The sequence below is a fragment of the Pseudomonas sp. GW823-FHT02F05 genome (assembly GCF_058797315.1).
In genome coordinates this window covers 174000-228786 of the sequence record NZ_JBXAJM010000003.1, presented here as the reverse complement: position 1 = coordinate 228786, position 54787 = coordinate 174000, and the positions used below count along the sequence as shown (strand labels likewise).

The window sequence follows — 54787 nt, the reverse complement described above, 5'->3', positions numbered from 1 at the left end:
AGGTCATCATTAATGACGCAAACTCATTAGCGGCCGGGAAGAACGCGGCAGCGATATAGGTGGCGTAGAAACCGAACAGAAAGAAGTCGAACTGTTCGAGAAAATTGCCCGAAGTAACGCGCAATACCGCGCCTACTTTCGAGGGGGCAGCCGCAGGCCGGGAAGGGGTCGTCATGGTTTTGTGTCTCCAGCGTTCTTTTTAAAGTGCTTGTTTCGCTTAAGACTTGGGATAGTGGCTGACACATTTAGAAATGATAAGTGACTAATTTGGATGAATTGATGCGTGTTGGCTATCAATCCGTCCCGGCTTCAAAACAACCCGTCGTGTCCTATGCTTGAAGCTGTTTCCAATTCTTATGGGCGGAGGCCGTTATGGGGAACGAACACAAGCAGCACAACGAGCCGGAGCGTGAAGAACCCCGGCGGCAGCGCGAAGACGAAAAGCTGCAAACCTGGAAGCATCCGGACGATGGCACCGAGCTTTCCGAGCGTGACCAGGAGTTTCCGCTCAAGCCTTGAGTCAGGTAACCGCGGTCTAATTGTGGGAGCGAGCAAGCCCGCTCCCACATTTTTAAGCGCAGCGGCAACCTTCAAACGCAGATTTACCGTCCCCAACCCGTTTATTGAGCAGTACGCACATAGACGCAGCCCCGCAGCCTTCCTAAACTGCCGCTTGTCTTGGGGAAAGGGGCGGGCGCCGATGAATCGCAATGAATTACGCAAGGCTGACATCAATCTGATGGTGGTCTTTGAAGCACTGATGCTTGAGCGCAATGTGACGCGGGTGGCGGAGAAGCTGTTTCTCGGCCAACCGACCATCAGTTCGGCCCTCAACCGCCTGCGTACCCTCTTCAACGACCCACTGTTTATTCGTGTCGGCCATCGCATGGAGCCTACGGCGCGCGCCGAGGAGATCATCCAGCACCTGTCGCCGGCCCTCGACTCGCTGTCTTCGGCCCTGAGCCTGACCCATGATTTCGACCCGTCCATCAGCACCATGACTTTCCGCATCGGCCTGTCCGATGACGTTGAGTTCGGCCTGCTGCCACCCTTGCTACGGGCCTTGCGTCAGGAAGCGCCGCAGGTGGTGTTCGTGGTGCAGCATGTGGATTATTGGCGCATTCCCGACCTGCTGGCTTCTGGCGATATTACCGTCGGCATCACCCAGACCCGCGGGTTGCCGGCCAATGCCAAGCGCAAGCTATTGCGGCACATCCGCCCGTGCCTGCTGCGCGCCGATGCCTCGGACACCCCGCTGACCCTTGACGAATATTGCGCACGGCCCCACGTGCTGGTGTCCCACACCGCCAATGTGGCCGGGTTTGCCGATGAGTGGCTGGCAGAGGTGGGCCGCAAACGCCATGTAGTGCTCTCGGTGCCGCAATACAGTTCGTTGCCGGCCTTGCTTGCCGGCACCGACATGATCGCCAGCCTGCCGGATTACACCGCCCAGGCTATGGCCGCCAGCGGGAATCTGTTCTGCGAGCCGTTCCCGTTCGAAACCCCGACCCTGGATTTGTCCATGGTGTGGCTCAGCCACGTTGACACAGACCCGGCGGAACGCTGGATGCGCTCGCGGCTGGAGGCATTCATGAGTGATCGCGGGTTGGTAGCGAATAAAGCCTGAGGTTTATACCCGTGCTAGGGGAAGGAGGGGGGCGCCTCAAGAACGGCTAATCCTGAACGTGCTCTTCTTGAACGGGGTTGCCAATCAGCGACGCACGCAAAATACGGATGCGTTGTTCGGAGTGATAGGCGCCTGCTTCCGTAAACCTGAGGAATGCTCGCGCGCAACACTTACAGCCCCAGACGCTTGAAATATTATAAGGAAAGAAATCAAAGCAGATAGGCGCGTCTTCAGACCAGAAATGGGTACCGTTCGGGTGGTATTCCTCAAGGCTGAGTTCTTGTGCCCTATCGGTCGGGATTTCGCCTATGAAGCGCAACAGGCTGCTCGCCTCGAGTGTTTTGGGTAAGGTTTCCCACCCCTGCGACAAGCCCCGAATACAAGAGCAGGCAGTAGTCTCCAGCGAAGAGCGTTCGGCAATCTGCCTGATATTTTCTGGCGTGAGTATCATTTTTATGCAGTTCCAGGCAGTAATAGCTCAGATTCGATTCTTGCTTAAAACCAGTTTATTCAAATAGCTTTCAACTCTGGGTAAAACAAACTGCAGTATCTTCGGCATGGTGTGAATAGGCAGTTGGCAGCATGCAAAATACAACGCCATTGTGGGCGATAAGCTGACACCAAGAGCAGACCATAATAGTCCAACATTTCTATTGCCACCGTTGAGTGCCATGGTGAACTTGGCGATCAATGACCCGGGATATAAGCAGCCCATGAGGAGCTGCAGGCAGACGTTGATGCAATAGGCAATGGCGATCATTGAGATGGCCAATGAAGGGGTCTCCAGAATTACCTGCTGCATGCCCGCCATCGTGCCTACTGCAAAGAGGAAAAGCGCGATGACGACAATACCGTCAATAGCCAGGCCGTGCGTGGCGACGAAGGTGTGCGAAAAACGACGTATCAAAATAGCAGCGCCTTCGGCGCCTCCTATCAACATGGCCAGTCTGATCGCCAGATCAACGGGGTTCAAGGAGAGTGAAAGGCCATCAGCGAATAGGTGGAGTATCAGCGGAGCGGTGACAGGGATAATTGCCATTGAGCAGAGCGCAGTCACCAGTGACATGGAAGGGTCAAGCCCGAGCATTCTCGCGACGGCTGCATTTCCGCTGGCGGGCGGGGCGGCAACAGCGATGGCTATCGCAAGGGAAAGTTCTTGATTGCCGGTGAGGTAAAGCGAAAGCATTCCAAAAATATAAGGGCAAGCCACCACCATCAGGGCTGGAAATATCAGGGATATTTTCAAGTTTCTGGCTGCAGTGATGACTTCAGCGTTGTTAATACGCAGGAGAGTGCCCAGGACAAATATGAAAACCATGACGGGGAGCAATGGCCTCGCCAAGTCTGCAAGATAGGGAATAGCCAATCCAATTGCGCAACCGCATGCGAGTACGGTAGGCCCTCTGCGCGTAATTTCGGGCAGAATTCTATGCATATGAGTGCTCTCGAGGCGACGTCCCTTTCGGGACGCTGCTATTAGGTACGCAGAGTTATTTCAGGTGTGACAGATGGCGGTGGCGAGTTCCTGGATTGCCTCACGACCAGGCGCCCATCGATCAGAATCGAGGTAATACTTGGAAGGTCACCACTGCTGAAACTTCCAAGTACGCTGGGTTGCGCTCCTCCCAAAGGCCCACAGGCGATCAGAATGTCGGCTTCTCTTCCGACGCCCAGAATCCCCCGATTCAACTTTCTCACCTTGGCGGTGTTACCCGTTGCGAAACAGACGGCCTTTTCCGGTGGAACGTCGCCGAAACTACTGAGCAAGGCAATTGCCCTGAGCATGCCAAGCGCGGGAACCCCACATCCGGCAGGGGAATCCGTGCCAATGACGATACGGTCCAGTTGGTTCATTTCTCGTGCGTAATTCAGGGTGGTGACCGCCGCGAACTCGTTGCCGTTATGTACGATTTCCAGGGCACCCAGACAGCCTTCACACAGGCATCTGATTTGGCTGGGTGCCAGTGCGGTATAGCCGCCATTGATGTGCCCGATGATATCGGGCGCAATTTCAAGGATCTCTTCTGCACCCATGCTCTGGGAGGTAGAAATTGAAGGACCGCCCGTGTGGGTAATGGAAGTCATGCCGTGTTTGCGAGCCATCTTGACCAATTCAGCTGCACGACTGACTGACTTGACCGGGCCTATCCCGACCTCTCCCAGTTGGTTGATGCCTTGAGCAACCATTGCGGCGAAATCCTCATCCGAAAATTCATCGTTGAGCAGTGGCGCGCCGGCTTCCATTTTTATTCCGCTAGGGCGCGCATTGGAGAAAGAGCGCTGCGCTGCGATTGCCATGGCGATAGTACCGACCCTGTCGGTCGGTAGCCCCGGAACGTGCACTTCCCCGGCAGAGATCATGGTCGTCACGCCGCCCTGCAAGGAGTGCCAGATCCAATTGTGGTTGCCAGAGCGCGGGCTGTACTCACCCAGGGTCGGGTGAGTGTGGTTGTCGATCAAACCTGGCATGACCGTGCTCTGCTTGGCGTCAATCAGCAGGTCTGCGTGTGAAAAATCCACATCTGCTGCCTGACCCACGTAGGTGATCATTCCATCAACACTGACGAGGGTATCTGCTGTAATGAGTGGAGACGCGAGATCACCCGTGAGGAAAGTGCCTATATTATGAATAATTGATGTATATGGCTTATGGTTCGACATTTAATTTATCTCTTTATATCATCGAGTAACGGGTTCGAATATCCGCGCGCCACACTTGTTGAATGAACGGAAGTTCCACAAGTTGTTCGTGATGAACAAACGCTGGATCCAACGATACGCATGCCCCTCTGGATCGAAACTGGGGATGAACTTGTCACGCGAATGGAGCATGAAACGATTGTTGATGTACACCAACTTGCCAGGTTGAATGTCCAGCGGCCGCGCTACGCTTTTAAGCGCGTTGTAAAACCTCAACAGGGTATTTTGTGCTTCGTGATCAGCGGCAATTACCATGTCCGGGTAAAACGCAGCAGTGACTCTAGGGTGAGTCAGCGGGCCGCTCAGAATTGGGTACACATGAGTTTCTTTCGCGCCTGCGGCACTGTTCCTCCAGCGGTAGGGCTGACGAATGATGAAATGTTTGCCATATAGGATTTCAATATCGGCCTGTTCCAGAACCTGAAGGGCTTCCCTCGCATCGGCCACCCAGGTTTTCGGGCCCACCCCGGCAGGGTCACCGCGAACGCCGAGAAGCAGAAGAGCCAGCGGCGAGGTGTCTCCACGGGAGTCATAAGCCTGAAAGGCATTTTCGGTGTGCAGGTCCAACTCCAGGTCCGAACCGTTGCCGGTATACTCGCCTACGGCCTCCGGATGCGGTACCAAGTCATTGACCAGTTTTGGCCCCTCATGCTTGATGGAGTAGGGCTCCGCTATCAAACTGCCCAGGGCAACCAGCACATTTTCAGAAAGATAACCACTTTTGAAGTTCAAGCTATTAGCGTCGCCTTGCGGGCTGCCAAATGTGTCATCAATCGGAAGGTTCTCAAATACACAATAAGAAGCATCGTCATCTTTAAGTGATTCAAGCTTTTTTAGAAGTCGCGCGGGAAACTTTTGATAAGCGGTCATGCGAATGAGGTGGATGTAGTCTCGCCCTCCCGTTGGCTCGTAACAAATGTCTATGAGCGCGTCCCGAATACTCTCTTTTTCAACAGCCGTCAGCCAGAAGCTGTTGGCGTCTGCACATGAATCGTCCACACGCACTCCTTTATAGATCTGATTGATTTGTCATGAATTGAGTTATAAGTAAGTTACGACTTTCAAGCGCTGAGGTGGGGGTCTCCGTATCCACGACCTGACAGTGTCCATGCTTTGATAAGGCCCGACCTGAGTGGGTGACTCAACCTAAGAGCTTATCTGTGTACGCACCGGTGAAATGGTGGGTGTTAAATTGGCCATCAGCATCGTAGGGTTGTCCTTCATCGGTGCTGATGATTCTTGATAACCGCCCACGATGGTAGGCAGTCATGAAGTTGAAGAATGGCGTGCTTTCTTCTCTTGTGTCCGTTATTCCGTAAAGCCTCAACTGTTTGGTTATGGCAGCTTCCAGTTGTGGCAACATATACCAAGGGCATGTTGGAAAGCAGTGGTGGGCCGCGTGGTAACCAAAATTCAAAATAATCAGATTGAGGAAGGTAAACTTTCTTGCCACCGGTACGGAGAAGGTATTCTGGATTTCGTAGTGTTTTCCATGGGTTAGCTTTTCTCCCGCCGTATACACCTGCTGGAAAGAATGCTGGAAACAGTCGACGAATCGTACGATGTGTATCCTAAGGAAGGAGGAGGCTTGCCATACCACCACAAGTATCAGGGAGAACCGGGCAAACGTAGCGAAGGCTACAATGTAAATGCACAGGCTTCCAATACCCCTTGCAACTTCGCGCCTGCTGCCGCTGAATATCACGGAGTAAATATTGGTAAGCTTGATCACATAGTAGAAGGCGGGAAGATATATTTTTTCTGCAACAATGATTGCACTGAATAGCCTCGGATGAGCGACAGCAAAGTGACCACTATCAAACCCACCAATATCAATTTTTTCGGCATGATGGCGAACATGATCTTTTCTATAGGCTTCAAATGAAAAGAAAGAGAGGCCGTTAAGGAAAGACAGCAACTCTCCGATGACAGAATTGACTTTCTTCGACTTGAAAACAGAATTGTGCGCGCAATCGTGGCTCAGGTACCAGGACCAGATTTTGGCAAGGGCAATCAAGATAATCGCACCGAGTACCGCAACGATCTGTTGAGTATACGCCAGGAATATGCCCCCTACAGTGAAGGATGCTATTGCACTTAGTATCATCACCGATGGCAACAGTCTTCGCTCTTTAGCTATTGAAATAAGCAGGGTTTTCACGTTGGCGTCTTTGATGGCGCGCAGATAATTATCAGCATACAGTAAAGACATCTCATCACCTTCAAGAGCAAAATCACTGAAACGCTTATTGAGCTGGTTTGGGGGCTAGCATTGAACAACCGATCATGCCTGGACAGGTGTAATCACTTCCGTGCGCATGTGGAACTAACGGCGGGGTTTGAATATGTGTGCATACACAATGCCAGAGATGTATTGCAGGTGTACGGCTGGCTAGGGTTCTTTTGCTGTTGCATCTGGCACCAGTGAAGGTGGTACTAGCGAGACCGTAGCGTGCGTATCCGCGTCCACGGGTTGTTCGCTGCTACTGGATTTGTAGCCGATCAGTATCACGCCGACGATGCATAATAAAACACCGGCAATATTTAAATAAGAGAGTCCTTCTTTAAGCAGAAATACCCCGATGAAGCCGAGCGCAATATTGATAATGGCGCCGGTAACGATATTGCCCGTACTGAGGTCCCATCCACTGCGATACATCATCAAAAAGCCGATTTCCATCATCAAGATGCAAAACGCGATACCTCCCTGAAGCCAGGTCATTTGCTTCAAGCCCGCGAGTAACGTTCCACTGCCCAAAAAAAACGGCAACATCAAGGTGGACAGGATAACGATCGCCACATAAATACTGACAATTGAAACCAAGGGGTTGATCGTAGACGGTATTTTCTTCATGAGCATGTGATAGCCCACGGTGCCCAGTATCGCTACGATCGCTGATAGATAGAATGTGTATTCTTTACCTAGCACGTTCAATACTCCTACTAGTTGGGTTCAAGTTCACGAAATGTGGTGGTTTCCAAGAACCTCTGGTCCATGTACTCACCCGCGATGATCGCTCCGTATTTCGCAGGACTGCCGTCTGCGCAACAGCTGGGCAGGCACTCCACTTTGGCGGTGTAGTCTGGGTCCATAAAGAACGCCGCCGAATGGCGTAATTTGCCGGAGGTATTTATCACTCGATGCAGCGTTGCCTTGTAACGGTCATTCGTCCAGCGAGACATTAGATCCCCGACATTGACGACAAAGGCATTTGGGATGGGTTTGACTTTGATCCAGGTGCCGCTGGCACTCTGTACCTCCAACCCCCCGGTGGCACTTTCCGAGATCATCGTGATCCAGCCGAAGTCTGTATGCTCTCCAGCACCCATCGGCGCTCCCTGCGTATATTGGGTGGAGGGATAACGCAGGACTCTCAATTGGGCCATCGGCTTCTTGAATTTATCATCGAAGTAATCGATCGGCATATTGAGCGCAAGGGCGAACACGTTTAGCAGTTTTTTTCCGAACGCAAGCATTTGCGAGTGATATTCCCTCATCGCAAGCTTGAAGTCGGGTAATTCCTCTGGCCATACATTGGGGCCGTAAAAAGGTAATTTGGCTTTTACGAACTCGTCGTCAAGCGACAAGTCCGCGGCCATGTCAAAACCCTCTTTGACATCGCCCAATATGCCATCCGACTTATCAGCGCCTTCGCTAAAGTAGCCACGCATATAGGGGGATTTATGAATTTCGATTTTTTCCTTGGCCTGAACAGGCAGGTCAAAAAACGATTCTATTTGAGAGAAGACAGTTGAAATAAGCGTGTTATCTACACCGTGATTGACGACGGTGAAAAATCCGACCTCCCTGCACGCGTTGTCGATCTCCTTTACTAGACGTGGTGATATCTCTGCTCCCTGCGTCAAACTACCGACGTCAATGATAGGTATGTTCTTTTCCATGAATGCACCACTTGCTCTAAAAAAGGCGCAACGCGACCTACTCCATGAACGCTGAAGTGCACTCAGGGATAGACCGTATATAGGCCAGTGTCATTTAGTTAGACTAAAGAATTTCGTCAATCCGCAAGCGCAGTCAGTATGGACTCGACATTCTCGATCGACGCGCCTCCTGTTACCGGCTAGGTGGCGTAGCCTAGAATTCACTTCTATGAAAGCGAAGGCAAATCAGATAAAGTAAGCCTGGCTTAGTTTTTTTACCATGGAAGGGGGATTGATTAATGTTCGCAAAATTGCCGTTGACAGCCATTCGTGCATTTGAATCTGCCGCAAGACTCGGTGGGTTTAAAGCAGCCTCCGCGGAGTTGTTTGTTACCCCAGCGGCAGTATCACAACAAATAAAAACACTAGAGAACTTACTGGGCAGTATGCTTTTTGTGCGCACTCCCCACGGTGTTCAACTCACAGCGAACGGTGAGAGGCTATATTCAAAGGTGCATCTTTCGTTTCTGGATATAAGCGGTAGTATGTCTTCGCTCAAGCCACCCGCCGACTCCAACACACTCCGAGTTTCTACCACGCCGGCATTTGCATCTTTATGGTTGATTCCCCGGCTGGCGAAATTTTATAGCGAACATCCAGACATTCATGTCAGTGTTGAAACCAGTAATGAAGTGGTGGATTTGTTTCGTGACTCATCTGTTGATTTAGCGATTCGTTGTGGGTTTCGCGATTTTCCAGACTTGTACAGCCACGCGCTTATGCGCGAACAGTTTGGTGTTTTCTCTCATGCCCACTGGAGGCAAGAGGAAGTTGAAGCTTCTTTGAAACTTATAAATATACGTTGGGCTACGTCATCGCCCGCTTCAATTAGTTGGGCGTCCTGGTGCGCGGCTGCGAATCATGAAAGTTGGCTATCAAACGCGGTCTATCGTGAATACAACGATGAGCATTTTGCGCTCCAGGCCGCTATTGCCGGGCATGGCTTGACGCTGGCGAGCACGGTCTTGGCGGCAGACTATGTTGCGAATGGATTGCTGATTCCTTACAGACCCGACATCAAGATTCCGGGCGCGCAGTTTTCAGCTGTATGCGTGCCGGGGCGTGAGCGTTCAGGTGCCGTAAAGCAGTTTCTGGCGTGGATGGTCAAAGTAATAGCAGACTGCCATATCGATTGCCCTGTCGCTCGGGATGTCGCGTCACAGGCTGTCACTAAGCGCCGAACGTCACTGGCTATCTGATTAGGGTGTGGAGAGCTTGATCAGGCGCGTTCCTATAACAAACCCTGATCCGCACACACCTTCACCACTTGTTCCCGAAACCAGGTATTGGCGCTGTCCTGCCCACTGGTTTCGTTCCACTGCATATCCAGGGTGAACCCCGGCAAACCGTTAGGTGCTTCGCAAACACCGAATGCCGGCGCCGGTGCCAGTAACTTTTGCACGCGGCGGGGCAAGGTGACGATGAAGTCGGTGCCGGCAATCATCTTCAATGCCGCGCTGTAGCTGTTGGCCCGTGCAATCACTTGACGCTTGCGGGCCTGGCGCGCAAGCCAGCCATCGATCATGTTGGTGTCGGAGGTCCACGGCGTAGGGAATACGTGGCGCCGCTCAACGAAGGATTGCAGGCTGAACGCCTGTTCCCTGGGCGCTGAGCGTTGGTCGCACACGCAGACCAAGTCGTCCTCCAACAGCATCTGGGTCTTGAAGTCTTTGTGAGCGCGGTGAAAGTGCGGGCCGAAGCAGATCACCAGGTCCAGGCGACCCTCACGCAGGTCGTCGGCGGGGATGTCGGTCTCCAGCTTCTGCACATTGACGATTACCGGCAGGTCGGCATGGTCGAAGCGCTTCAGCAGGCGCGGCAGGATCAACTGTTCGAAATATTCCGGCGCGCACACATTGAAGGTCACGGCCTGTTGGGTCGGATCAAAAGCCTGGCCACCGGCATGGCACAGGTTGATGCTTTCCAGAATCTTGTGCACGTGCTCGTACATGGTGGTGGCCTTGTACGTAGGACGCATGCCTGCGCGGGTGTTGATAAACAGCTCATCTTCAAAGCTGGTGCGCAGCTTCTTCAGGCTATAGCTCACGGTGGACTGGCTGACGAACAGCGTTTCAGACACCTCGGTAACGCTGCTCTGGTCGTAGACGGCGATGAACACCATCAAATCCTGCATATCGAGCTTTCTGAGCAAGTTACTGTTTAGCATCGGTTTCGTCCGTAAACCCTTTGTACCGAACTCAGTACAAGACTGAGCAAAATGTTAACGGAACGCTCGTACCAATAGAAAGCTCTGTAGGACCCTTCAATGTTTTGTGTGGGACAAAAAATGTTTGTAATACGACGTCAGCGGATATGGCGTGCGTAATGCGCCGGGTTGAAACGCATGACGATCAGCAGCATCAGCCCGCTCACTGCCATCAATGACCACCAGGCCCATTCGAAGCTGCCCAATTGATCGCGGATTATGCCGGCAATGAGCGGCGACAGGCCGGCGATCAGATAACCGATGCCCTGCACAAACGCGGTAAGGCCACCGGCGCGGCGCGGGTTGTCGAGGTGGTCCAGGGACAGGATCAGGCTCATCGGAAACAGGCCGCCAATCCCCAGGCCGAGCAGGCATGGCCACAACAGGCTCCAGTGTTGCGGGCTGAGAATGAGCCCGCAGAAACCCAGGATGATCAGCACCAGCAACACCGCCACCACGCCACGCTTATCCTGGCGGCGGTTGGCGATGGCCGGGGTGACCAGGCCGGAGATCACTTCCATGGCGGTCAAGAAGCCCAGCAGCAAGCCGGCATTCTGTTCACTCCAACCCTGCTCGACGTAGTAGGGCGCCAGCCACGCCAGCACACAGGTGTAGGACGCGGTGCCGAGGCCAAAAAAGATCGCCAGCAACCAGGCGCGGCGATTGCTGAAAAAAGCCTCCTGAGGGCCCGAGCCGGCTTGAGGCAACGGCGGCAGTGCCGCACGCTGGGCATACCAGAACACCAGGGCCAGCAACGCCAGCAGTGCCCAGATCGCCAGGCCGATACGCCAACTGCCGGTCCGGGCTTGCACCAACGGCGAGAACGAAGCAGCCAGGGCCGCGCCGCCCATGATCGCGGTGACATACAGGCCCATGAATAACGAGACATTGGCGCTGAACCGCGACTTGATCAGCGCCGGCATCAATGCCTGAATCAGCGCAATGCCGACTCCCGCCGCGATGGCACTCACGATGAGTTCCAGTGCCGAATCCAGGAACAACCGCGACAAGGTCGCCAGCCCAATCACCAGCAGCGACAGCACAATGCTGCGATGCTCGCCCACGCGCTTGGCCAGGCCCATGCCAAAGAACATCGCCAGGCCCATGGCCATGACCGGCAACATGGTCAGTAAGGCGGCGCTGCTGAAACTTAGCGGCACATCCGCACGAATCGACGCCAGCAAGGGCCCCACGGCCGCCATCGAGGGGCGCAAGTTGAGAGCGACGAGCACTACGCTGATCATCAGCCATAGTGCGGAGGTGGATTTTGCCTGAACGTTTTCCATGGGCCTGCCTTGAATGAACAAGGGCGAATCAGGCCATGGAGCGTGCAGCAGGGCAAATCAGAAAGTCGCAGGGGCTATTGAAAAAATGCGGATGCCGAGTGGTGAGGTAAGCGCGCATAGGGCGTTGGCTGGCAGGGCGTCACGGGAGCAAGCTCCCCCGCCACAGGTCCAGCGTTGCGGGATTACAGATTCGTCAACTCCCACCGCCCTTGGTCGATTTCAAGCAGCGTCGGCCCCTGGCGATCAGCAGCAGCATGCAATGCGGTGCGAAGATGTTCGATGCCGCGGATGCTTTCTGCCGCGCAACCCAAGGCCGTGGCCACGCCGATAAAGTCCGGCGTGTAGATGTCCACACCCACCGGCTCGATGTCACGGTTGACCATGTATTTCTTGATCTCTTCATAACCCTGGTTATTCCACAGCAGCACGATCACCGGTGTACGCGCTTCCACCGCGCTGGCCAGCTCCGGCAGGGTAAATTGCAGGCCGCCGTCGCCGATCAGGCACACCACCGGTTGGCCATCGCCGCGCCCGAGCCAGGCACCCATGGCGGCGGGCAGGGCATAACCCAGGGTGCCGTAACCGGTGGAGGAATTGAACCACCGGCGTGGGTGGTCGAGGTTAAGGGTCAGATTGCCGCTGTACACCGGTTGAGTGGAGTCGCCCACGAACACCACGCCGGGCAATTCCTCCAGAACGGCGTTGAGAAACCGGGTTTGCGCACGCGTCGAAGCGTCCCAGGCAGGTTCCAGCTCGGCCCACAAACGGGCGACGCGTGCTGCACCCCAGTCGGCAGTGCGCGGCGCCAGCGGCTGGCGGTTGATTTCGGTAAGCAGGGCTTGGGCGGCAATGCGCGCATCGGCCACCAGTGCCACTTGGGGCGGGTAGTTGCGTACGGTCTGGTCCGGGTCGATATCGATGCGCAGCAGCGTTCCGGGAATGTTGAAACCGCCGGCGAAGGTGACGTCGTAGTCGGTCTCCGCCAACTCGGTGCCGATCGCCAATACCACGTCAGCTTCAGCCACCAAGGCACGGTTGGCGGGCAGTGTTTGCGTGGAGCCGATCAGCAGCGGGTGCGCGGCGGGCAACATACCCTTGGCGTTAATGGTCAAGGCCACGGGCGCGCCGAGGGTTTCTGCGAGGTGGGTCAGTTCGGTGGCGGCGTCAATGGCGCCGCCACCGGCCAGGATCAGCGGGCGCTTGGCCGCAGCCAGCCACTGGCGCATCTGCTCAATGGCAGCCGGGGCTGCGCCGGCACGGGTGACGCTGACAGGCGTGCTGTCCAGCAACGCGTCGGCATTTTCCACCAACACATCCAGGGGGATCTCGATATGCACCGGGCGCGGCCGACCAGCCTGGAACAACGCAAACGTCCGCGCCAGCACGGCGGGCAGTTCGGCCGCTGACATCAAGGTATGGGAGAACGCTGCCACTCCGGCCACCAGTGCGCTCTGGTTCGGCAGTTCATGTAACTTGCCGCGCCCGCCGCCCAACTGGCTGCGTGCCTGCACGCTGGAAATCACCAGCATCGGGATCGAGTCGGCATAGGCCTGGCCCATGGCGGTGGTGATATTGGTCATGCCGGGGCCGGTGATGATAAAGCACACGCCGGGCTTGCCAGAGGTGCGCGCATAACCGTCGGCCATGAAGCCGGCGCCCTGTTCGTGGCGCGGGGTGACATGCCGAATACTGGAGCGCGCCAGGCCCCGGTACAGCTCCACGGTGTGTACGCCGGGAATGCCGAACACGTGGTCCACGCCGTAGCGTTCCAGGAGGTGCACCAATACTTCGCCGCAGGTCGCCATACAGGTCGCTCTTGTGATGGATTCGAAGCGCTATTGGAGCGGTTGGCCGGTGGCGGCAACAATCGATAAAAAGTCATACTCGCCATGTCCTCCCGTCATGGCTGCGCCCCGATGAAACGCCTCCCTCCGTTACCTGCGTTGCACACCTTCTGGGTCACGGCCCAGTGCTGCAACTTCACCCGTGCCGCCGAACACCTGCACATCACCCAGGGCGCGGTGAGCCGGCAGGTGGCCGGGTTGGAAAGCCAGTTGGGCTATGCCTTGTTCCGGCGCCAGGCGCGGGGCTTGAGCCTGACGGAGGAGGGGCGCGAATGGCTGGCGTGCGCGCAACAGGTGTTTGGCTTGCTCGCTGACGCGGTGGAGCACATCGGTGACCGGCGCCGCACCTTGCAGCTCAAAGCGTCCACCTGCGTGATGCGCTGGTTGTTGCCGCGCTTGCTGCAATGGCAAAAAGAACGCCCGGATGTGCCGGTGGAGCTCACCACGACGGTGGCCTATAACGTCGACTTTCGTCGTGAGACGTTTGACGCGGCGGTGATCTACGGGCCCATCGCCGAGCAGTCCGCCGAGGCGCGGCATCTGTTCGACGAGCGTCTCACGCCGGTCTGCGTGCCTGGGTTGCTGGGCAGTTTGCGTACGCCGCAGGATTTGCAGCATCAGGTACTGTTGCACCCCACCCGAGACGAGCGCGATTGGACGTTGTGGCTCAAGGCTGCCAATGCCTGCTTGAGCGATCCCATCCAACGGCACCACTTCGAAACCTTGGACTTGGCAATGACTGTAGCGTCCCAGGGCACCGGGGTGGCGATGGGCGACAGTGCGCTGATTGGCGAGGATCTGAAGGCGGGACGGTTGGCGATGCCGTTTGAACTGCGGGTGTCGACGGGGATGGGGTATTTCCTGGTGTATCCGCCGGGGACGGAACCGTCGGTTGGGTTGGTCGCGCTGATGGATTGGTTGGTGAGTGAGGCCAGTGCGTGAGCTGGCTTGCCCGTACATCGCCCTATGTAGGAGCGAGCTTGCTCGCGAAAAGCGTCAACGATAACGCCTACATCCTGAATGAACGCGGCGCCTGTGAGTTTTTCGCGAGCAAGCTCGCTCCTACAAAAAAGGCAAGCCAGCGTTGGGTCAGTAACCGACGGTAAAGCGCTGGCGCGAGTGCTTCGGTGTCTCCACTTCATCCAGCATGGCGATGGCGAAGTCGGCAAAACTGATCGAACTGTTGCCGTCACTGTTCACCAGCAGCTCATCCGTGCCCAGGCGGAATTTGCCCGTGCGCTCGGTGCCGTCGAACAGGGCCGATGGCGACAGGAAGGTCCAATCCAGCTCCTTTTCCTGACGCAACGTTTCCAGGAAGTCAGCCCCGGCACTGGCTTCAGCTTTATATTCAGCCGGGAACCCTTCGCTGTCGATCACGCGTCCGCCACCGGGCAACAGCAGCGAACCTGCGCCGCCGACCACCAACAAACGTTTCACCCCGGCCTTTTTCACCGGGCCGATCACGGCGCTGGCGGGAAGGGTGGCGAAGTGCGCCGCGCTGACCACCACGTCGCTACCGCTGATGGCGTGTTGCAAGGCCTCGGCATCTAGGGCATCAACCTGTTTGACCGTAACGCCTGGGCGCACAGCCAGCTTGTCGGTATTGCGGGCGATGGCGGTGACGGTATGCCCGCGACGCAGCGCTTCTTCCAGCAGTTGGCTACCGGCGCGGCCGGTGGCACCAATGATTGCAATCTTGCTCATGATGTTCTCCAACAGGGTTAAGGTTTAAAGCCAGTTACCACTTCATTTCGCCCTTGGCGACTTTGGCGCTCAGTTCCAGCGAGCTTTCGTCGGCGAGGGTGGGGTAGCGTTTTTTCATGGCCGCAATCAGGGCGGCGGAGTCCTTGGCCTTGGCGGTTTCGAGGTCGAAGGCCTTGATGTAATCGGCGGTGAAGTTGACCGAGGCCAGCGATGGCGTGCCCAGGTAATGGCCTGGCACCACGGTGTTCGGTTTCAGGTCTTCAATGCGCTTGAGGGTGGCCAACCAGTCTTTATGGGATTGCGCGCTCTGGGTATCAGCCATCCAGACGTGGATGTTTTCAGCGATAACCACACCACCAACCACGGCCTTGATCGACGGGATCCACACAAAGCTGCGACCTGGCTGCGGGCCGTCGAGGCCCACCACTTCAAGCTGCTGTCCTTCCAGGGTCAGGCTGTGGCCTTTAAGTACCTGCGGTACAAGGGTCTTGGCCGGTTTGTCTGCGCCCATTTTCGGGCCCCAGAAGGCCAGCTTGTCGGCGACAGTGGCGTTGATATGGTCGACCACCGGCTGCGGCGCCAGCACCTTGGCGTCGGGGAAGGCGGCGGTGAGGGTGTCCAGGCCGAAGTAGTAGTCCGGGTCGCCATGGCTGATGTAGATGGTGGTCAGGCGTTTGCCGCTGGCGCGGATCTTCTGCACCAGTTGCTCGGCTTGGCCTTTGCCGAATTGCGCATCCACCAGGATCGCGTCTTTCTCGCCGCTCACCAGCACCGAGCTGACCGGGAAGATCGCGGCTTCGCCTGGGTTGTACACGTCCAGTTTCAGCTCTGCCGCCGCTGCGTGGGCAGCGAATGCCAGGGCGGCAGTAGCCAGGGTCAAGCGTTTGAAGGTCGAGAACATCGGGCAGCTCCTGCCATAGATAAGGGATGCACAGAGCTTAGTTGCATAAAACGCGACAAAAAATGCGATGCTGGGACATAGTTTGTTTCTAAAAGCGGGCAAATCATGGATCGTCTTCAAGCAATGCGCGTGTTTGTCACCGTGGTGGACCTGGGCAGCCAATCCGCCGCCGCCGACCACCTTGACCTGTCGCGCCCGGTGGTCTCGCGTTACCTGGCGGAGCTGGAAGACTGGGTGGGTGCACGCCTGCTGCACCGCACCACGCGCAAGCTCAGCCTCACTGCCGCCGGGGGGGAAACACTACCGCGTTGCCGGCAATTGTTGGACTTGTGTGGGGATATGCAGGCCGCCGTCAGCGAACCCGATGATGCACCCCGAGGTCTGTTGCGCCTGAGCGTCAGCACCTCGTTCGGCCAAGCGCAGCTGGGCGCGGCGATTGCCGAATACGTCAAGCTTTACCCCCTGGTGACGGTGGATTTGCAGATGCTTGATCGCACGGTGAACCTGGTGGACGAGCGCATCGACCTGGCGATCCGCACCAGCAATGATCTGGACCCTAACCTGATCGCCCGGCGCCTGACCGTATGTCGCTCGGTGGTGTGCGCCACACCGGCTTATCTGCGCGAGCATCCGGCGCCGCAGAAAGTCGAAGACCTGGCCCGGCACAATTGCCTGACCCACTCTTACTTCGGCAAGAGCCTGTGGCATTTCGAAGAAAACGGAGAGCACGTGTCGGTGCCGGTCCACGGCAATATCACGGCCAATGAGGCCAGCACGTTGATGCGCGTGACGCTGGCCGGGGCAGGGGTGGCGATGCTGCCCAGTTATCAGGCCGGCGAGCTGATTCGCAGTGGGGAGTTGGTGCGCTTGCTGCCGCACGCCGAGCCACGACAAATGAACATCTATGCGGTGTACGCCTCACGCAAACACATGCCTTCGGCGTTGCGTAGCCTCCTGGATTTCCTGGTGCTGCGCTTTCCTGAAGAGCCGGGTTGGGATGTCGGGCTTTGAGCTGAAATAAGCGCGCTGAATGGCATCGCATCAGGGCAAGTTGACCTATGCTTTAAACAGCACCCTGTAGATCCGTTCAGAGGTCTGTGCCATGAGCATCAAAACCAGAAAGTACCTGACAATTTTCACCCTCTGCGCATTGGCAACAGCGCTGTATGGGACTGCCGCCTACCGCGTCGAGCAAACGCGCATGCAGCCAGCGGCGTTCGCTATCAGCTGCCATCAGGACCAATGCGTTCCCCGCACCGGCAGTTTCAGTGCGCTCAGGTAGGCTGCTCTGCCTTCAATTGTTCACGAAACGCCTTGGGTGAAAACCCGACCCTGCGGCGAAACAGCCGTGAGAAGTTGGTCGGGTCGGAAAAACCCAGCACTTCGGACATCTCGTTTATGGTCATGCTGGTGTAGGTCAGCAGGCGCTTGGCTTCCAGCAATTGGCGGTCATGCATGATCTGCAACGCCGGTTGCCCACCCAACTCCCGACACGTCCCGTTCAAATGTGAGACCGAGATGCCCAGCTTGTGGGCCAGGTCTTCAATCTTCGGGTGTTCGCGGTAATGCTGTTCGACCAGTTGCGTAAACCGCCGAAAGTACTCACGACCCCGCGGCGCGCGTGGATGGCGGCGCTGGATCGCCTGGCGGCTGACCCATACCAACAACACGCTGACCAGGGCGTGCAGCATCATGTCCCGTGCCGGTTGGTCATCGGCGTATTCGTCCTGCAAGCGTACGAACAGGCTGTTCAAGTAATCGCTGTCCTTGCCCGCCGGGTAGCTGCCGAGTGTGTGCAGGCCATCGACGGTAGAGCCCAGTTGCGCCTGCAAGTGGCTGACCAGCGGCGCCGAAAGCGTTACCACAAACCCTTCCACATCCTCGGAAAAACGAAAGCCATGCACGCACAGCGGTGGCAGCACTTGCAGGCTCGACTCGTTAAGCGTGGTGCGCTGGCCCTCGATTTCCAGTTGTGCCTGGCCTTTGTGCACATACAGCAACTGGCACAGGTCCGCGTGCCGGTGGGGCTGGATTTCCCACTGGTATTCCCGACTGCGCCGGGAAATGGTTTCGCAGTGCAACAAATCGGGAGTCGGCCACTGCTGGCTTTCCCCGTAAAGCTTGAAGACCGGAATCGCGGTTTTGGTCATGGTTTCAATCCGATACTCAGGATAATGGTTCGGTAATCGCCCCGATTGGCGAAAAGCACAGGTTTTGACGCAGTTTTCACCTTCTTATGAGCCTCACTCAAGTGAAAAATGTCAGCCACAAGAGCAATGACAACTCTTTCACTCCATACGTTCGCGTGAAGCTTGAAGGTCATAAAAATAATGAAAACCCTGAAAACCCAAGTCGCCATTATTGGTGCCGGTCCTTCCGGATTGCTGCTCGGCCAACTGCTGCACAACGCTGGCATCCAGACCCTCGTTCTAGAGCGTCAGAGCGCCGATTACGTACAAGGCCGTATCCGCGCCGGTGTGTTGGAACAGGGCATGGTCGACCTGCTGCGCGAAGCCGGCGTCAGCCAACGCATGGACGCCGAGGGTCTGGTGCACGACGGGTTTGATATTGCCCTCAATGGCCAACTCACCTCCATCGACCTCAAGGCCTTGACCGGCGGCCAGTCGGTGATGATCTACGGCCAGACCGAGGTCACCCGCGACCTGATGGCCGCCCGCGCAGCCGCCGGTGCCACCACTCTGTACGAAGCCTCCAATGTTCAACCCCATGACCTGAAAAGTGAACAGCCGTGGCTGACCTTCGAGCACGAAGGCCAAGCCTGTCGCCTGGAGTGCGACTACATTGCCGGCTGCGACGGTTTCCATGGCGTGGCCCGCCAGTCGATACCGGCGCAAGCGCTGAAGGTGTTCGAACGGGTCTATCCCTTCGGCTGGCTGGGCGTGCTGGCCGACACGCCGCCGGTACATGCCGAACTGGTGTACGCCAAACATGCGCGGGGTTTTGCGCTGTGCAGCATGCGGTCGCCGACCCGCAGCCGTTACTACCTGCAAGTGCCGGTCGAAGAGAAGCTGGAAGACTGGGCGGATGAACGTTTCTGGGATGAACTCAAAAGCCGCCTGCCCGGCTCATTGGCCGAACAATTGGTGACCGGCCCGTCAATCGAGAAAAGCATCGCGCCGCTGCGCAGCTTTGTGGTGGAACCCATGCAGTACGGGCGCCTGTTCCTGCTCGGCGATGCCGCGCACATTGTGCCGCCCACTGGTGCCAAGGGCTTGAACCTGGCAGCCAGTGATGTGAGCACCTTGTTCCGCATCTTGCTCAAGGTGTACCGCGAAGGGCGCCTGGACTTGCTGGAAAAATACTCGGCAATCTGCCTGCGCCGAGTGTGGAAAGCCGAGCGGTTTTCCTGGTGGATGACCTCGATGCTGCATCAGTCTCCCCAGGCGGATGACTTCAGCCAGCGTATTGCCGAAAGCGAACTGGACTATTTCATTCGCTCTGAGGCTGGGCGTAAAACCATCGCAGAAAATTACGTCGGCCTTCCTTACGAGCCTATCGAATAGCCTGCTATCGTATCGAGCATTCCCACCGGTGACCGTTGCCTGTGGGCCCTGCTCGAAGGTTCTGCCGTGACACACCTCAATCAGCCCGCTCCAACCGTTCCCGCCGTGCGCAGTATCCTGGTCGCGCTGATGATGGCGATCTTCCTGGGTGCCCTGGACCAGACCATTGTCGCCGTGTCCATGCCGGCCATTTCCGCACAGTTCCATGAGGTCAACCTGCTCGCCTGGGTGATCTCCGGCTACATGGTAGCGATGACCGTGGCGGTGCCGATCTACGGCAAGCTCGGTGACCTGTATGGGCGCCGCCCCATGATGCTCATCGGCATGGGCGTGTTCACCCTCGCGTCGCTGTTCTGCGGCCTTGCGCAAAGCATGGAGCAACTGGTGCTGGCGCGGGTTCTGCAGGGTATCGGCGCTGGCGGGATGGTCTCGGTGAGCCAGGCGATCATTGGCGACATTATTCCTCCCCGCGAACGGGGACGTTATCAGGGGTATTTCAGCAGCATGTACGCGGTGGCCAGCGTGGCCGGGCCGGTACTGGGCGGTTATATGACCGAGTACCTGTCGTGGCGATGGGTGTTTTTGATCAACCTGCCACTGGGCGTCGGTGCCTGGTACGTGGCCCATCGCACTCTGGTGGGGCTGCCGGTGCCGCAGCGCAAGCCGATCATCGATTACCTCGGCACGGTGCTGATGATCGTCGGCCTCACCGCCTTGTTGCTGGGCATCACTGAAATCGGCCAGGGCCATTCGTGGCGTGACGATCAAGTGCTGGGGTTGCTGGCCTGTGCCCTGTTGGCCTTGAGCGTGTTTGTATGGCACGAACGCCGCGCACGGGAACCGCTGTTGCCGATGCACTTGTTTGCCAACCGCAGTGCGGTGTTGTGCTGGTGCACGATTTTCGTCACCAGCTTCCAGGCGATTTCCCTGACGGTGCTGATGCCCCTGCGCTACCAGACCGTGACCGGCGCTGGTGCCGACAGCGCAGCCCTGCACTTGCTGCCGTTGGCGATGGGCTTGCCGATGGGCGCGTATTTCGCCGGGCGCATGACCTCGGTGACCGGCCGCTATAAACCGATGATCCTCAGCGGCGCGGTGTTGAGCCCGCTGGCGATTCTCGGCATGGCCTACAGCGCCCCCCAGGCGGTGGCGCTTACCAGCGTCTTCATGTTGTTGTGCGGTATCGCCGCCGGCATGCAGTTCCCGACCTCGTTGGTGGGTACGCAGAACTCGGTAGAGCAACGGGATATCGGTGTGGCCACCAGCACCACCAACCTCTTTCGCTCCCTGGGCGGGGCAGTGGGGGTGGCTTGCATGTCGGCGTTGCTGCTGGCGCTGTTGCACGATTCCAGTTTCGCCCATTTGACGAGCGGCGCACTGGTGGCCGAAGGCAGTTCCGGCAACGTACTGCTCGACGGCCTCAACGCCGCACCCGGCCCGGCGCAGGATGCGTTGCGCGGCGAGCTGGCGGTGACGTTCCGGCATTTGCTGATGGTGAGTGCGGCGGTGTCGCTGCTGGGGTTGGCCGCTGCGATAGCGATGCCGAATCGGGTACTGCGCGGCCGTGAAGACAAAGTTAGATAAGCGGACGCGGAGCGTCCCAGGCGGCGTTCCCACGCAGAGCGTGGGAACGATCAGGATCAGGGGCTGTAATACCCCACCGCAACCATGAAATGCCCGCTCTTGCGCACATAGGCATGCTTGTTTTCGACCTTGCCGGTCACCGGGTTTTTCCAGCGGTATTTGTATTCGCCCTGGTCCTGTTCGGCCATCATCTGGAGGATCGGCACACCCACTGGTTTGCCATCCGGGTCCTTGATCTTGGCAAAATCGGTGTTGATCAGGCGCAGGTTGGTGCCATGGGCGACGTAGCGCCGCGTGTTCAGGTCCACCACGAATACGTAGAGATCATCTTGCAGGAAGCCGCCTTGCAAGGAGTTGATCGCCTTGAGCGTGCCGGTTTCATCCTTGACCAACGCCTCCACCGCCTTGTTGCGCAGCGCCCGTGCCTGTTCCGGCGTGGCGCGCGGCAAGTAATAACCGACCGCCAGGATGCGTTCGCCCACCCGCTGATAAAACACATGCTTGTGTTCGACCTTGCCGTCATTCCAGTTCTGCCAGCGGTAGTCAGCCTGCTGGATACCCTGGCCTTCGGGCACGCTAAGGGCTTGTTTGAACGAGGCTTGCAGGTCGGGCCCGAGTACCTCGGACACGTCGCGACCGATCAGCGCGGAGGAGGGCCCGCCACTGGCCAGGAGCACGCCTTTTGTATCGACCACAAACACATAGCGGTCCTGGTCGATGAACTCGCCCTGACGGCTGAAGGCGGCGAACGCCTTGTCACCTTGCTTGTGGTAGTACGCCAAGGCTTTTTCCAGCAGGGCCTTGGCGGCTTGGGCATCCGCTTCCTGTGCCGTGGCGGCATGCACCTGGCTGCAACACAACAGCAGCAGCCAGGTGAATCGGAGCAGTCTCTTCATTTACCCGTCCCTCGTTCTTGTTGGTGTGCCAAGAGCGTAGACGGTTGGCGGCAAATCAGAAGGGTTTGGTCGGCAGGTATTTACCGTCCAGGGTGATGACCGCACGGGAGCCGCCGTCCGGGTCTTCGACTTTCTTGATGTCCAGCTTGAAGTTGATGGCGCTGATGATGCCGTCGCCGAATTGCTCATGCACCAGGGCCTTCAAGGTAGAGCCGTAGACCTGCAGCATTTCGTAGAAACGGTACATGGTTGGGTCGGTCGGCACACCGCTCGGGAAGCTGCCGCGCAGTGGGACGCTTTGCAGCAGTCGGCTGGCGTCCTCGTCAAGGCCGAGTTTGCCGCACACGATGTCGGCCGCCTCCTTGGGCAGCGGGTGCTGGCCGAGCAGGGCTGCGGTGACGAATGCCAGGCTCAGCCCGGTGCCGTCGGTGAGGTCCTGCCACGACAGGTTTTTGCGTGCCTTGAGGTCGATAACGGTGTCGGCCAGGGCCAGGCGTGGGGTTTGGGCGAATTGGGATTGCAACATGGTGACGTCCTCTTGGGTTGAATAAGGTTCAGGCGGCGTGGGCGCGGGTGCTGGGGTGGTCGAGCAGGGAGACGAAGCGCCCGGTGTGCCCGTCCAAAGCGTCGATGCCGCCGGTTTCGATGTCGTACACCCAGCCATGCAGGTTCATCCGGCCTTGTTCCAGCGCCAGGGCGACCGAAGGGTGGGTCTTGAGATTAGCCAGTTGGGCGACCACGTTTTCGCGCACCAAGGCATCCAGGCGGGCAGCGTCCGAGGCATGCGTACGGGCTGCATTGATCACCTTGGCCGACTCGGCATGGCGCAACCAGTTGGCCACGGCGGGCAGGTGGTCCAGGCATTTGCAGGTAGAAATTGCAGTCATTGCACCGCAGTCCGAGTGCCCGCAAATCACAATGTCGCTGACGCCCAGCACCGCTACGGCATATTCGACTGTGGCCGACACGCCTCCCGGTTCCGGGCCGTAGGACGGCACTATGTTGCCGGCGTTACGGATGACGAACAGGTCACCGGGTTCCTGCTGGGTCAACAGCTCGGGGACTACGCGGCTGTCAGAGCAGGACACGAACAAGGTGCCGGGGTTTTGCGTGGTCGCCAGGTGTTTGAACAAGTCACTGCGCGGGGTAAAGGCTTCACGTTGGAATTTGCGAAAGCCGTCGATGAGGTGCTGCATGGTGGTTCTCCTTGCGTCGCTGATGGGGCAAGGATGGAAGTTTTCGGCTATAGCGTCCAAGACCGGTTTATTATGCTTTCTATAAGTCATGCCTATAGTTGGAGCACTGCCCATGCTGTTGCGTCATATTCGTTACTTGCTGGCCGTTGCCGAGCATCGCAATTTCACGCGTGCCGCCGAGGCGCTGCACGTGTCGCAGCCGACCTTGTCGCAACAGATCAAGCAACTGGAAGAAAGCCTGGGCGCGCCACTGCTGGACCGTTCCGGGCGCAGTGTCAGCCTGACCGACGCGGGGCAGGCCTATGTGCGTTATGCGCGGCTGGCCTTGCAGGATCTACAGGCCGGCACCCGCGCCATACATGACGTGCAGGACCTGCGCCGGGGGCATTTGCGCCTGGCCATGACGCCGACCTTCACCGCCTACCTGATCGGCCCGCTGCTGGCACGCTTCAATGCGTCGTATCCCGGCATCACCTTGAGCATTGAGGAACTGACCCAAGACCGCATCGAAGCCGCCCTGGGCGAGGACCTGCTGGATATCGGCATCGGCTTTACCGGCGAGCATGGGCTGGAGATCGACTGTGAGGCGCTGTTTGTCGAAGAGCTGAGCCTGGTCGTCAGTGCCAGCCATCCAGAACGCACACAACCAGCCTGGCTCGAACAGCCCCTGGTGCTACTGAACACAGGCTTCGCCACCCGCCGCTATATCGACGACTACTGCCACCAGCAAGGGGTTAAACCGCAGATTGCCATGGAGGCCAACTCCATCAGCGCGATCATCGAAATCGTGCGCAGCACGCCCCTGGCAACCATCCTGCCCCGCGCACTGGCCGAGGCCCAGGCGGGCCTGCATGCCGTGGTGATCAATCCACCGTTGCCGCAGCGCACCGCGGCACTGCTGAGTCGCAAGGGCGCGTATCGCAGCGCTGCGTGTGCGGCGTTTGTAGCGTTGATCAAGGCGTAGGACCGGGCTGACGCCCCAGGATCCCAATGTGGGAGCTGGCTTGCCTGCGATGACGGACGGACAATCAACACCGATCTACCTGACACCCCGCATTCAAGGCGCAGCCAACCACTGCCCCACAATCCCTGCATACGCCCCCGTCGCCACACTCAAATGCAACCACTGATCCACGTAACTCTTCCAGGCCACATCATCTCGCGGCAACAAAAACGCTTTTTCACTGTACTGCATCGGTTGCTCCGGGTTGACCGCGCACAACCCAGGCTTGAGCTTCTGCTGATAACGCGCCTCGCTGGCGTCGGTAATCATCACATCGGCTTTGCCCGCCAGCAGTTCATCAAAAATCGTCACGTTGTCATGCAGGCGAATCTGCGTCTGGCCCAGGTGCGCACGGGCAAACACTTCATTGGTGCCACCGGCGGGCTCGATCACTCGCACCTGGGGCTGGTTGATCTGTTCCACCGTCTGGTAGCGCTGCACATCGGCGCAGCGCACCAGTGGGATCTTGCCATCGACCCCGAGCGACTGGCTGAAGAAGGCTTTTTTCTGACGTTCCAACGACACGGAAATACCGCCCACCGCGATGTCGCAGCGTTGGGCCAGAAAGTCCGGCATCAGGGTTTTCCAGGTGGTGGGCACCCAGTTGATTTTGGCGTTGAGGCTCTTGGCCAGGGACTCGGCCATGGCAATGTCGATACCTTCATAGCCGCCGTCGCTGCGCAGCGAGGTGTAAGGCTTGTAGTCGCCGGTGGTACACACGGTGAGGGTGCCGCGCGCAATCACGTCGTCAAGGCGAGATGCAGCGGTGTTGGCCTGGGCGACATTGGCCAGGCTTGCCAGTACACAGAGGGCCAGAGGCGCTTTCATGGAGTCGAATCCTTGGGGCACGGTCGGGGGCTCATTATTTCCAGCACAGGGCAGGGTGGCAAGGCGCGGTGAATGTTTAGCCAAACTGCAACCAAACTCCATCAAGCCTGAATTTACTCGCGTATCCTCGCGTGTGACGCTCAAGTCTTTCTATCACTGTGGACCGCGCATGCACGCTTGCCCCGACACTCACACCGCGACATTGCCGTCTGCGCTTGCGTTCTGGGCCTTGTTCCATTGCCGACACGCGCGCCCGCCAGATACCTCTCTCCTACGTTGATCTACCCCCAAGGATGACGCGCACCTGTGCGCATCTGCCCGGCGGCGCCTGCGCGCTTGCCTGACGCAAACGTATGAGAATTCCCATGAGTGTTTTTGCCAGCCTGCATGAAGCCCAGACCTTCCTTGAACAGAACCCCGACATTGAGATGTTCGAGCTGTTTATCCTCGATAACAACGGCGTACCGCGCGGCAAGCTGCTGCACCGCGACGAACTGCTGGCGGTGTACGAAAGTGGCCGGCCTCTGCCCAGTACCATCCTCGGCCTGACCATCAATGGCGATGACGTAGAAAACTCCGGGCTGGTCTGGGAGGTGGGGGATATTGACTGCCGCGCCTACCCGATCAGCGGCAGCTTGCAGCGCATGCCATGGCGCTTGATCCCCACCGCAGCGGTGCAAGTCAGCATGCACCCCACCGAAGGTCTGCCCGCCACCGTGGCCGACCCCAGGCACCTGCTGGCCAATGTTATCGAGGCGCTCAAGGCCGACGGTTATTACCCGGTGATGGCGGCGGAGCTGGAGTTCTACCTGCTCGACCAAAAGCCTGACAGCAACGGCCGCCCGCAACCGGCGCGGGATGTGGATGGCAATCGCCCGCGTTCGACGCAAGTCTACGGCCTGCGCGAACTGGAGCAGATCGAGCCGTTTCTTGCCGACCTCTACAGCGCCTGCAAACTGCAAGGGATTCCGGCGCGCACAGCTATCTCCGAGTACGCGCCGGGCCAAGTGGAAATCACCCTCGAACACCGCACCGACGCGCTGCAGGCGATGGACGAAGCCGTGCGCTACAAACGCCTGGTCAAGGGCGTGGCGCACAAACATGGAATGACCGCCTGTTTCATGGCCAAGCCGTTCGACGACCTGGCCGGCACCGGCATGCACATGCACGTCAGCCTGGCCGATGCCCAGGGCAATAACCTGTTTGCCAGTGAAGCGACCGACGGCACGCCACTGCTGCGCCAAGCCGTGGGCGGCATGCTCAGTACCTTGCTCGATTCACTGTTGATGTTCTGCCCCAACGCCAACTCTTATCGACGCTTCCAAACCAACAGCTATGCGCCGCTCGCTGCCACCTGGGGCGTGGACAACCGCACCGTCAGCCTGCGCGTGCCCGGTGGCCCGGCTCAATCGCGGCATATCGAACACCGCATCTGCGGTGCCGACGCCAACCCCTACCTGGCGGCTGCTGCGATCCTGGCCGGGATTCATCGAGGCATCCGCGAACAGCTCGACCCTGGCGCCCCGGTGCAAGGCAACGGCTACGCCCAGGCCAAGGAACTGCTGCCCACCGACTGGCTGACCACCTTGCGCGCGCTGGAAACCTCCCGCTGGGCACCGGATGCGTTCGGGCGCGAATTCCTAAGCGTTTACCTGGCGGTCAAACGTGCCGAATACCGCCAGTTCATGGGCGAGGTGGGGGAGCAGGATTGGCGGTGGTACATGCATCAAGCGTGACCGGTTTTAGCGGGGTGGGCTTTCGACCTTTTTTTCACGTTGCGAAGGTTAAGCTGCGGATCAAGGTCGTTCACTACCGTTTCATTCACATGAGCCCGCGATGTCGCCACAACCTCCATCCTCCATCGAGACCGAATTCACCGAGCGCTATGACCGTGAGCATGCCAGGGGCTGTGGCGACCCGCGTCCGCCCAGGCTGTTGCAGCGCCTGTCGGCGTGGCGCGATGCGCGGTTGGTACGCCAGGCCCTGAAAGTGGCGGGCGAGCCAGGGCTTATCCTCGACCTGGCGTGTGGTTCCGGGCGCTTCTGGCCGGTGCTGGCCGAACACGTCAACCGTGTGATCCTGGCCTCGGACAACTCCCAGGCGATGCTCGATCACGCGCGCACCCATCACCCGGGCGCGTTGCTCAAGCGTGTCAAAACATTCCAGGGCTCGGCGTTTTCCATTGGCCTTTCGGCGAATGCGGTGGACTGCATTTTCTGTCTGGATTTGTTTCGCCATGTGCCCGGTAGCGATGCACGACTCATGTTGTTGCACGAGTTTCACCGCGTCAGTCGCGACACGGTGATTGTTGCCGTGAACGTGGGTACGCCGGTAGAGAGCGAGTTTCGCCAAGCCGGCTTCAAAATCCTCAATTACCAAGAGTTCCTGCCGGGCTCGCGGCGATGGTGCGTCTACGTTTTGCGTAAGAGAGGATAACGCCCGTTTGTCGGACTATTCTTCATCTCCTGTCGGAGTTTTCATGATGGCGTGTGCACTGCGGATGCTCGCAAGCCCCTTTCGCGATATATACTGCGCGCCATTCTTCAAGGGAGAGCCGTGTGGCCATCGATATTCACTGGATCTGCGACAACGATAGCCTCGGCCAGCATTGCGCCGAATGGCAGCAGTTGCCATTCGTCGCCCTCGACACCGAATTCATGCGGGTCGACACCTTTTACCCTATTGCCGGGCTGATCCAGATCGGTGATGGCGTGCGCGCTTACCTGATCGACCCCCTGACTATCGACAATTGGCAACCCTTGGCCGCCTTGCTGGAGAACCCGGCGGTGATCAAGGTGGTGCACGCCTGCAGCGAAGACCTGGAAGTGCTGTTGCGCCTGACTGGCAGCTTGCCAGTGCCGTTGTTCGACACCCAATTGGCGGCGGCGTACCTCAACCTCGGTTTCTCCATGGGCTACTCGCGCCTGGTGCAGGCGGTGTTGGATATCGAGCTGCCCAAGGGCGAAACCCGCTCCGACTGGCTGCAGCGGCCATTGTCAGAGACGCAGGTCAGCTACGCCGCCGAAGACGCCGTGCACTTGGCCGAGGTTTACACCCGCCTGCGCCCGCAACTGTCGGACGACAAATACGCGTGGGTATTGGAAGACGGCGCCGAACTGGTGGCCAACCTGCGCCGTGAGATCGACCCCTACGAGCTGTACCGCGACGCCAAGCTGGCGTGGAAATTGTCCCGTGCCCAACTCGCAGTGCTGCGTGAGCTCTGCGCCTGGCGCGAGCAGCAGGCCCGTGCCCGCGACTTGCCGCGCAACCGCATCGTTCGCGAGCACTCGTTATGGCCCCTGGCCAAATCCCAGCCGGATAACCTCGCCGCCCTGGGCAAGATCGAAGACATGCACCCGCGTACGGTGCGCCAGGACGGCCAGTTCCTGCTGGACCTGATCAAACGCACTGCCAGCCTGCCCATGGACCAATGGCCGCCTGCCGTGGCAGAGCCGTTACCGGTGGACGCTGCAGCGTTGATCAAGCAACTGCGTGCCCTGGGCCAAACCTTCGCCGAGCGCCTGGACATGGCGCCGGAACTGATGCTGCGCAAGAAAACCCTCGAAGCCTTGGTTAAAAGTGGCTACCCCGATGGGCCTTACCAATTGCCAGACTCGCTGCGTGGCTGGCGCCGCGAGTTGATGGGCCAGGCGTTGCTCGACAGCCTGGCCAATGCCGGAGAACAGCCTTGAAACGTATTTGCTCCATCTACCGCAGCAAGAAAAAAGACGGCATGTACCTCTATGTGCTCAAAAGCGATGCCCTGGAGCGCGTGCCCGAGCCGTTGATGGAAGCCTTTGGCAAGGCGCATCACGCCTTTGACATGGTGCTGACGCCGGAGCGCAAGCTGTCGCGCGAAGACATCGCCGTGGTGCTGGAAAACCTCGACAAGCAGGGCTACCACCTGCAAATGCCGCCGGCCGAGGACGAGTACATCGAGCACTTGCCCGAAGAGCTGCTGCGCCGCAACGACCCGATGTGATCGACCAGTGCCCGCTTCAGGGCACAGCTTCAATGGAATCGTATTAGAGGACGGTGGCCGTAAGGATGCGGGCGGCCGTCTGCACTGTTTTTTCAAAGGTTTGAACCATGCGTGTTCTGATTGCTGAACAGGATCATCCGCTCTACGCCCAATTGCTCAGGGACGCCGCCCCAGACCTCGAAGTGCTGACCAGCGGCGACTCGGCCGAACTCTCGCGCCTGGCCGCCGACTGTCCGGTGTGGCTGGGCCAGCCCGATCTGTTGGCTACCCTGCTGCGCCAGGGCCATCATCCGCAATGGCTGCAATCGACCTGGGCGGGCATCACGCCCCTGCTGGCCGATGGCTTGCCACGCGACTACCGGCTGACCCGCGCGGTAGGCATTTTTGGCCAGGTCATGGCCGAGTTTGTCCTCACCTACATGCTGGGCCACGAGCGTGAAGTGCTGGCGCGGTTGGTCAGCCAGGTGGAGCGCAAATGGGATAACCGCATGGGCCAGAGCCTGGCGGGGCGTAAGGCGCTGATCGTCGGCACCGGTGACATCGGCCAGCGCGTGGCCGAGTTTCTGCTGCCGTTCGGCGTGCAGTTGTATGGCATCGCCAGCCAGGCCCGCGAGCAGGCACCGTTTATCGAAGTGGCGGGGCTCGACCAGTTGGGCCGGCTGGTGGGGGAGGTAGATTACGTGATCAACCTGTTGCCCAACACGCCTGATACCCATGACCTGTACGACGCGGCGCTGTTCAAGCAATTCCAGCCCACCGGGTTGTTTATCAACGTCGGACGCGGCGTGGCGGTGGTGGACGCCGATCTGGTCGAGGCGCTCAAAGAAGGGCACCTGGCCGGCGCGGTGATCGACGTGTGCCGCCAGGAGCCCTTGCCGCAACGCCACCCGTTCTGGACGGCGTGGGGTTTGCTGTTGACCGGGCACAGCTCGGCCCCGACCTCGCCGCCAATGATGGTGGAGTTGTTTGTGCAGAACCTGCGGACGTATCAGGCCAAGCAAGCGCTACGCGGGGAAGTGGATTTCGAGCGCGGGTACTGAAGAGCTTGCCCGATGGCCTCATGTAGGAGCGAGCTTGCTCGCGAAAAACTCACAGGCGCCGCGCTTATTCAGAAAGTGCGCGTCATCGTTGACGTTCTTCGCGAGCAAGCTCGCTCCTACAGAGGATGAGAGGGCGATGCTTAGAGACTGAAGTTCCCCTCGGACACCAGCTCGCTCAACGGCTTGCGCGGGCTCGGCATTTCGCGCCCTTGCAGGTACTCCGGCAAACTCGACTTGTCACCCAGCTTGCCCACCGCCACGGCCGCATGCAGCGCATAACCCTGGGGAATCTTCAGCTCCTTGCGGGTCAGTTCCTGGTCGAAACCGGCCATGCCGTGGGTGTGCCAGCCACTGAGGCTGGCTTGCAGCGCCAGGTGGCCCCAGGCCGAGCCGGTGTCGAAGGTGTGCCACAGCGCCGGGGTTTCTTCGGTAGCACCCGGGGCGATGAAGTCGGTTTTCGACGCGATGATGATCAGGGCCGACGCATGCTGCGCCCAATTGCGGTTGAATTCATTCAGCAGGCCCAGGAAGCGCTCCCAGTCCGGCGTGTCACGGCGCGCATACAGAAACCGCCACGGCTGCGAGTTGTAGGCCGAAGGCGCCCAGCGTGCCGCTTCGAAGAAACTCAGCAGCGTCTCCTGCGGGATGCTCTCGCCGGTAAAGGCGCGGGGCGACCAGCGCTCGGTGAATTGGGTGTGGATCGGATAATCGGCAACACGGGGGTTATTGCTCATGGACAGACCCTGATGAAAAAAACGGGATTCAAAACTACTGCGCCCACCCAGGCCTGACAAGTCTTGCAACACCGTCAGTCGTAAGCGCTTGGCCCCAACGGGCTTGGGCACTAGACTGGCGGCCTTTTCACCTTCCGATACTGATGCAGAGCCATGGCCGCCAAAGTCGAACCTTTCTGGATACGCAAAACCCTTGAGCACCTCGACCAAGAGGAGTGGGAGTCATTGTGCGACGGCTGTGGCCTGTGCTGCCTGCAAAAGCTTGAGGATGAGGACGACAACAGCGTCTATTACACGCGTATCGCCTGCAAACTGCTCGACCTGAAAACCTGCCAGTGCACTGATTACCCCAACCGCCGCGCCTCGGTGCCTGATTGCATTCAGCTCACACCGGGCCAGGCCGATCAGTTCAAATGGTTGCCGCCGACCTGCGGTTACCGCCTGGTCAGCGAGCGCAAGGACTTGCCGCTGTGGCATCACCTGGTCTGCGGCGACCGTGACGCGGTGCACCACGAACGCATTTCCCAGTCCGGGCGCATGCTCAGCGAAGGCAGCGTGCCCGAGGACGACTGGGAGGATTACCTGATTTTCCGCGCAGGCTGAATGAGGAGTGTGTATGAAGGTGGCCGCCAAGTGGGCAGCGGGCCTGGTCGTGCTGGCGCTGAGCGGGCCGGGCTGGTGCGCGAAGAAAGTCGACCTGGATTACCACATCAAGCTGTTGCCCCAAAGCCAGCAGGCGGAGGTGCGCGTCAGCCTGTCCCAGGGCGCGGCGGTGCGCAGCCTGAACTTCGACCTGGGCCGCGACGCTGACTACAGCGACTTCAAGGCCGATGGCCAGTGGCAAGTCACGGGCAACCGTGGCCTGTGGCAACCCAGCCCTGACAAGGCCAGCCTGACCTACCGGGTGCGCCTGGCCCATGCGCGCAAGCCCGGCGTGTATGACACACGCATCACGCCCGGCTGGGCGTTGCTGCGCGGCGAAGACTTGGTGCCGGCCGCACGTCTCGACCAGCAAGACGGCGTCGAGCTGGTCTCACGCCTGATGTTCGAACTGCCGACGGGTTGGAAGAGCGTCGAAACGGCCTGGCCGCGCATCGGCCAGAACAAATTCCGCATCGACAACGTGTCCCGCCTGTTCGACCGTCCCACCGGCTGGATGCTGGCGGGCAACCTCGGCAGCCGCCGCCTGCGCCTGGGTGAAACCGACGTCACCGTGGCCTCGCCCAAGGGCCAGGGCATGCGCCGCATGGACGTGCTGACGTTGCTGACGTTTGTCTGGCCCCAGGTGGAAGCCGCGTTCCCGCGCCATCCCAGCAAACTGTTGATTGTCGGTGCCAGTGACCCGATGCGGCGGGGCGCTTATTCGTTACGCGATTCGATCTACCTCAACAGCCGCACGCCGCTGGTGGGCGAAAATGGCAGCAGCCCGTTGCTGCGCGAAGTGGTGCAGGCCATCGGACGCTTCAATGACCACGACAGCAGCGACTGGATCAGCGAGGGCTTGGGCGAGTACTACGCGATTGAGCTGATGCGACGTGCCGGTGGCATCACCGATGAACGCTATGCGGCGATCCAGGCGCGGCTGACCAAAGAAGGCAAAGACGTCACCACTCTCAAAGGCGAGCACGTCAACGGCGCGACGCTGGCGCGTTCGGTGGTGGTATTGCAGGAGCTGGACCGTGAGATCCGCGTGAAGACCCACAACAAACGCTCCCTGGACGATCTGGCGCAGGCGTTGATGCGGGTGAACAGCGTCAACACCAAAGAATTCGTGCAGTTGGCCGAGAGTGTGATCGGTGAGTCGTCGGTGGTACTGGACAGCAAACTGCTGCGCTGATCCAAACCCCTGTGCAATTCAAAATGTGGGAGGGGGCAAGCCCCCTCCCACATTTGAATCTCCAGCATGTCCAAGTCTCAGGTCAGGCTTTAGGTTTCACCGCCTTTTCAGCCGCCACTTCGGCCTTGGTCTTCAGGTTCTTCAACTCTTCACCGGCCCGTTCGATCTTGGTGCGCACGCTGTTCATTTCCTGGCGGCCCTGTTCCAGTTTGTCCTTGAGCGAACTGTGCCCGGTAAAGCCACGGGCCAGTGCCACGCCACCAATCGCCACCTGGATCAAGCCGAAAATCCCGCCGCGGCGCAAGCCTTTACCCACCATCATTACCCCGCCGGCCACCGAGCCGATGCGCTCCCAGCCATGCACGTTCTGGGTGGGTTGAGGCTTCAAGGGGGCGGCTTCGATGATAGGTCGCAAGGTTTTGCTGTCGCTCATGATCAGTCTCCAACAAGGGCAAGTGTTATTAGCTGACTGCGCGCATGTGCCGGATGTTCCCGCAATGTCAGTACTTGGGGCCCGAACGGGTGTTATTGCCCTTGGCCAGGCGGTCATAGAGCACCACGTTGACCGTGGCCGCCAGGTTCATGCAGCCGGTGGTGGGGATGTACACCACGTCCTCGCACCAGTCGCGGATCTCTTTGTCCAGGGAGCCGTCTTCGGGGCCGAAGATATACAGGGCCCGGTCGGGGTGGGTGTATTCAGGCAGCGGACGGGCGCCTTCGACCAGTTCCACGGCCACCGGAATGCAGCCCAGGGGCAGGATCTTTTTCAGGTCGTCGATGCCGATCAGCGGGATATCGTGGTGCACCTTCTTGGTGTCGGTGATGAAATCCCGGGCGCGCTCGTAACGCACGCCGGTGTAGAACACCGAGGCCACGCCGTAGCAGCCGGCGGCACGCATCACCGAGCCGACGTTTTCGGGGGATTTGGGGTTATACAGACCGATGCAGCTGTAGCGTTTATTGCCCACGGGGAAGGGTGCCTTGAGAAAAACGGCGATTATACGGCCTGGGGGGATGCAGTGCTTGGGCGATCGCATCGCGGGCAAGCCCGGCTCCCACGGGGAAATGCATTCCTACTGTGGAAGCTGGCTTGCCTGCGATGAGGCCGGAACAGGCAAAGAAGAACGTTAGTCTTCCTTCTTCATCAACCCCGCCAACGCCGCAAACGGGTTGTGCGTTGCCTTGGCAATGCTCGGGCTGCTGGTGGAGCCTTCGCCGAAGTATTGCTGGTCGGTGTAGCGCGAGTGTTCGTTGTCGTGGCAGTACAGGCACAGCAACTCCCAGTTGGAGCCGTCCTGGGGGTTGTCATCATGGTTGTGGTTGCGGTGGTGGACGGTCAGTTCACTCAAGCGCTTGCCGGAAAACTCACGGGCGCAGCGGCCACACACGTGGGGGTACATCTTCAAGGCTTTATCGCGGTAGCCCATTTCGCGGTCGCGCTGGGCATCGGCGAGGATGCGGTCCAGCTTGGCGGTGTGGGAGGGTGGGTTATTCGAGCTCATCATGGCTCCTGGCTATTATTGGGTGGTTCACGGACAAGGTTGATTCTAGCCGCTCCCACAGGGGATTGGCGCTATTGAATCAACCGTGATCAGCCCTTGAGCTTCTCTGCAATCCAGATGGTATGCCGCGTGCCCTTGTTGCCATGGGCAAACACTTGCACTTCCTCGGCCTTGAAACCGGCCTTGCGCAGTTTGTCACTGAACAGCTTGTCGGCGCTGGCCGACCACACCGCCAGCACACCCTTGGGCCGCAGGGCCTTGGCGCACGCGGCCAGGCCACTGGCCGAGTACAGCCAACTGTTAGCTTTTTGCGTGAGCCCCTCGGGGCCGTTGTCGACGTCGAGCATGATCGCATCAAAGCCTTGGGGCTCGGCCTGCAGTACCTTGGCCACGTCTTCCAGGCGGACCACGGTGCGCGGGTCCAGCAGCGGGCGTCCGGATTTCTCCCCCAGCGGCCCACGGTTCCATTCCACGACGCCGGGCACCAGTTCGGCCACCACCACTTCGGCGCTCTTGCCCAAATGCTTGAGCGCCGCGGCCAAGGTAAAGCCCATGCCCAGGCCGCCGATCAGCACACGTGAACCCGGGCGCCCGGCCACTTTGCGGCAGGGAATCTCCGCCAGGGCATCTTCGGAGCCATGCATGCGCGTGTTCATCAACTGGCCACCGTCACCGCCCTGGATCTTGATGACGAAGTCCTCGCCGTATTCGAACAGGCACAAGGCACCGCCGTTGTCGGGGATTGGGGTGGTGTCCAGCAGAACAAAACGTTTCATGGAAATCTCATTGGGAAGGGCATTCTTGCGCGGTTGGGAGTAGCCTTAGGGCATTCCGGTCAGGCCATGGAGCCATCGATGAAGTGCAGCATTCTAACGGTCATTGTGTTGAGCGCGCTCGCATTGGGTACCGCGCAGGCTCAGGAGTTACAAACCGTACCGGTCGCGCCCACGCCAACCCCAGGCGCGCCGGGCACGCCAACACCCACGTTGTACCCGCAAGTCACGCCGCCCGTTGCGCCCAAAACCCATAATGGCTCGCCGCCGCTGGCGCCCATCGTGCTGCCGGCGCCGCCCAAGGACCAGACGGTCCCTGGCCTGCAGCAGAACGACAGCAAGCCGAAAACGCCGGGCGGTTAGACCAGACCGAGGGCCTTGAACACAAAGGCATATTCGAGGGCGACGTCACGTAAGCCCTGATAGCGCCCGCTCATGCCGCCATGGCCGGCACCCAGCTCGGTCTTGAGCAGCAGCAGGTTGTCGTCCGTCTTGATATCCCGCAGCTTGGCCACCCACTTGGCGGCTTCCCAGTACTGCACGCGGCTGTCGTTATAGCCGGCGATCACCAGCGTGGCCGGGTAAGCCTGGGCGCGGACGTTCTCGTACGGCGCGTAAGCCTTGATGCGCGCATACACCTCGGGTTCCTCGGGGTTGCCCCACTCGTCGTACTCGGTGATGGTCAGCGGCAGTTCCGGGTCGAGCATGGTATTGAGCACATCGACGAACGGCACTTCGGCAATTGCCGCCTGGAACAATTCCGGACGCTGGTTGAGCACCGCGCCGATCAACAGGCCGCCGGCACTGCCGCCACTGATCGCCAGTTGCTGGGAGGTGGTCAGGCCCTCGGCAATCAAATGTTCGGCGCAGGCGATAAAGTCGCTGAAGGTGTTCTGCTTGTGTTCCTGCTTGCCGTTGCGATACCAGGCTTCCCCCAGCTCACCGCCGCCGCGCACATGGGCGATGGCAAACGCCACGCCACGGTCGAGCAAGCTCAGGCGCGCATGGGAGAACCACGGGTCCAGGCTTGAGCCGTAGGCACCGTAGCCATACAGGTACAGCGGCGTCGGCTTGCCGAGCTGGTCACGCTTGACCACCAGGCTGATGGGTACCTGAGTGCCGTCGGCGGAAGTGGCCCACAGGCGTTGGCTGACGTAATCGTCGGCGTTGAAGACGCCCAGTACCGGGGTTTCCTTGAGCACGACCTGCGCGCCTGTCGCCAGCTCGAGCTGACGCACTTGGGCCGGGCGATTCAAGGCCTCATAGCGCAGGCGGATCTTGTCGCTGGGGAACTCCAGGCTGTTCTGCACGTAGAGGCTGTAGGCGGCGTCAGGCAATTGCACCCGATAGGCCGGCACATCCTCAGGGTGCACTTCGATGACTGGCAGGCCACCGATGCGCAGGCTCAAGGTCATGGCGTTGGCGTTCAGGCTCACGCCGTCGAGCATGACCTCGTCGCTGTGGGGGATCAGGTTCTGCAAGTCCGCTTCGGTGGGCGGCGTGCCGGTGTCGGCGGCCACGTACAGCGCATGGTTGATGCCATCGCGGTTGCTGCGGATAAACCAGGTCCACTGGCCATTGCGCTTGCCGTGGTCGACGTCGTATTCGTGGTCTTCGACCCGTGGCGCCAGGCAGGTGAAGGCCAGGTGCGGTTGCTCGGCGTCCAGCGCCCAGACTTCGCTGGTGGTCTTGCTGCCCAGGGCCAGCAACAGTTGGCGTTCGGAGCTTGAGCGGTAGCAATGCAGGAAGAAACGGCCGTCGGGCTCGTGGAAGACTTCCTGCGCGGCGGTGCCGTCCAGGCGATAGCGATACAGCTTGTGCGGGCGATGGGTGTCGTCCAGTTCGCCGAAAAACAGCGTCAGGCTGTCATTGGCCCAGGTCATGCTGCCATCGCAGTTGTCGAACGCCAGTTCGCTGACCTTGTCGGTCGCCAATTCCTTCACGAACAGGGTGTAAATCTCTTCGCCGCTGGTATCGAGGCTGTAGGCCAGGCGTTGGTGATCGGGGCTGATGCTGAACGCGCCCAGGGAGAAAAAGCCGCCATTGGCCAGCACGTTTGGGTCCAGCAACAGCTCTTCGCTGCTGGTGTCCACCTGGTTGCTGTCATCGGCCGGGCGGCGGCAGCGGTAGTGGCGGGCGTATTCGTCGCCGGCGGTGGTGCGGGTGTAATACAGGTACGGGCCCCAAGGGGAGGGCAGGGACAGGTCAGTTTCCAGAATGCGGCCCTTGATCTCGTCGAACAGGGTCTCGCGCAACGCCTGCTGATCGGCCAGTTGGACTTCCTGCCAGGCGTTTTCGGCCTTGAGGTAGTCGAGCACCTCAGGGTTGTCGCGTTCTTGCAGCCAGGCGTACGGGTCTGGGCCTGGGGCCTTGCGGGCAATCGGTGCGGTGGAAATAGGCATGGATAATTCCCTATCTGGCAGACGGTGGCAGGCATTGCAGCCGCGACACGCAAAAGCCGTTATCATAGCCGCCTGTTTGCCAACCTTGCCATGGACACCATGACCGAGAACGACTATCTGACCGCTTGGGGCCTTTACGCCTTCGCCGCTTTGGGCTGCCTGTTGGTGTGGTGGCGCATGACCCGCTGGATCTGGCGCTGGCTGCGCGAGCCCCTGCAATTGCTGATGGCGGTGTTGCTGCTCAGCCCGACCATTGTCGACCCGGTCAAGACCCAGTTTGCGCCGGCCGTGGCCATTACCGCCCTGGACCTGGTGCTCAAGGTCGGCAACAACGCCTGGCGCGCCATTTCCGACCTGTTCATGTACACGATGATCGCGTTTGCCCTGTACATCGTGTTTGTGCTGATCCGCTGGCCCATCGAGCGCGCCGCCAATGCTCGCCGTGAGCGCAAGGCTGCTGCGGATGCGGCCTTGGCCGCCGAGCCGGAAGACGACGAACCGTTCCGTCGTCCGGCGCCTGCCGGTGGTATGCGGGTCGAACCGCGCCTTTAACGTTGTCTGCCCTGCAGCGAGAGCCCTGGCATGTGTGAATTATTGGGCATGAGTGCCAACGTCCCCACCGATATCGTGTTCAGCTTTACCGGGCTGATGCAGCGCGGTGGGCGCACTGGCCCGCACCGCGACGGCTGGGGCATTGCCTTCTATGAAGGCCGTGGCCTGCGCCTGTTCCAGGACCCGGCTGCCAGTAGCGAGTCGGAAGTCGCATTGCTGGTTCAGCGTTATCCCATCAAGAGCGAAGTGGTGATCGGCCATATCCGCCAGGCCAATGTGGGCAAGGTCAGCCTGGCCAATACCCATCCGTTTGTGCGCGAGCTGTGGGGGCGTAACTGGTGTTTTGCCCACAACGGCCAACTGGCGGACTTCAATCCCCGCGCCACCTTTTACCGCCCGGTGGGCGATACCGACAGCGAAGCGGCGTTCTGCGACTTGCTCAACCGTGTGCGCGAAGCCTTCCCCGAGCCGGTGGACATCGAACAGGTGCTGCCCGACCTGATCGCCGCCTGCGCCGAATACCGCAGCAAGGGCGTATTCAACTGCCTGCTCAGCGACGGCGACTGGCTGTTCTGCTATTGCTCGACCAAGCTGGCACAGATCACCCGGCGTGCGCCTTTTGGCCCGGCGCGCTTGAAAGATGTCGACGTGATCGTCGATTTTCAGGCCGAAACCACCCCCAATGATGTGGTAACGGTGATCGCCACCGAGCCGTTGACCGACAACGAAAACTGGACCCGCTACGAACCGGGCCAATGGAGCCTGTGGCGACGCGGTGAATGTGTCAGCCAGGGCGTTACCGAGTAAGGAATCGAGCATGTTGCTGAGCTATCTGCGGTTGGTGCTGTTTGCCGTTGGCTTGTTGGTCGGCGTGCAGGTGCCGGGGTTTATCAATGACTACGCCAAGCGCGTCGAAGCCCACCTGATCGAGGCCCAGACCGGCTTGCGCGGTTTCGAGTCCACGGCGCAGCAGTTCTTCAACGGCGATATGCAAGCCTTGGTGGCGCATTACCGCGCCAGCGATGACCCGGTATTCCAGAGCGACGCCAGCAGCCTGGGCGCTATGCTCGATCGTCAGCTCGAGTTGGACAAGCAATACCAGGCCATGCAGGGCCCGTGGTACATCCGTGCCCTGCAAGTGGCGGTGGCTGCCGACCCGGATATCCGTTCGGAGACCTGGAATGGCTACAGCTACCAGATTCTGCTGACGCCTGAAGCCATGGGCTGGGGCCTGGGCGGGGCGATGCTGTTGTCGTTCGGCATCGAGTGCCTGTACCGCTTGATCGACTGGGTGGTGTTAGGCGGCCGACGCCTGCGCCAGAGCCGGCCCATCGAAGAGCGGGACCTCAAGGGCCTCTAACGACCCACTGATCGTTCCCACGCTCCGCGTGCGAATGCTTTTTCTGACGTTCCGCGTCGCGCTTGGAGGCGCAGAGCGCCCTAGGCTGCGTTCCCACGCAGAGCATGGGAACGATTAATCGGGTTTATGCAGTTGCATGCGTTCTGCACCGACTTGCTCGGCATAGCGGGCGACGACTTTCTGGCACAACCCCACAATCTCCTCCACCAACTCCACTCCTACGCGCCACGACACCACCACCTGCAAGTTCGGCAGGCGCTGGGCCATTGGCAGCATCACCAATTCCCCTCGCTCCAGCTCTTCGCTCACCAGCACCGGCGGCAGTGCGCCGATACCGAAGCCATCGCGCAGCAACCGGGTAATCGCTGACACCGAGTTCACGCAGTTCATGCGCGGTGCGGCCACGCCATTGGCCTGCATCAAACTCAACACGTCCTGATGCGGGTGAGAGTTTTTCGAGTAGGTGATGATGCGCTCCTGGGCCAGTTCGGCGAGGGAGGCGTAGTCGCGGTTGTAGATCGACTGGCTGGCCACGATCCAGGCCATGGGGTGGCTGGCCAGTTCCAGGCTGCGCACGGTTTCCAGGCGCAGCAGGTCGGTTTGCAGGATCAGGTCAAGAAAGCCTTTTTGTAGCTGATCGCTGAGGTTCAGCGCGGTATCGGCGATCAGCTCGATCTCCACCAGCGGGAACAGTTTCATCAGTTCAGCGACCAGCGGGCTGAGCCAGGTGTGGATCACCGTGTCCATCGCGCCGATCCGAATGCGCCCGACCTTGCTGCTGGTGGTCTCCAGAGACTGCTTCAAACCCTGCATGGTCACCATCATTTGCTCGGCATAGTCGAGCACTTTCAAGCCTTCCGGGGTCAGGCTCACGCCTCGCGAGTCACGCAGGAACAGCTTCACGCCAAGCTCGCTTTCAAGCACGGCAATGCGGCTGGAAATCGAGGCCTGGGTGGTGAACAGCTTCTCGGCAGTCAGGCGAAAGCTCTTGAGCCTGGCCACCCACACGAAGGTTTCGAGGAACTTCAAATTCATGGGATCAACTTTTTCTTATGCATGGATCGGTTTTTATTAGTTGGACGTCGCAGCGGGCAAGCGCCAAAAATCGAGCTATTCCACGATAAGCGTCGTCGGGGTGTCAGGACAAGTTGCGAGTTCTGCGTAAAAAATCCCACACTACAAGAAAACAAAGCCTACAGGAGCGACCACCGTGAGCCGCCTGCTACTGAACTGCGACATCGGCGAAAGCTTTGGTAACTGGACCATGGGTCTGGACGCCGAAGTCATGCCGTTCATTGATTGCGCCAACGTGGCTTGCGGTTTCCATGCCGGCGACCCGAGCATCATGCGCAAGACCGTCAGTCTGGCGTTCAAGCACGGCGTACAAGTGGGCGCCCACCCGGCCTACCAGGACCTGCAAGGCTTCGGCCGGCGCTCCATGAACTACACGCCGCAGGAAATCCAGGACCTGTTGCACTATCAGATCGGCGCGCTGGACGGCATCTGCCGCGCTCAGGGCGGGCGCGTCAGCTATGTGAAACCCCATGGTGCGATGTACAACGACATGATGGCCAACCCCGCGCAGTTGCGTGCGGTGATCCAGGCCGTGGCCGCCTACGGCGACCTGCCGCTGATGCTGCTGGCCACCCGGGATAACCGCGCGGCCCAAGCGTTGGGTGATGAATACGGGGTGACGCTGTGGTTCGAAGCCTTTGCCGACCGTGCCTATGACAGCAAGGGCCATCTGGTTTCCCGCCAGTTGCCCGGCGCGGTGCACCATGACAGCGAAACCATTGTGCAGCAGGCCCTGACCCTTTCCCGTGGCGAATCGCTGATTGCCAGCGACGGCAGTCCATTGGTACTCCAGGCCAATACCCTGTGTGTGCATGGCGACAACGCCAGCTCGGTCGCTGCCGTGCAGCGGATCCGCGAAGCGTTGAAAACAGCATGAACCCACGCATCGAAGTGGTGGCGATCGACTGCCTGATGGTGCGTCTGTTTGACGTGATCGCCGAAGCCAACATGCCGTGGATGCTCGCGGCTACCGAGCGCCTGCGCAATGGCTTTGGCTTGGCATTGGTGGACCTGGTGCCGTCCTACACCACCTTGATGGTGCATTACGATCTCACTGCGCTAACCCCGGCCCAGGCCCGGGCGCTGATTGACCAGGCCCTCGCCGATCTGCAACCCCAGGCCCAGGGCAGCGGCCAGTGCCATGTGTTGCCAGTGTGGTACGACCTGAGTGTCGGCCCGGAACTGACCTTGCTGTCCCAGCGCAGCGGGCTGGCCGTGGAGGAGGTGATCCGCCGCCACAGCGCCCACGAGTATCAGGTGTTCGCCCTGGGCTTTGCCCCTGGGTTTGCCTTTATGGGGCTGGTGGACGAAGTGCTCGCCACCCCACGCCTCAACACGCCGCGCAAACGCGTGGCCGCTGGCAGTGTCGGTATCGCCGAACGTCAGACCGCCGCTTACCCGGTGGTTTCCCCAGGCGGCTGGAACCTGATCGGCCGCACACCGGCCAAACTGTTCGACCGTGAGCGCGACGGCTACAGCCTGATGCAGCCCGGCGACACGGTGCGCTTCGAAGCGGTCAGCCACGCGCAATTCATCCACTTGGGTGGCGACGACACGCCGCTGGAGGCGCAGGCATGAGCCGCTTGATCATCGAGGCCAGCACGTCGCTGTGCCTGTTGCAAGACGGCGGGCGATTCGGCGTGCGTCATCTGGGCGTGACCCAGGGCGGCGCGCTGGATTGGGTGTCGATGTCCTGGGCCAACTGGCTTTTGGGCAATGCCCTGGATGCCCCGGTGGTGGAAATTACCCTGGGGGGCTTTACCGTACAGGCTGAGGATTATTGCCTGCTGGCCTTGGCCGGTGCGGACCTGGGCGCCTATGTCGATGAGCGGGCGATAAGCCCCGGACGCAGTTTTATCCTGCAAAAGGGCCAGCGACTGCGCTTCACCCAGCCGTGCAATGGGGCACGCGCTTATCTGGCCGCGCCCGGTGGCTTTGATGCGCAGACTGTACTGGGCAGTTGTGCCACGGTCGTGCGCGAGGCATTGGGCGGGGTGGACGGTTTCGGCAAAGCCTTGGCCGAAGGCGGGCGGTTGGCTTATTCCGGTACGGGCGGTGCAATGAAGGTGCTGGCCAACCCGGATGTGCAATCCGCTGCATCACTGGACGTGATCATCGGCGCGCAGATAGGCCAGTTCAGCGGGCAGAGCCTGTTTGATGCCTTCAACGCCGAATGGTCTCTGGACAGCCGTGCCGACCGTATGGGCGTGCGTTTGCTCGGCACGCCATTGCAGTATCAGGGGCCGTCGTTGATTTCCGAAGGGATACCGTTGGGCGCGATCCAGGTGCCCCCGGATGGGCAGCCGATTGTGTTGCTCAATGACCGGCAGACGATCGGTGGTTATCCGCGGTTGGGCGCGTTGACGCCTTTATCCTTGGCGCGGCTGGCGCAGTGTTTGCCGGGGGAGAAGGTGCGGTTGGCACCGGTGGTGCAGGAGGCTGCGCATCGGCAGCACATAGAGTATTTACGCAGGTTTTCAGCGTAAGTGGGTTTTAAAGATGAGTCCTACGACATTGCAGAATTTTGTCGTCTTTGCCCCAGCGCACAGCCATGCAAGCCTTGATTGGCTTATTCACTATCAGGCTTTGCTATGCGCTATTTGAAGATATATGCCCAGGATGTACTCGATAACGATATTCCGGATGTGGTCTATCTGGAGTTTTATGACACCGCCCAAACCCCCGCGCTTGTGCATCGGGCAACGGCATTTGATATTACTGACGATGGCCAGTTTGACTGGATTATTGCGGATGATCTCAATCAAGACGGCATTGTCGACAAGGTTGACCAGGAGATGGCACTGGAGTTTTCCCAGCTGTTTCTGGCGTTCCAGTGGTTCAGTCTCGATGAGCCCTTTGACAAATACCTGAAGGTGTTTGCCGGCGACTTCGATGACAACGGGATTCCTGATACGGTGCGGCTGCACTTCCATCAGGGCGAGGGAGACCCTCGAGATGAAACCATCGTCTATTCGGCGGCGGTATACAGCGACGGGAATGGTCAAGGGGCCAGTGTTTCGATCAATCAGGATGTGAACAACGACGGGAAAGTAGACCGCCAGGATTCTGAACTGATCAAACAGTTCGCTGCGCTCTTTCTCAGGTTTTCCTGGATCGACAACGAGCACTGCTGAGTGCCGTGCCTGTAGCCGTTAGCATCGGCTACAGGCCAGGGTTCACTTGGATAGATAACGCATGCCCTCTTCAAGCCCGCGCAGCGTCAGCGGATACATTTGGTCCTCCACCAACTCCCGCACAATCCCCGTCGACGCCGTATAGCCCCAGGTATCTTTCGGGTAGGGGTTAATCCAGATCAGCTTCTTGTACTTGGCCATGAAACGCTGCATCCACACATACCCGGGCTCCTCGTTCCAATGCTCGACGCTGCCACCGGCCTGGGTGATTTCATAGGGCGCCATGGCCGCATCGCCGATAAAAATCACTTTGTAGTCGGCGCCGTATTTGTGCAGCAGGTCCTGGGTGGAGGTGCGTTCGGAAGTACGGCGCTGGTTGTTCTTCCACACCGATTCGTACACGAAGTTGTGGAAGTAGAAATACTCCAGGTGCTTGAACTCGGTCTTGCACGCGGAGAACAGCTCTTCGCAGATCTTCACGTGGGCATCCATCGAGCCGCCGATGTCGAACAGCAGCAACAGCTTGATAGTGTTACGCCGTTCGGGGCGCATCTGGATATTCAGCAAGCCGGCATCGCGGGCGGTGTGGTCAATGGTGCCGTCGATATCCAGCTCTTCGGCCGCGCCCTGGCGCGCAAACTTGCGCAGGCGGCGCAGGGCGATCTTGATGTTGCGCGTGCCCAGTTCCACCTGGTCGTCGAGGTTCTTGTACTCGCGCTGGTCCCAGACTTTCACCGCCTTGCCCTGACGCTTGCCGGCGTCACCGACGCGAATGCCTTCGGGGTTGTAGCCGCCAGAACCAAAGGGGCTGGTGCCGCCGGTGCCGATCCACTTGTTGCCACCGGCGTGGCGTTCTTTCTGTTCTTCCAGGCGTTTCTTGAACTCCTCGATCAGCTTGTCGAGGCCACCCAGGGACTGGATCTGCGCGCGTTCCTCATCGCTCAAGGAACGTTCGAATTCCTTGCGTAGCCATTCTTCGGGGATCAGCGCCTGCAGGTGGTCGTCGAGCTTTTCCAGGCCGTTGAAATAGGCGCCGAAGGCCCGGTCGAACTTGTCGAAATGCCGCTCGTCCTTGACCAGGATCGCCCGGGCCAGGTAGTAGAACTCGTCCATGTCGGCGAAGGTCACGCGCTGTTTGAGCGCGTTGATCAGGTCGAGCAGCTCGCGCACCGACACCGGTACCTTGGCGGCACGCATTTCGTTGAACAGGTTGAGCAGCATCAGCGATTACCGCGACGGCTCATGAACGCCAGACGCTCCAGCAACTGCACGTCTTGCTCGTTCTTCACCAGGGCGCCAGCCAGGGGAGGGATGGCCTTGGTCGGGTCGCGCTCGCGTAGCACTGCTTCGCCAATATTGTCGGCCATCAGCAGCTTGAGCCAGTCGACCAGCTCGGAGGTGGAAGGTTTTTTCTTCAGGCCCGGCACCTTGCGCACATCGAAGAACACGTCCAGCGCTTCGCTGACCAGGTCTTTCTTGATGTCCGGGTAGTGCACGTCCACGATCTTTTGCAGGGTGGTGCGGTCGGGGAAGGCGATGTAGTGGAAGAAGCAGCGGCGCAGGAATGCGTCCGGCAGCTCTTTTTCGTTGTTGGAGGTAATGATGATGATCGGGCGCTTCTTGGCTTTGATGGTCTCGTCGATTTCGTAGACGTAGAACTCCATCTTGTCGAGTTCTTGCAGCAGGTCGTTGGGGAACTCGATGTCGGCCTTGTCGATTTCATCGATCAGCAAGATGACCCGCTCTTCGGACTCGAAGGCCTCCCACAGCTTGCCCTTCTTCAGGTAGTTACGCACGTCGTGCACCTTGTCCACGCCCAGTTGCGAGTCGCGCAGGCGGCTGACCGCGTCGTACTCGTACAGGCCCTGGTGCGCCTTGGTGGTGGACTTGATGTGCCAGGTAATCAACCTGGCGCCGAAGGATTCGGCCAGTTGCTCGGCAAGCATGGTCTTGCCGGTGCCCGGTTCGCCCTTGACCAGCAGCGGCCGCTCCAGGGTGATGGCGGCGTTGACGGCCAGTTTCAGGTCATCGGTAGCCACATAGGCCTGGGTGCCTTCGAACTTCATCGGTCATTCCTCGAATTCATCAATGGCCTGACTATACCGCGCAGCCCCGGCGACTGTGAACGCAGACGGGCTATTCAGTCTCTGAATGGCGGGTCACATCAGCCCTGGCCCATGCAGGAAGTGTGGGAGCTGGCTTGCCTGCGATGGCAGTGTATCAGTGACAGATGAGTTGGCTGACCCACCGCCATCGCAGGCAAGCCAGCTCCCACAGGGTTAATCAGCGCTGGGCTTGGGCTGTTCGTAACGAGCATTGAACGCCTGGATGAACCCATTGCGCAGAATCGCGATCACCGCAGAAAACGCACTGACATTTTGCTGATGCACGCTACCGCTCAGCTCTACACGGGTGGCGAACTGGTTTTTACGCTGGTTTTTCAGCACGGTTTCGCTGGCGCCCACCACGGCTTCCCAGATCGAACGGAAGATATTCTTGTCCTGGTTTTCAACGTCTTGTTGCCAGTCGAACACCTCCACATCGCGCAGCAGCGGCTTGATGTAGCCGGTGAGCCGGCCATTTTCAGCCTGGGCTTCGATCACCACATCGCCTGTGCCAGCCTTGAAGTCGAACTTGCCATAGGCAGAGGCGAAGTCATTCATGCGTTTTAGTTGCAGGTCGCGGGCGCGGAAGCGGAACTCGAACTCTTCGAAATCGCTCAGCGGGTCAAAGGTGGCGTTGGCTTCCAGGGGCGCCTGGCCTTGCAGCAGTGCCTTGCCTTCAAAGCGTGCATCACGCTTGCCTTTGACATCCACTACATTGGTCAGGTTATAGAAGCTGGCGTTGACCGCGGTGGCGTTGATATTCACCTGGGGCTTGGAGCTGAAGTTATGGAAGGCGATCTCGCCGTCTTCAATGCGCACTTCATTGAGGGTAATCGGCAGCAGCTTGCGCAGTTGTTCCTGCCAGTCGGTGCCCTTACCGGTCTGGGACGCCTGTTTGTTGGCCCCGCCATCGACGAAGTTGATCTGCGGGCGCAAAAAATGCCCCTCGGCCACGACGGCATGGTCGTACCACAGCGAATGCCAGCTCACCGCAAACTCGATCAGCGGCGCCTTGACGAACGGTACCGGGACCTTGCCGTCCACCTTGACGATTTGCAGGCCGTTGATCCGGTATGCGCCGCGCCATAGCGCCAGGTCCACATCGGCAATCTCGCCACGGTAATCACCCATGTTGGCGAGTTTGTCGTTCAGGTAGTTGCGCACCAGATAGGGCAGCGCGATGTGCACGGCAATCAGGACCAGCACCAGGGCGGCGATTGTCCCTAACGGCCAACTGTAGCGACGTTTCATAGGGCAGTTCTCCTAGCTTGTAGGGCATTGACTGTTCTGATCGTCGCAACGTTCCTCCTTCTGGACGCTTGTGAGCACGAGGCATACCCTTGGGGCCTTTCCCAAAGTCTCGACAACAGGAATCGCCATGAGCCGCATCTTCGCAGACAACGCGCACTCCATCGGTAATACGCCTCTGGTTCAGATCAACCGCATCGCACCGCGTGGCGTGACGATCCTGGCCAAGATCGAAGGGCGCAACCCGAGTTATTCGGTCAAGTGTCGCATTGGCGCCAGCATGGTCTGGGATGCGGAAAGCAGCGGCAAGCTCAAGCCGGGCATGACCATTGTCGAGCCGACTTCGGGCAACACCGGTATCGGCCTGGCGTTTGTCGCCGCCGCCCGTGGCTATAAATTGCTGCTGACCATGCCGTCGTCCATGAGCCTTGAGCGCCGTAAAGTGCTCAAGGCTCTGGGCGCCGAACTGGTGCTGACCGAGCCGGCCAAGGGCATGAAGGGCGCCATCGACAAGGCTGCCGAGATCGTCGCCAGCGACCCGGCCACCTACTTTATGCCGGCCCAGTTCGATAACCCGGCAAACCCTGCGATCCACGAGAAAACCACCGGCCCGGAAATCTGGAACGACACCGATGGCGCCGTGGACGTGCTGGTGGCAGGCGTGGGGACCGGCGGCACGATCACCGGAGTATCACGCTATATCAAGAACACGGCGGGCAAGCCGATTCTGTCGGTGGCCGTGGAACCCATGGTTTCCCCGGTGATCACCCAGGCCTTGGCGGGTGAAGAGATCAAACCCAGCCCCCACAAGATCCAGGGTATCGGCGCCGGTTTTGTGCCGAAAAACCTCGACCTGTCGATGGTCGACCGCGTGGAGCTGGCGACCGACGAAGAGTCCAAGGCCATGGCCCGACGCTTGATGCTGGAAGAAGGCATCTTGTGCGGGATCTCCTGTGGCGCCGCCATGGCCGTGGCCGTGCGCCTGGCCGAGAAGCCGGAGATGCAGGGCAAGACTATTGTGGTGATCTTGCCGGACTCCGGTGAGCGCTACCTGTCGAGCATGTTGTTCAGCGATTTGTTTACCGAGCAGGAAAACCAGGCCTGATCTTAAGGGCAACCCTGTGGCGAGGGAGCTTGCTCCCGCTGGGTTGCGCAGCGGCCCCATTATTCTGGGAGCGCTTCGCACTCCAGCGGGAGCAAGCTCCCTCGCCACAAGGTTGATGTATGTCACCCGGTCGGTCTGGGCCTTCTGCATAATGGCTCAAGTGTTTATCATGGCCGGCTGTTACGTCTGGTTTCCCATTGACGGAAATTTGCTGGCCAGGCGCTTATTTCCAGGAGTTGCTGCATGACCTTTTCTTTGGCCGCCAAACTGTCGGTGTTGCTGCTGTTCATCGGCAGCACGCTGTATGTGCACCTGCGTGGCAAGGCCCGTTTGCCGATGTTGCGTCAGTTCGTCAACCATTCGGCGCTGTTCGCCCCATATAACGCCCTGATGTACCTGTTTTCCGCGGTGCCGTCCAAGCCCTACCTGGACCGCAGCAAGTTCCCGGAACTGGATGTGCTCAAGGACAACTGGGAAGTGATCCGCGAAGAGGCCATGCACCTGTTCGACGAGGGCTACATCCGCGCCGCCGAAAAGAACAACGACGCCGGTTTCGGTTCGTTCTTCAAGAAGGGCTGGAAGCGTTTCTACCTCAAGTGGTACGACAAGCCGCTGCCATCGGCCGAGGCGCTGTGCCCCAAGACCGTGGCGTTGGTGAGCAGCATCCCTAACGTCAAGGGCGCGATGTTTGCGCTGTTGCCGGGCGGCAGTCACCTCAACCCGCACCGCGACCCGTTTGCCGGTTCCCTGCGTTATCACCTGGGGCTGTCCACGCCGAACTCCGACGACTGCCGTATCTTCGTCGACGGCCAGGTCTACGCCTGGCGCGACGGTGAAGACGTGATGTTCGATGAAACCTACGTGCACTGGGTGAAAAACGAAACCGAACAGACGCGGGTGATCCTGTTCTGCGACATCGAACGCCCATTGAGCAACCGCGTGATGACCCGCATCAACCGCTGGGTCAGCAAGCAACTGGGCCGCGCAACCGCACCGCAGAACCTCGATGACGAGCGCGTGGGCGGCATCAACCAGGCGTACGCCTGGAGCAAGACCTTCAGCGACAAGTTCAGCGGCCAGGTCAAACAGTGGAAGCGCAAGCATCCCAAAGCCTACCGCATTGCGCGGCCGGTGCTGGCGGTGGTGGTGCTGGTGCTGCTCTGGAAGTGGCTGTTCGGCTAAACCGCACACCGTAAAAATGCGCTGTATCGAAAGATACAGCGCCTTTTTCATGCCTGGAATGTGATCAAGACTGTGGGAGCTGGCTTGCCTGCGATGGCGGAGTATCAGCTATAAAAATGTTGGCTGACCCACCGCTTTCGCAGGCAAGCCAGCTCCCACCTTTGATCTGCGTTGCTCTTAAGAGGCGATCAACTGGCGCAGCACGTAGTGCAGAATCCCACCGGCCTTGAAGTACTCCACTTCATTCAAGGTATCAATCCGGCACAGCACCTCAACCTTCTCGCTGCTGCCATCCTCCCGAGTGATCACCAACGTCAGGTTCATTCGCGGCTCGATCTCGGCAGTTGTCAGTCCGAGGATATCGATCTTCTCCTTGCCGGTGAGCTTGAGTGTCTTGCGGTTCTGATCCAGCTTGAACTGCAACGGCAACACGCCCATGCCTACCAGGTTGGAGCGGTGGATACGCTCGAAGCTCTCGGCGATCACTGCCTTGACCCCCAGCAGGTTGGTGCCCTTGGCTGCCCAGTCGCGGCTGGAGCCGGTGCCGTATTCCTGGCCAGCGATCACCACCAGCGGTGTGCCCGAGGCCTGGTACTTCATGGCGGCATCGTAGATCGCCATTTTCTCGCCCGTAGGGATATACAGCGTGTTACCGCCTTCTTCGCCGCCGAGCATTTCATTGCGGATACGGATATTGGCGAAGGTGCCGCGCATCATCACTTCATGGTTGCCCCGGCGTGAGCCGTAGGAGTTGAAGTCACGCGGCTCCACGCCCTGTTCGCGCAGGTAGCGCCCGGCCGGGCTGTCGGCCTTGATATTGCCGGCAGGGGAAATGTGGTCGGTGGTTACCGAATCCCCCAGCAGGGCCAGAACGTTGGCGCCCTTGACGTCCTCGATCACCGGCAGCGGGCCAGCAATGTCGTCGAAGAACGGAGGGTGCTGGATGTAGGTGGAATCCTGCTGCCATACGTAGGTGGCTGCCTGCGGTACTTCAATGGCTTGCCATTGCTCGTCGCCGGCAAACACTTCGGCATATTCCTTGTGGAACATGCTGGTGCTGACTTGGGCCACCGCTTCGGCGATTTCCTGGCTGCTGGGCCAGATGTCCTTGAGGTACACCGGATTACCCTGCTGGTCATTGCCCAGCGGCTCGCTGCTGATGTCGATGCGCACGGTACCGGCCAGCGCGTAGGCGACGACCAGGGGTGGCGAGGCCAGCCAATTGGTTTTCACCAGTGGGTGCACGCGGCCTTCGAAGTTACGGTTGCCGGACAGCACCGAGGCCACGGTGAGGTCGGCCTTCTGGATGGCTTTTTCGATCGGCTCGGGCAGGGGGCCGGAGTTGCCGATACAGGTGGTGCAGCCGTAGCCCACCAGGTCGAAGCCAAGCTTGTCCAGGTACTGGGTGAGGCCCGCAGCCTTGTAGTAGTCGGTGACCACTTTGGAGCCCGGCGCCAGGGAGCTTTTCACCCAGGGCTTGCGGGTCAGGCCTTTTTCCACGGCTTTTTTCGCCACCAGCCCGGCCGCCATCATCACGCTGGGGTTGGAAGTGTTGGTGCAGGAGGTAATCGCGGCGATCACCACCGCGCCGTTTTTCAGGCGATAGGTGTTACCTTCGTATTCATAATCCGCCTCGCCGACCAGGTCGGCATTGCCCACGGCAACGCCGCCTCCGCCTTCGCTTTCCAGGCGGCCTTCTTCTTTGCTGGTGGGCTTGAATTGCAGGTCGAGAAAATCGCTGAACGCTTGGCCTACATTCGGCAGGGCGACGCGGTCCTGGGGGCGTTTGGGCCCGGCAAGGCTGGCCTCGACAGTGCCCATGTCCAGGGCCAGGGTATCGGTGAAGACCGGCTCCTGGCCGGCGTTGCGCCACAGGCCCTGGGCCTTGGTATAGGCTTCCACCAACTTGACCGTCTCAGCCGGGCGGCCGGACAGGCGCAGGTAGTCCAGGGTCACCTCATCCACCGGGAAAAAGCCACAGGTCGCGCCATATTCCGGTGCCATGTTGGCGATGGTCGCGCGGTCGGCCAGGGGCAAATCGGCCAGGCCGTCGCCGTAGAACTCGACGAACTTGCCCACCACGCCTTTCTTGCGCAGCATTTGCGTGACGGTCAGCACCAGGTCGGTGGCGGTGATGCCTTCCTTGAGCTTGCCGGTGAGCTTGAAGCCGATCACTTCCGGGATCAGCATCGACACCGGCTGGCCAAGCATCGCCGCCTCGGCTTCGATCCCGCCCACGCCCCAGCCCAATACGCCGAGGCCGTTGATCATGGTGGTGTGGGAGTCGGTGCCGACCAGGGTGTCGGGGAAGGCGTAGGTGCGGCCGTCTTCCTCTTTGGTCCACACGGTGCGGCCCAGGTATTCGAGGTTGACCTGGTGGCAGATGCCGGTGCCCGGCGGTACCACGCTGAAGTTGTCGAAGGCGCTCTGGCCCCAGCGCAGGAAGGCGTAGCGTTCGCCGTTGCGCTGCATCTCGATATCGACGTTCTGCTCGAAGGCGCTGGTGCTGCCAAACTTGTCGACCATCACCGAGTGGTCAATCACCAGATCCACCGGTGACAGCGGGTTGATGCGCTGTGGGTCACCCCCGGCCTTGGCCACGGCAGCGCGCATGGCGGCCAGGTCGACCACGGCGGGTACCCCGGTAAAGTCTTGCATCAGCACGCGAGCGGGGCGGTACTGGATCTCGCGGTCGGACTGGCGTTCTTTGAGCCAGGCGGCGATGGCCTTGAGGTCGGTGCCGGTGACGGTCTTGGCGTCTTCCCAGCGCAGCAGGTTTTCCAGCAGCACCTTGAGGGACATCGGCAGCTTGTCCAGGTCACCCAGGCTCTTGGCGGCTTCGGGCAGGCTGAAGTAGTGGTAGGTTTTGCTGTCTATTTGCAGTGTCTTAAGGGTTCTCAGGCTATCAAGGGATGACATTACATGACTCCTTATGGTCCGCACGGCTACGGACCTGACGGGACGAACAGAGCTATCACGTTAGCGCTGTTTTCATTAGCAGGCTAATAACTGGACTCTATCGCTGAGTCCAAGGTTCCGAACTCGGCTATCATGCGCGCGTTTTCATGACAGGTATTGCGATAGCGCAACGCCGGTTGATTCACCAGGAGATTCAATGAACACCCTTTTTATGCACTGCCGCCCGGGTTTTGAAGGCGAAGTCTGTTCCGAGATCGCGGAGCACGCTGCGCGCCTGAACGTTTCCGGCTACGCCAAGGCCAAGACCGGCAGCGCCTGCGCCGAATTTGTCTGCACCGAAGAAGACGGCGCCCAGCGCCTGATGCACGGCCAGCGCTTTGCCGAGCTGATCTTCCCCAGGCAGTGGGCGCGCGGGGTGTTTATCGACCTGCCGGAAACCGACCGCATCAGCGTGATCCTCGCCCACCTGCGCGAGTTTCCGCTGTGCGGCAGCTTGTGGCTGGAGATGGTCGACACCAATGACGGCAAGGAACTGTCGAACTTCTGCAAGAAATTCGAAGTGCACCTGCGCAAAGCCCTGCTCAACGCCGGCAAGCTGGTGGACGACCCGAGCAAGCCGCGCCTGCTGCTGACCTTCAAGAGCGGCCGCGAAGTGTTCATGGGCCTGGCCGAGTCGAACAACTCGGCGATGTGGCCCATGGGCATCCCGCGCCTCAAGTTCCCGCGTGACGCGCCCAGCCGCTCGACCCTCAAGCTGGAAGAGGCCTGGCACCACTTCATCCCCCGTGACCAGTGGGACGAACGCCTGCACGGCGACATGACCGGCGTCGACCTCGGCGCAGCACCGGGCGGCTGGACCTGGCAACTGGTCAACCGTGGCATGCTGGTGACCGCCATCGACAACGGCCCCATGGCCGAAAGCCTGATGGACACCGGCCTGGTGCAACACCTGATGGCCGACGGCTTCACCTTCGTGCCCAAGCAGCCGGTGGACTGGATGGTCTGCGATATCGTCGAGAAACCTGCGCGCAACGCGGCACTCTTGGAAACCTGGATTGGCGAAGGGCATTGCCGCGAGGCGGTGGTGAACCTGAAGTTGCCGATGAAGCAGCGTTACGCCGAGGTGAAGCGCCTGCTGGAGCGCATCGAAGAGGGCTTCAAGGCGCGCGGCATTCGTGTGGAGATCGGCTGCAAGCAGCTCTACCACGACCGCGAAGAGGTGACCTGTCACCTGCGCCGCCTGGTAGACGTAAAGAAATCCAAAGGCCGCTGATATTAAATGTGGGAGCTGGCTTGCCTGCGAAAGCGGTATTACAGTCGAAGTTTATGTTGAATGTGCCCCCGTCATCGCGGGCAAGCCCGCTCCCACATTGTTGAGCGGTGCCAGTTTTAGGAGTGAAGTATGAGTCTTGAACTGCCGGTTGATGGCACCCTCGACGCCACCGGCCTCAACTGCCCGGAACCCGTGATGATGCTGCACCAGCACATCCGCGACCTGCCGGCGGGCGGCCTGCTCAAGGTGATCGCGACCGACCCGTCGACCCGTCGCGATATCCCCAAGTTCTGCGTGTTTCTCGACCATGAACTGGTGGATCAGCAGGAAGATGCTGGCACCTACCTGTACTGGATCCGCAAGAAAGCCGATTAAGCCTGCGCCTTTTCGGCCCGAATGCGTCGGCGTGCACTGCGCGCCAGGCGCACCACCAACATCCCCGCCGCACAGCTCAAGCCCACGATCAGCCCTTGCCATAAACCGCTCGGGCCGCTGGGCTCGCCGAGCCAGTTTGTCAGGCCCAGGGCGTAACCTACCGGCAGGCCCACGCCCCAATAGGCGAACAAGGTCAGCACCATGGTCACCCGGGTGTCCTGGTAGCCGCGCAATGCGCCGGCGGCGGTGACCTGGATCGAGTCAGAGAACTGGAACAGCGCCGAGAACACGATCAACATCGACGCCAGGTGGATCACCACCGGGTCGGGGGTGTAGATCGCTGCAATTTGCTCGCGAAACAACAGCATCAAGCTGCAGGAAAAGCAGGCGTACGCCAGTGCGGTGCCCATGCCGACGCCGGCGGCGAAGCGTGCTTCCCGAGGTTCGCCGCGCCCCAGCGCCTGGCCGACGCGCACGGTGACGGCCATGCTCAGGGAGTAAGGGATCATGAACACCAAGGAGCTGACGTTCAGCGCGATCTGGTGACCGGAGACCACCGTGGCGCCCAGGCTGCCGATCAACAAGGCGATCACCGCAAAAATACTCGATTCGGCAAAGATCGCCACGCCTATCGGCAGGCCAATGCCCAACACGCGCTTGATCACCGCCCACTGCGGCCAGTCGAAGCGCTTGAACAACTCACTGCTTTGATAGGCCGCGCCCCAGCGCGTCCAGATGGCCAGGCCGATCATCATCACCCACATTGCAATCGCGGTAGCCCAGCCACAACCCACGCCGCCCATGGCCGGTACGCCCAGGTGGCCGTAGATGAAGATGTAGTTCAGCGGAATATTCAGCGCCAACCCGCACAAGCCCATGACCATGCTCGGCCGTGTGCGGCCCAGGCCGTCACTGAAACAGCGAAACACGTAGTACAACGCCACCGCCG

General features: G+C 59.7%; 58 protein-coding genes (2 of these 58 only partly in view). 28 read left to right on the top strand and 30 right to left on the bottom strand.

All coding sequences use genetic code 11. The features are described from left to right. A protein-coding gene (locus AC1RAC_RS06170; protein ID WP_003189550.1) for an MFS transporter crosses the window boundary here: on the bottom strand, window positions 1-175 show its beginning. Its footprint begins 1133 nt before the window's first position; the window shows 175 of its 1308 coding nt (coding positions 1-175); it begins with the start codon at window positions 173-175; its stop codon lies off the left edge, out of view. A 197-nt stretch (window positions 176-372) separates the two neighbouring features. On the opposite strand from AC1RAC_RS06170, the gene AC1RAC_RS06165 reads away from it, so the two are divergent. Both AC1RAC_RS06165 and AC1RAC_RS06160 read left to right on the top strand, forming a co-directional pair. Then, window positions 373-519: a hypothetical protein gene (locus AC1RAC_RS06165; protein WP_492616397.1), complete on the top strand. Its 147-nt coding sequence runs from the start codon at window positions 373-375 to the stop codon at window positions 517-519. A gap of 181 nt (window positions 520-700) precedes the next feature. Then, window positions 701-1627 (top strand): LysR substrate-binding domain-containing protein, encoded by a 927-nt coding sequence (locus AC1RAC_RS06160; protein ID WP_003189553.1) that lies wholly within the window; start codon window positions 701-703, stop codon window positions 1625-1627. 46 nt (window positions 1628-1673) lie between these two features. Here the strand turns inward: AC1RAC_RS06160 and AC1RAC_RS06155 are convergent, their stop codons facing one another. From AC1RAC_RS06155 to AC1RAC_RS06125, 7 genes are all read right to left on the bottom strand, one after another. Continuing rightward, complete coding sequence (locus AC1RAC_RS06155) at window positions 1674-2078, bottom strand: hypothetical protein (RefSeq protein WP_054920030.1); 405 nt, start codon at window positions 2076-2078, stop codon at window positions 1674-1676. 27 nt (window positions 2079-2105) lie between these two features. Then, a complete protein-coding gene (locus AC1RAC_RS06150; RefSeq protein WP_492616396.1) occupies window positions 2106-3062 on the bottom strand; it encodes a hypothetical protein in 957 nt (318 codons plus the stop codon). 41 nt (window positions 3063-3103) lie between these two features. Continuing rightward, complete coding sequence (locus tag AC1RAC_RS06145; RefSeq protein ID WP_089041235.1) at window positions 3104-4288, bottom strand: amidohydrolase family protein; 1185 nt, start codon at window positions 4286-4288, stop codon at window positions 3104-3106. A gap of 18 nt (window positions 4289-4306) precedes the next feature. Continuing rightward, complete coding sequence (locus tag AC1RAC_RS06140; protein ID WP_492616395.1) at window positions 4307-5326, bottom strand: TauD/TfdA family dioxygenase; 1020 nt, start codon at window positions 5324-5326, stop codon at window positions 4307-4309. Between the two features lie 142 nt (window positions 5327-5468). Beyond that, the gene (locus tag AC1RAC_RS06135) at window positions 5469-6539 is read right to left on the bottom strand and encodes a fatty acid desaturase family protein (RefSeq protein ID WP_072446814.1); all 1071 of its coding nucleotides are present in this window, start codon (window positions 6537-6539) and stop codon (window positions 5469-5471) included. Between the two features lie 180 nt (window positions 6540-6719). Next, the gene (locus tag AC1RAC_RS06130) at window positions 6720-7256 is read right to left on the bottom strand and encodes a hypothetical protein (RefSeq protein ID WP_052199952.1); all 537 of its coding nucleotides are present in this window, start codon (window positions 7254-7256) and stop codon (window positions 6720-6722) included. Between the two features lie 14 nt (window positions 7257-7270). Beyond that, a complete protein-coding gene (locus AC1RAC_RS06125; RefSeq protein WP_492616394.1) occupies window positions 7271-8230 on the bottom strand; it encodes an isopenicillin N synthase family dioxygenase in 960 nt (319 codons plus the stop codon). Between the two features lie 278 nt (window positions 8231-8508). Between AC1RAC_RS06125 and AC1RAC_RS06120 the strand changes: the two genes are divergently transcribed. Beyond that, on the top strand, window positions 8509-9468 hold the full coding sequence (locus AC1RAC_RS06120) for a LysR substrate-binding domain-containing protein (RefSeq protein WP_463388407.1): 960 nt from the start codon (window positions 8509-8511) through the stop codon (window positions 9466-9468). A gap of 32 nt (window positions 9469-9500) precedes the next feature. Here the strand turns inward: AC1RAC_RS06120 and AC1RAC_RS06115 are convergent, their stop codons facing one another. The 3 genes from AC1RAC_RS06115 to AC1RAC_RS06105 form a co-directional block, all read right to left on the bottom strand. Continuing rightward, complete coding sequence (locus tag AC1RAC_RS06115; RefSeq protein WP_034126603.1) at window positions 9501-10436, bottom strand: LysR family transcriptional regulator; 936 nt, start codon at window positions 10434-10436, stop codon at window positions 9501-9503. 137 nt (window positions 10437-10573) lie between these two features. Further along, window positions 10574-11761, bottom strand: a complete 1188-nt coding sequence (locus AC1RAC_RS06110) for a cyanate transporter (protein ID WP_034126604.1) — start codon at window positions 11759-11761, stop codon at window positions 10574-10576. A gap of 182 nt (window positions 11762-11943) precedes the next feature. Further along, window positions 11944-13566: a 5-guanidino-2-oxopentanoate decarboxylase gene (locus tag AC1RAC_RS06105; RefSeq protein WP_054920017.1), complete on the bottom strand. Its 1623-nt coding sequence runs from the start codon at window positions 13564-13566 to the stop codon at window positions 11944-11946. A gap of 111 nt (window positions 13567-13677) precedes the next feature. Between AC1RAC_RS06105 and AC1RAC_RS06100 the strand changes: the two genes are divergently transcribed. Beyond that, the gene (locus AC1RAC_RS06100; protein WP_181124672.1) at window positions 13678-14547 is read left to right on the top strand and encodes a LysR substrate-binding domain-containing protein; all 870 of its coding nucleotides are present in this window, start codon (window positions 13678-13680) and stop codon (window positions 14545-14547) included. A gap of 147 nt (window positions 14548-14694) precedes the next feature. Here the strand turns inward: AC1RAC_RS06100 and AC1RAC_RS06095 are convergent, their stop codons facing one another. Together AC1RAC_RS06095 and AC1RAC_RS06090 are read right to left on the bottom strand one after the other, a co-directional pair. Beyond that, window positions 14695-15309, bottom strand: coding sequence for an NAD(P)-dependent oxidoreductase (locus tag AC1RAC_RS06095; RefSeq protein WP_492616393.1), 615 nt, complete (start codon window positions 15307-15309; stop codon window positions 14695-14697). 34 nt (window positions 15310-15343) lie between these two features. Next, a complete protein-coding gene (locus AC1RAC_RS06090; protein WP_492616392.1) occupies window positions 15344-16210 on the bottom strand; it encodes an MBL fold metallo-hydrolase in 867 nt (288 codons plus the stop codon). Window positions 16211-16315: 105 nt separating this feature from the next. Here AC1RAC_RS06090 and AC1RAC_RS06085 point away from each other — a divergent pair, with 105 nt between their 5' ends. Both AC1RAC_RS06085 and AC1RAC_RS06080 read left to right on the top strand, forming a co-directional pair. After that, window positions 16316-17221, top strand: coding sequence for a LysR family transcriptional regulator (locus AC1RAC_RS06085; RefSeq protein WP_034126609.1), 906 nt, complete (start codon window positions 16316-16318; stop codon window positions 17219-17221). 91 nt (window positions 17222-17312) lie between these two features. Next, on the top strand, window positions 17313-17492 hold the full coding sequence (locus AC1RAC_RS06080; RefSeq protein WP_003189580.1) for a hypothetical protein: 180 nt from the start codon (window positions 17313-17315) through the stop codon (window positions 17490-17492). Here AC1RAC_RS06080 and AC1RAC_RS06075 read toward each other — a convergent pair. Then, window positions 17485-18360 (bottom strand): helix-turn-helix domain-containing protein, encoded by an 876-nt coding sequence (locus AC1RAC_RS06075; protein ID WP_014717471.1) that lies wholly within the window; start codon window positions 18358-18360, stop codon window positions 17485-17487. The two genes, AC1RAC_RS06080 and AC1RAC_RS06075, sit on opposite strands and share 8 nt — an antisense overlap. A 189-nt stretch (window positions 18361-18549) precedes the next feature. Here AC1RAC_RS06075 and pobA point away from each other — a divergent pair, with 189 nt between their 5' ends. Next, complete coding sequence (pobA, locus tag AC1RAC_RS06070) at window positions 18550-19734, top strand: 4-hydroxybenzoate 3-monooxygenase (RefSeq protein WP_492616451.1); 1185 nt, start codon at window positions 18550-18552, stop codon at window positions 19732-19734. 66 nt (window positions 19735-19800) lie between these two features. Next, entirely contained in the window at window positions 19801-21318 is a 1518-nt protein-coding gene (locus AC1RAC_RS06065) for an MDR family MFS transporter (protein WP_492616391.1), read from the top strand. Between the two features lie 56 nt (window positions 21319-21374). Here the strand turns inward: AC1RAC_RS06065 and AC1RAC_RS06060 are convergent, their stop codons facing one another. The 3 genes from AC1RAC_RS06060 to AC1RAC_RS06050 are packed head-to-tail and all read right to left on the bottom strand — an operon-like array spanning window position 21375 to window position 23410. Then, on the bottom strand, window positions 21375-22214 hold the full coding sequence (locus AC1RAC_RS06060) for a cache domain-containing protein (protein ID WP_034126612.1): 840 nt from the start codon (window positions 22212-22214) through the stop codon (window positions 21375-21377). Window positions 22215-22269: 55 nt separating this feature from the next. Continuing rightward, complete coding sequence (gene cynS / locus AC1RAC_RS06055; RefSeq protein ID WP_014717475.1) at window positions 22270-22740, bottom strand: cyanase; 471 nt, start codon at window positions 22738-22740, stop codon at window positions 22270-22272. Between the two features lie 28 nt (window positions 22741-22768). After that, complete coding sequence (locus AC1RAC_RS06050) at window positions 22769-23410, bottom strand: carbonic anhydrase (protein ID WP_003189587.1); 642 nt, start codon at window positions 23408-23410, stop codon at window positions 22769-22771. 112 nt (window positions 23411-23522) lie between these two features. Between AC1RAC_RS06050 and cynR the strand changes: the two genes are divergently transcribed. Next, on the top strand, window positions 23523-24374 hold the full coding sequence (gene cynR / locus AC1RAC_RS06045) for a transcriptional regulator CynR (protein ID WP_034126614.1): 852 nt from the start codon (window positions 23523-23525) through the stop codon (window positions 24372-24374). 93 nt (window positions 24375-24467) lie between these two features. Here the strand turns inward: cynR and AC1RAC_RS06040 are convergent, their stop codons facing one another. Next, entirely contained in the window at window positions 24468-25241 is a 774-nt protein-coding gene (locus AC1RAC_RS06040) for a transporter substrate-binding domain-containing protein (protein ID WP_492616390.1), read from the bottom strand. 365 nt (window positions 25242-25606) lie between these two features. On the opposite strand from AC1RAC_RS06040, the gene AC1RAC_RS06035 reads away from it, so the two are divergent. The 5 genes from AC1RAC_RS06035 (at window position 25607) to AC1RAC_RS06015 (ending at window position 30263) form a co-directional block, all read left to right on the top strand. Then, complete coding sequence (locus AC1RAC_RS06035; RefSeq protein ID WP_072446800.1) at window positions 25607-26977, top strand: glutamine synthetase family protein; 1371 nt, start codon at window positions 25607-25609, stop codon at window positions 26975-26977. 100 nt (window positions 26978-27077) lie between these two features. Then, a complete protein-coding gene (locus tag AC1RAC_RS06030) occupies window positions 27078-27677 on the top strand; it encodes a class I SAM-dependent methyltransferase (RefSeq protein ID WP_034126617.1) in 600 nt (199 codons plus the stop codon). A gap of 122 nt (window positions 27678-27799) precedes the next feature. Continuing rightward, window positions 27800-28933 carry a ribonuclease D gene (rnd, locus tag AC1RAC_RS06025; RefSeq protein ID WP_034126618.1) on the top strand — a complete coding sequence of 378 codons (1134 nt, stop codon included), beginning with the start codon at window positions 27800-27802 and terminating at the stop codon, window positions 28931-28933. Further along, window positions 28930-29223 carry a YcgL domain-containing protein gene (locus AC1RAC_RS06020; protein WP_003189597.1) on the top strand — a complete coding sequence of 98 codons (294 nt, stop codon included), beginning with the start codon at window positions 28930-28932 and terminating at the stop codon, window positions 29221-29223. The genes rnd and AC1RAC_RS06020 overlap by 4 nt, the downstream gene beginning before the upstream one ends. 107 nt (window positions 29224-29330) lie before the next feature. Beyond that, window positions 29331-30263 carry a D-2-hydroxyacid dehydrogenase gene (locus AC1RAC_RS06015; RefSeq protein WP_197901379.1) on the top strand — a complete coding sequence of 311 codons (933 nt, stop codon included), beginning with the start codon at window positions 29331-29333 and terminating at the stop codon, window positions 30261-30263. A 140-nt stretch (window positions 30264-30403) separates the two neighbouring features. Here the strand turns inward: AC1RAC_RS06015 and AC1RAC_RS06010 are convergent, their stop codons facing one another. After that, window positions 30404-30997, bottom strand: a complete 594-nt coding sequence (locus AC1RAC_RS06010; RefSeq protein WP_034126620.1) for a nitroreductase family protein — start codon at window positions 30995-30997, stop codon at window positions 30404-30406. Window positions 30998-31150: 153 nt separating this feature from the next. Here AC1RAC_RS06010 and AC1RAC_RS06005 point away from each other — a divergent pair, with 153 nt between their 5' ends. After that, window positions 31151-31600, top strand: coding sequence for a YcgN family cysteine cluster protein (locus tag AC1RAC_RS06005; RefSeq protein ID WP_003172524.1), 450 nt, complete (start codon window positions 31151-31153; stop codon window positions 31598-31600). Between the two features lie 13 nt (window positions 31601-31613). Next, entirely contained in the window at window positions 31614-32834 is a 1221-nt protein-coding gene (locus AC1RAC_RS06000; RefSeq protein ID WP_492616389.1) for a hypothetical protein, read from the top strand. Window positions 32835-32916: 82 nt separating this feature from the next. On the opposite strand, the gene AC1RAC_RS05995 is transcribed toward AC1RAC_RS06000, so the two are convergent. The 4 genes from AC1RAC_RS05995 to AC1RAC_RS05980 form a co-directional block, all read right to left on the bottom strand. Then, window positions 32917-33267, bottom strand: a complete 351-nt coding sequence (locus AC1RAC_RS05995; protein ID WP_014717485.1) for a YgaP family membrane protein — start codon at window positions 33265-33267, stop codon at window positions 32917-32919. Between the two features lie 67 nt (window positions 33268-33334). Next, window positions 33335-33802: an RNA methyltransferase gene (locus AC1RAC_RS05990; protein WP_003189607.1), complete on the bottom strand. Its 468-nt coding sequence runs from the start codon at window positions 33800-33802 to the stop codon at window positions 33335-33337. Between the two features lie 159 nt (window positions 33803-33961). Further along, entirely contained in the window at window positions 33962-34336 is a 375-nt protein-coding gene (locus AC1RAC_RS05985) for a YajD family HNH nuclease (protein ID WP_054898999.1), read from the bottom strand. 89 nt (window positions 34337-34425) lie between these two features. After that, a complete protein-coding gene (locus tag AC1RAC_RS05980) occupies window positions 34426-35112 on the bottom strand; it encodes a spermidine synthase (protein WP_034126624.1) in 687 nt (228 codons plus the stop codon). Between the two features lie 78 nt (window positions 35113-35190). Between AC1RAC_RS05980 and AC1RAC_RS05975 the strand changes: the two genes are divergently transcribed. Next, window positions 35191-35472: a hypothetical protein gene (locus AC1RAC_RS05975; RefSeq protein WP_054919987.1), complete on the top strand. Its 282-nt coding sequence runs from the start codon at window positions 35191-35193 to the stop codon at window positions 35470-35472. Here the strand turns inward: AC1RAC_RS05975 and AC1RAC_RS05970 are convergent. After that, window positions 35469-37511 (bottom strand): S9 family peptidase, encoded by a 2043-nt coding sequence (locus tag AC1RAC_RS05970; RefSeq protein WP_492616388.1) that lies wholly within the window; start codon window positions 37509-37511, stop codon window positions 35469-35471. The two genes, AC1RAC_RS05975 and AC1RAC_RS05970, sit on opposite strands and share 4 nt — an antisense overlap. Window positions 37512-37535: 24 nt before the next feature. On the opposite strand from AC1RAC_RS05970, the gene AC1RAC_RS05965 reads away from it, so the two are divergent. Genes AC1RAC_RS05965 through AC1RAC_RS05955 form a run of 3 tightly spaced genes read left to right on the top strand, consistent with a single transcriptional unit; the run spans window position 37536 to window position 39423 of the window. Beyond that, entirely contained in the window at window positions 37536-38063 is a 528-nt protein-coding gene (locus tag AC1RAC_RS05965; RefSeq protein WP_034126627.1) for a hypothetical protein, read from the top strand. Window positions 38064-38093: 30 nt separating this feature from the next. Further along, window positions 38094-38870, top strand: coding sequence for a class II glutamine amidotransferase (locus tag AC1RAC_RS05960; RefSeq protein WP_003189615.1), 777 nt, complete (start codon window positions 38094-38096; stop codon window positions 38868-38870). A gap of 10 nt (window positions 38871-38880) precedes the next feature. Beyond that, entirely contained in the window at window positions 38881-39423 is a 543-nt protein-coding gene (locus AC1RAC_RS05955; protein ID WP_034126628.1) for a DUF2937 family protein, read from the top strand. Between the two features lie 114 nt (window positions 39424-39537). Here AC1RAC_RS05955 and AC1RAC_RS05950 read toward each other — a convergent pair whose 3' ends face one another. Next, window positions 39538-40458 (bottom strand): LysR family transcriptional regulator, encoded by a 921-nt coding sequence (locus tag AC1RAC_RS05950; protein ID WP_034126629.1) that lies wholly within the window; start codon window positions 40456-40458, stop codon window positions 39538-39540. A 175-nt stretch (window positions 40459-40633) separates the two neighbouring features. Between AC1RAC_RS05950 and AC1RAC_RS05945 the strand changes: the two genes are divergently transcribed. The 4 genes from AC1RAC_RS05945 (at window position 40634) to AC1RAC_RS05930 (ending at window position 43631) form a co-directional block, all read left to right on the top strand. Next, the gene (locus AC1RAC_RS05945; protein WP_034126630.1) at window positions 40634-41374 is read left to right on the top strand and encodes a 5-oxoprolinase subunit PxpA; all 741 of its coding nucleotides are present in this window, start codon (window positions 40634-40636) and stop codon (window positions 41372-41374) included. Then, window positions 41371-42075: a 5-oxoprolinase subunit B family protein gene (locus tag AC1RAC_RS05940; RefSeq protein ID WP_054919980.1), complete on the top strand. Its 705-nt coding sequence runs from the start codon at window positions 41371-41373 to the stop codon at window positions 42073-42075. The genes AC1RAC_RS05945 and AC1RAC_RS05940 overlap by 4 nt, the downstream gene beginning before the upstream one ends. Further along, entirely contained in the window at window positions 42072-42983 is a 912-nt protein-coding gene (locus AC1RAC_RS05935; protein WP_492616387.1) for a 5-oxoprolinase subunit C family protein, read from the top strand. The genes AC1RAC_RS05940 and AC1RAC_RS05935 overlap by 4 nt, the downstream gene beginning before the upstream one ends. 105 nt (window positions 42984-43088) lie before the next feature. After that, window positions 43089-43631 carry a hypothetical protein gene (locus AC1RAC_RS05930; RefSeq protein WP_072434373.1) on the top strand — a complete coding sequence of 181 codons (543 nt, stop codon included), beginning with the start codon at window positions 43089-43091 and terminating at the stop codon, window positions 43629-43631. Between the two features lie 42 nt (window positions 43632-43673). On the opposite strand, the gene AC1RAC_RS05925 is transcribed toward AC1RAC_RS05930, so the two are convergent. The 3 genes from AC1RAC_RS05925 to AC1RAC_RS05915 form a co-directional block, all read right to left on the bottom strand. Then, window positions 43674-44852, bottom strand: coding sequence for a vWA domain-containing protein (locus AC1RAC_RS05925; RefSeq protein WP_492616386.1), 1179 nt, complete (start codon window positions 44850-44852; stop codon window positions 43674-43676). Next, complete coding sequence (locus tag AC1RAC_RS05920; RefSeq protein ID WP_003189627.1) at window positions 44852-45697, bottom strand: AAA family ATPase; 846 nt, start codon at window positions 45695-45697, stop codon at window positions 44852-44854. Before AC1RAC_RS05920 ends, AC1RAC_RS05925 begins: the two co-directional genes overlap by 1 nt. 213 nt (window positions 45698-45910) lie before the next feature. Continuing rightward, the gene (locus AC1RAC_RS05915) at window positions 45911-46987 is read right to left on the bottom strand and encodes a DUF748 domain-containing protein (protein WP_252950350.1); all 1077 of its coding nucleotides are present in this window, start codon (window positions 46985-46987) and stop codon (window positions 45911-45913) included. 127 nt (window positions 46988-47114) lie between these two features. Here AC1RAC_RS05915 and cysK point away from each other — a divergent pair, with 127 nt between their 5' ends. Both cysK and AC1RAC_RS05905 read left to right on the top strand, forming a co-directional pair. After that, window positions 47115-48089 (top strand): cysteine synthase A, encoded by a 975-nt coding sequence (cysK, locus tag AC1RAC_RS05910; RefSeq protein WP_003189630.1) that lies wholly within the window; start codon window positions 47115-47117, stop codon window positions 48087-48089. A 243-nt stretch (window positions 48090-48332) separates the two neighbouring features. Next, the gene (locus AC1RAC_RS05905) at window positions 48333-49271 is read left to right on the top strand and encodes an aspartyl/asparaginyl beta-hydroxylase domain-containing protein (protein ID WP_005786126.1); all 939 of its coding nucleotides are present in this window, start codon (window positions 48333-48335) and stop codon (window positions 49269-49271) included. Window positions 49272-49448: 177 nt separating this feature from the next. Here the strand turns inward: AC1RAC_RS05905 and acnA are convergent, their stop codons facing one another. Beyond that, window positions 49449-52190: an aconitate hydratase AcnA gene (gene acnA, locus AC1RAC_RS05900; protein ID WP_492616385.1), complete on the bottom strand. Its 2742-nt coding sequence runs from the start codon at window positions 52188-52190 to the stop codon at window positions 49449-49451. A 196-nt stretch (window positions 52191-52386) separates the two neighbouring features. On the opposite strand from acnA, the gene rlmM reads away from it, so the two are divergent. Then, window positions 52387-53463: a 23S rRNA (cytidine(2498)-2'-O)-methyltransferase RlmM gene (rlmM, locus tag AC1RAC_RS05895; RefSeq protein WP_054919968.1), complete on the top strand. Its 1077-nt coding sequence runs from the start codon at window positions 52387-52389 to the stop codon at window positions 53461-53463. Window positions 53464-53592: 129 nt separating this feature from the next. Beyond that, on the top strand, window positions 53593-53838 hold the full coding sequence (gene tusA / locus AC1RAC_RS05890) for a sulfurtransferase TusA (protein ID WP_014717501.1): 246 nt from the start codon (window positions 53593-53595) through the stop codon (window positions 53836-53838). Here the strand turns inward: tusA and AC1RAC_RS05885 are convergent. Further along, window positions 53835-54787, bottom strand: partial view of an MATE family efflux transporter gene (locus AC1RAC_RS05885; RefSeq protein ID WP_054898797.1) — the 3' portion only. Its footprint extends 442 nt past the window's final position; the window shows 953 of its 1395 coding nt (coding positions 443-1395); the start codon falls outside the window, past its right edge — the gene reads right to left on this strand; it ends in the stop codon at window positions 53835-53837. The two genes, tusA and AC1RAC_RS05885, sit on opposite strands and share 4 nt — an antisense overlap.

Excerpts from the sequence above, each read along its gene's own strand:
- AC1RAC_RS05930 (WP_072434373.1), top strand. The coding sequence starts at position 43,089 with ATGCGCTATTTGAAGATATATGCCCAGGATGTACTCGATAACGATATT.
- tusA (WP_014717501.1), top strand. The coding sequence starts at position 53,593 with ATGAGTCTTGAACTGCCGGTTGATGGCACCCTCGACGCCACCGGCCTC.
- AC1RAC_RS06035 (WP_072446800.1), top strand. The coding sequence starts at position 25,607 with ATGAGTGTTTTTGCCAGCCTGCATGAAGCCCAGACCTTCCTTGAACAG.
- AC1RAC_RS06145 (WP_089041235.1), bottom strand. The coding sequence starts at position 4,288 with ATGTCGAACCATAAGCCATATACATCAATTATTCATAATATAGGCACT.
- AC1RAC_RS06085 (WP_034126609.1), top strand. The coding sequence starts at position 16,316 with ATGGATCGTCTTCAAGCAATGCGCGTGTTTGTCACCGTGGTGGACCTG.
- AC1RAC_RS06010 (WP_034126620.1), bottom strand. The coding sequence starts at position 30,997 with ATGAGCAATAACCCCCGTGTTGCCGATTATCCGATCCACACCCAATTC.
- AC1RAC_RS06115 (WP_034126603.1), bottom strand. The coding sequence starts at position 10,436 with ATGCTAAACAGTAACTTGCTCAGAAAGCTCGATATGCAGGATTTGATG.
- AC1RAC_RS06105 (WP_054920017.1), bottom strand. The coding sequence starts at position 13,566 with ATGGCGACCTGCGGCGAAGTATTGGTGCACCTCCTGGAACGCTACGGC.
- AC1RAC_RS05920 (WP_003189627.1), bottom strand. The coding sequence starts at position 45,697 with ATGAAGTTCGAAGGCACCCAGGCCTATGTGGCTACCGATGACCTGAAA.
- AC1RAC_RS05960 (WP_003189615.1), top strand. The coding sequence starts at position 38,094 with ATGTGTGAATTATTGGGCATGAGTGCCAACGTCCCCACCGATATCGTG.
- AC1RAC_RS05950 (WP_034126629.1), bottom strand. The coding sequence starts at position 40,458 with ATGAATTTGAAGTTCCTCGAAACCTTCGTGTGGGTGGCCAGGCTCAAG.
- AC1RAC_RS06160 (WP_003189553.1), top strand. The coding sequence starts at position 701 with ATGAATCGCAATGAATTACGCAAGGCTGACATCAATCTGATGGTGGTC.
- AC1RAC_RS05925 (WP_492616386.1), bottom strand. The coding sequence starts at position 44,852 with ATGCTGCTCAACCTGTTCAACGAAATGCGTGCCGCCAAGGTACCGGTG.
- AC1RAC_RS06050 (WP_003189587.1), bottom strand. The coding sequence starts at position 23,410 with ATGCAGCACCTCATCGACGGCTTTCGCAAATTCCAACGTGAAGCCTTT.
- AC1RAC_RS05940 (WP_054919980.1), top strand. The coding sequence starts at position 41,371 with ATGAACCCACGCATCGAAGTGGTGGCGATCGACTGCCTGATGGTGCGT.
- AC1RAC_RS06110 (WP_034126604.1), bottom strand. The coding sequence starts at position 11,761 with ATGGAAAACGTTCAGGCAAAATCCACCTCCGCACTATGGCTGATGATC.
- AC1RAC_RS06120 (WP_463388407.1), top strand. The coding sequence starts at position 8,509 with ATGTTCGCAAAATTGCCGTTGACAGCCATTCGTGCATTTGAATCTGCC.
- AC1RAC_RS06000 (WP_492616389.1), top strand. The coding sequence starts at position 31,614 with ATGAAGGTGGCCGCCAAGTGGGCAGCGGGCCTGGTCGTGCTGGCGCTG.
- AC1RAC_RS06135 (WP_072446814.1), bottom strand. The coding sequence starts at position 6,539 with ATGTCTTTACTGTATGCTGATAATTATCTGCGCGCCATCAAAGACGCC.
- AC1RAC_RS05980 (WP_034126624.1), bottom strand. The coding sequence starts at position 35,112 with ATGAAACGTTTTGTTCTGCTGGACACCACCCCAATCCCCGACAACGGC.
- AC1RAC_RS06165 (WP_492616397.1), top strand. The coding sequence starts at position 373 with ATGGGGAACGAACACAAGCAGCACAACGAGCCGGAGCGTGAAGAACCC.
- AC1RAC_RS06125 (WP_492616394.1), bottom strand. The coding sequence starts at position 8,230 with ATGGAAAAGAACATACCTATCATTGACGTCGGTAGTTTGACGCAGGGA.
- cysK (WP_003189630.1), top strand. The coding sequence starts at position 47,115 with ATGAGCCGCATCTTCGCAGACAACGCGCACTCCATCGGTAATACGCCT.
- AC1RAC_RS05905 (WP_005786126.1), top strand. The coding sequence starts at position 48,333 with ATGACCTTTTCTTTGGCCGCCAAACTGTCGGTGTTGCTGCTGTTCATC.
- AC1RAC_RS05995 (WP_014717485.1), bottom strand. The coding sequence starts at position 33,267 with ATGAGCGACAGCAAAACCTTGCGACCTATCATCGAAGCCGCCCCCTTG.
- AC1RAC_RS05955 (WP_034126628.1), top strand. The coding sequence starts at position 38,881 with ATGTTGCTGAGCTATCTGCGGTTGGTGCTGTTTGCCGTTGGCTTGTTG.
- AC1RAC_RS06095 (WP_492616393.1), bottom strand. The coding sequence starts at position 15,309 with ATGAGCAAGATTGCAATCATTGGTGCCACCGGCCGCGCCGGTAGCCAA.
- AC1RAC_RS06040 (WP_492616390.1), bottom strand. The coding sequence starts at position 25,241 with ATGAAAGCGCCTCTGGCCCTCTGTGTACTGGCAAGCCTGGCCAATGTC.
- AC1RAC_RS05975 (WP_054919987.1), top strand. The coding sequence starts at position 35,191 with ATGAAGTGCAGCATTCTAACGGTCATTGTGTTGAGCGCGCTCGCATTG.
- AC1RAC_RS06155 (WP_054920030.1), bottom strand. The coding sequence starts at position 2,078 with ATGATACTCACGCCAGAAAATATCAGGCAGATTGCCGAACGCTCTTCG.
- AC1RAC_RS06005 (WP_003172524.1), top strand. The coding sequence starts at position 31,151 with ATGGCCGCCAAAGTCGAACCTTTCTGGATACGCAAAACCCTTGAGCAC.
- cynS (WP_014717475.1), bottom strand. The coding sequence starts at position 22,740 with ATGTTGCAATCCCAATTCGCCCAAACCCCACGCCTGGCCCTGGCCGAC.
- AC1RAC_RS06100 (WP_181124672.1), top strand. The coding sequence starts at position 13,678 with ATGAAACGCCTCCCTCCGTTACCTGCGTTGCACACCTTCTGGGTCACG.
- cynR (WP_034126614.1), top strand. The coding sequence starts at position 23,523 with ATGCTGTTGCGTCATATTCGTTACTTGCTGGCCGTTGCCGAGCATCGC.
- AC1RAC_RS06075 (WP_014717471.1), bottom strand. The coding sequence starts at position 18,360 with ATGACCAAAACCGCGATTCCGGTCTTCAAGCTTTACGGGGAAAGCCAG.
- AC1RAC_RS05935 (WP_492616387.1), top strand. The coding sequence starts at position 42,072 with ATGAGCCGCTTGATCATCGAGGCCAGCACGTCGCTGTGCCTGTTGCAA.
- acnA (WP_492616385.1), bottom strand. The coding sequence starts at position 52,190 with ATGTCATCCCTTGATAGCCTGAGAACCCTTAAGACACTGCAAATAGAC.
- AC1RAC_RS05915 (WP_252950350.1), bottom strand. The coding sequence starts at position 46,987 with ATGAAACGTCGCTACAGTTGGCCGTTAGGGACAATCGCCGCCCTGGTG.
- AC1RAC_RS06090 (WP_492616392.1), bottom strand. The coding sequence starts at position 16,210 with ATGTTCTCGACCTTCAAACGCTTGACCCTGGCTACTGCCGCCCTGGCA.
- AC1RAC_RS05985 (WP_054898999.1), bottom strand. The coding sequence starts at position 34,336 with ATGAGCTCGAATAACCCACCCTCCCACACCGCCAAGCTGGACCGCATC.
- AC1RAC_RS06150 (WP_492616396.1), bottom strand. The coding sequence starts at position 3,062 with ATGCATAGAATTCTGCCCGAAATTACGCGCAGAGGGCCTACCGTACTC.
- AC1RAC_RS06080 (WP_003189580.1), top strand. The coding sequence starts at position 17,313 with ATGAGCATCAAAACCAGAAAGTACCTGACAATTTTCACCCTCTGCGCA.
- AC1RAC_RS05970 (WP_492616388.1), bottom strand. The coding sequence starts at position 37,511 with ATGCCTATTTCCACCGCACCGATTGCCCGCAAGGCCCCAGGCCCAGAC.
- AC1RAC_RS06015 (WP_197901379.1), top strand. The coding sequence starts at position 29,331 with ATGCGTGTTCTGATTGCTGAACAGGATCATCCGCTCTACGCCCAATTG.
- AC1RAC_RS06030 (WP_034126617.1), top strand. The coding sequence starts at position 27,078 with ATGTCGCCACAACCTCCATCCTCCATCGAGACCGAATTCACCGAGCGC.
- rlmM (WP_054919968.1), top strand. The coding sequence starts at position 52,387 with ATGAACACCCTTTTTATGCACTGCCGCCCGGGTTTTGAAGGCGAAGTC.
- AC1RAC_RS06060 (WP_034126612.1), bottom strand. The coding sequence starts at position 22,214 with ATGAAGAGACTGCTCCGATTCACCTGGCTGCTGCTGTTGTGTTGCAGC.